Origin of the sequence: Paenibacillus suaedae, assembly GCF_032337355.1 — a bacterium.
Taxonomy (GTDB): domain Bacteria; phylum Bacillota; class Bacilli; order Paenibacillales; family Paenibacillaceae; genus Paenibacillus_B; species Paenibacillus_B suaedae.
Genome location: NZ_JAVYAA010000007.1, coordinates 57,672 through 115,342, shown reverse-complemented (window position 1 = coordinate 115,342; position 57,671 = coordinate 57,672). Strand labels below are relative to the sequence as shown.

General features: G+C 42.1%; 59 protein-coding genes (2 of these 59 cut by a window edge). 9 read left to right on the top strand and 50 right to left on the bottom strand.

What is annotated here, in order from left to right; translation table 11 throughout:
• The 3 genes from RQP50_RS23715 to RQP50_RS23705 form a co-directional block, all read right to left on the bottom strand.
• A protein-coding gene (locus RQP50_RS23715; RefSeq protein WP_315746947.1) for an ABC transporter permease crosses the window boundary here: on the bottom strand, window positions 1-1,005 show its 5' portion. The gene continues 69 nt to the left of window position 1, outside the view; only the first 1,005 of its 1,074 coding nucleotides appear in the window; it begins with the start codon at window positions 1,003-1,005; the stop codon falls past the left edge of the window.
• Window positions 1,002-2,534, bottom strand: a complete 1,533-nt coding sequence (locus RQP50_RS23710) for an ABC transporter ATP-binding protein (RefSeq protein ID WP_021255494.1) — start codon at window positions 2,532-2,534, stop codon at window positions 1,002-1,004. The genes RQP50_RS23715 and RQP50_RS23710 overlap by 4 nt, the downstream gene beginning before the upstream one ends.
• Window positions 2,535-2,617: 83 nt before the next feature.
• Window positions 2,618-3,649: a BMP family lipoprotein gene (locus tag RQP50_RS23705; protein ID WP_028532627.1), complete on the bottom strand. Its 1,032-nt coding sequence runs from the start codon at window positions 3,647-3,649 to the stop codon at window positions 2,618-2,620.
• Between the two features lie 208 nt (window positions 3,650-3,857).
• On the opposite strand from RQP50_RS23705, the gene RQP50_RS23700 reads away from it, so the two are divergent.
• The gene (locus RQP50_RS23700) at window positions 3,858-4,616 is read left to right on the top strand and encodes a Crp/Fnr family transcriptional regulator (protein WP_315746946.1); all 759 of its coding nucleotides are present in this window, start codon (window positions 3,858-3,860) and stop codon (window positions 4,614-4,616) included.
• A 159-nt stretch (window positions 4,617-4,775) separates the two neighbouring features.
• Window positions 4,776-5,492 (top strand): purine-nucleoside phosphorylase, encoded by a 717-nt coding sequence (gene deoD, locus RQP50_RS23695; protein ID WP_072732191.1) that lies wholly within the window; start codon window positions 4,776-4,778, stop codon window positions 5,490-5,492.
• Window positions 5,493-5,661: 169 nt separating this feature from the next.
• On the opposite strand, the gene RQP50_RS23690 is transcribed toward deoD, so the two are convergent.
• On the bottom strand, window positions 5,662-6,939 hold the full coding sequence (locus tag RQP50_RS23690; RefSeq protein WP_315746945.1) for an NCS2 family permease: 1,278 nt from the start codon (window positions 6,937-6,939) through the stop codon (window positions 5,662-5,664).
• 100 nt (window positions 6,940-7,039) lie between these two features.
• Here RQP50_RS23690 and RQP50_RS23685 point away from each other — a divergent pair, with 100 nt between their 5' ends.
• Window positions 7,040-7,747: a Crp/Fnr family transcriptional regulator gene (locus RQP50_RS23685; RefSeq protein WP_021255499.1), complete on the top strand. Its 708-nt coding sequence runs from the start codon at window positions 7,040-7,042 to the stop codon at window positions 7,745-7,747.
• Window positions 7,748-7,922: 175 nt separating this feature from the next.
• On the opposite strand, the gene RQP50_RS23680 is transcribed toward RQP50_RS23685, so the two are convergent.
• From RQP50_RS23680 to RQP50_RS23670, 3 genes are all read right to left on the bottom strand, one after another.
• Window positions 7,923-8,474, bottom strand: coding sequence for a cupin domain-containing protein (locus RQP50_RS23680; protein WP_315747071.1), 552 nt, complete (start codon window positions 8,472-8,474; stop codon window positions 7,923-7,925).
• 75 nt (window positions 8,475-8,549) lie between these two features.
• Window positions 8,550-9,113, bottom strand: coding sequence for a GerMN domain-containing protein (locus RQP50_RS23675; protein WP_072732194.1), 564 nt, complete (start codon window positions 9,111-9,113; stop codon window positions 8,550-8,552).
• A 20-nt stretch (window positions 9,114-9,133) separates the two neighbouring features.
• Window positions 9,134-10,543: an N-acetylmuramoyl-L-alanine amidase family protein gene (locus RQP50_RS23670; protein WP_072732195.1), complete on the bottom strand. Its 1,410-nt coding sequence runs from the start codon at window positions 10,541-10,543 to the stop codon at window positions 9,134-9,136.
• 456 nt (window positions 10,544-10,999) lie between these two features.
• Here RQP50_RS23670 and scfA point away from each other — a divergent pair, with 456 nt between their 5' ends.
• Together scfA and scfB are read left to right on the top strand one after the other, a co-directional pair.
• On the top strand, window positions 11,000-11,149 hold the full coding sequence (gene scfA, locus RQP50_RS23665; RefSeq protein ID WP_021255503.1) for a six-cysteine ranthipeptide SCIFF: 150 nt from the start codon (window positions 11,000-11,002) through the stop codon (window positions 11,147-11,149).
• A gap of 102 nt (window positions 11,150-11,251) precedes the next feature.
• On the top strand, window positions 11,252-12,631 hold the full coding sequence (scfB, locus tag RQP50_RS23660) for a thioether cross-link-forming SCIFF peptide maturase (RefSeq protein ID WP_315746944.1): 1,380 nt from the start codon (window positions 11,252-11,254) through the stop codon (window positions 12,629-12,631).
• Between the two features lie 113 nt (window positions 12,632-12,744).
• Here scfB and RQP50_RS23655 read toward each other — a convergent pair whose 3' ends face one another.
• The 32 genes from RQP50_RS23655 to RQP50_RS23500 all read right to left on the bottom strand — a co-directional run bounded on the left by RQP50_RS23655 (window position 12,745) and on the right by RQP50_RS23500 (window position 42,670).
• Window positions 12,745-13,281: an SMI1/KNR4 family protein gene (locus RQP50_RS23655; protein WP_072732197.1), complete on the bottom strand. Its 537-nt coding sequence runs from the start codon at window positions 13,279-13,281 to the stop codon at window positions 12,745-12,747.
• The gene (locus RQP50_RS23650) at window positions 13,265-13,870 is read right to left on the bottom strand and encodes a hypothetical protein (protein WP_072732198.1); all 606 of its coding nucleotides are present in this window, start codon (window positions 13,868-13,870) and stop codon (window positions 13,265-13,267) included. The genes RQP50_RS23655 and RQP50_RS23650 overlap by 17 nt, the downstream gene beginning before the upstream one ends.
• A gap of 166 nt (window positions 13,871-14,036) precedes the next feature.
• Window positions 14,037-15,092 carry a hypothetical protein gene (locus tag RQP50_RS23645; RefSeq protein WP_315746943.1) on the bottom strand — a complete coding sequence of 352 codons (1,056 nt, stop codon included), beginning with the start codon at window positions 15,090-15,092 and terminating at the stop codon, window positions 14,037-14,039.
• A gap of 70 nt (window positions 15,093-15,162) precedes the next feature.
• A complete protein-coding gene (locus RQP50_RS23640) occupies window positions 15,163-15,474 on the bottom strand; it encodes a hypothetical protein (protein WP_315746942.1) in 312 nt (103 codons plus the stop codon).
• Window positions 15,475-15,622: 148 nt separating this feature from the next.
• Window positions 15,623-15,787, bottom strand: coding sequence for a hypothetical protein (locus tag RQP50_RS23635; RefSeq protein ID WP_315746941.1), 165 nt, complete (start codon window positions 15,785-15,787; stop codon window positions 15,623-15,625).
• Window positions 15,788-15,952: 165 nt separating this feature from the next.
• Window positions 15,953-16,855, bottom strand: coding sequence for a leucine-rich repeat domain-containing protein (locus RQP50_RS23630; protein WP_315746940.1), 903 nt, complete (start codon window positions 16,853-16,855; stop codon window positions 15,953-15,955).
• Window positions 16,846-17,493 (bottom strand): DUF1963 domain-containing protein, encoded by a 648-nt coding sequence (locus tag RQP50_RS23625; RefSeq protein ID WP_315746939.1) that lies wholly within the window; start codon window positions 17,491-17,493, stop codon window positions 16,846-16,848. Before RQP50_RS23625 ends, RQP50_RS23630 begins: the two co-directional genes overlap by 10 nt.
• A 274-nt stretch (window positions 17,494-17,767) precedes the next feature.
• The gene (locus RQP50_RS23620) at window positions 17,768-18,151 is read right to left on the bottom strand and encodes a hypothetical protein (RefSeq protein ID WP_174807922.1); all 384 of its coding nucleotides are present in this window, start codon (window positions 18,149-18,151) and stop codon (window positions 17,768-17,770) included.
• A 35-nt stretch (window positions 18,152-18,186) separates the two neighbouring features.
• Window positions 18,187-18,708 carry a hypothetical protein gene (locus RQP50_RS23615; RefSeq protein WP_174807921.1) on the bottom strand — a complete coding sequence of 174 codons (522 nt, stop codon included), beginning with the start codon at window positions 18,706-18,708 and terminating at the stop codon, window positions 18,187-18,189.
• Window positions 18,709-18,827: 119 nt separating this feature from the next.
• Entirely contained in the window at window positions 18,828-19,133 is a 306-nt protein-coding gene (locus tag RQP50_RS23610) for a DUF5713 family protein (RefSeq protein ID WP_315747070.1), read from the bottom strand.
• A gap of 791 nt (window positions 19,134-19,924) precedes the next feature.
• A complete protein-coding gene (locus RQP50_RS23605) occupies window positions 19,925-20,329 on the bottom strand; it encodes a hypothetical protein (protein ID WP_072732180.1) in 405 nt (134 codons plus the stop codon).
• 40 nt (window positions 20,330-20,369) lie between these two features.
• The gene (locus RQP50_RS23600) at window positions 20,370-20,750 is read right to left on the bottom strand and encodes a hypothetical protein (RefSeq protein WP_072732179.1); all 381 of its coding nucleotides are present in this window, start codon (window positions 20,748-20,750) and stop codon (window positions 20,370-20,372) included.
• A gap of 39 nt (window positions 20,751-20,789) precedes the next feature.
• On the bottom strand, window positions 20,790-21,479 hold the full coding sequence (locus RQP50_RS23595) for a hypothetical protein (protein ID WP_315746938.1): 690 nt from the start codon (window positions 21,477-21,479) through the stop codon (window positions 20,790-20,792).
• Between the two features lie 105 nt (window positions 21,480-21,584).
• The gene (locus RQP50_RS23590) at window positions 21,585-22,160 is read right to left on the bottom strand and encodes an SMI1/KNR4 family protein (RefSeq protein WP_072732177.1); all 576 of its coding nucleotides are present in this window, start codon (window positions 22,158-22,160) and stop codon (window positions 21,585-21,587) included.
• A 309-nt stretch (window positions 22,161-22,469) separates the two neighbouring features.
• Window positions 22,470-23,336, bottom strand: a complete 867-nt coding sequence (locus tag RQP50_RS23585) for a MurR/RpiR family transcriptional regulator (RefSeq protein ID WP_036590506.1) — start codon at window positions 23,334-23,336, stop codon at window positions 22,470-22,472.
• A gap of 310 nt (window positions 23,337-23,646) precedes the next feature.
• Window positions 23,647-24,588: an ROK family protein gene (locus tag RQP50_RS23580; RefSeq protein WP_315746937.1), complete on the bottom strand. Its 942-nt coding sequence runs from the start codon at window positions 24,586-24,588 to the stop codon at window positions 23,647-23,649.
• Between the two features lie 48 nt (window positions 24,589-24,636).
• A complete protein-coding gene (locus RQP50_RS23575) occupies window positions 24,637-25,341 on the bottom strand; it encodes an N-acetylmannosamine-6-phosphate 2-epimerase (protein ID WP_315746936.1) in 705 nt (234 codons plus the stop codon).
• A 142-nt stretch (window positions 25,342-25,483) separates the two neighbouring features.
• The gene (locus RQP50_RS23570) at window positions 25,484-27,079 is read right to left on the bottom strand and encodes an FAD-dependent oxidoreductase (protein WP_315746935.1); all 1,596 of its coding nucleotides are present in this window, start codon (window positions 27,077-27,079) and stop codon (window positions 25,484-25,486) included.
• An 85-nt stretch (window positions 27,080-27,164) separates the two neighbouring features.
• Window positions 27,165-28,694 carry a DUF4127 family protein gene (locus tag RQP50_RS23565; RefSeq protein ID WP_315746934.1) on the bottom strand — a complete coding sequence of 510 codons (1,530 nt, stop codon included), beginning with the start codon at window positions 28,692-28,694 and terminating at the stop codon, window positions 27,165-27,167.
• A 15-nt stretch (window positions 28,695-28,709) separates the two neighbouring features.
• Window positions 28,710-29,540, bottom strand: a complete 831-nt coding sequence (locus RQP50_RS23560) for a carbohydrate ABC transporter permease (RefSeq protein ID WP_065292848.1) — start codon at window positions 29,538-29,540, stop codon at window positions 28,710-28,712.
• Between the two features lie 12 nt (window positions 29,541-29,552).
• The gene (locus tag RQP50_RS23555; RefSeq protein ID WP_315746933.1) at window positions 29,553-30,458 is read right to left on the bottom strand and encodes a carbohydrate ABC transporter permease; all 906 of its coding nucleotides are present in this window, start codon (window positions 30,456-30,458) and stop codon (window positions 29,553-29,555) included.
• Window positions 30,459-30,542: 84 nt separating this feature from the next.
• Window positions 30,543-31,847, bottom strand: a complete 1,305-nt coding sequence (locus RQP50_RS23550) for an ABC transporter substrate-binding protein (protein WP_315746932.1) — start codon at window positions 31,845-31,847, stop codon at window positions 30,543-30,545.
• Between the two features lie 372 nt (window positions 31,848-32,219).
• Window positions 32,220-35,555, bottom strand: a complete 3,336-nt coding sequence (locus RQP50_RS23545) for a family 10 glycosylhydrolase (protein ID WP_315746931.1) — start codon at window positions 35,553-35,555, stop codon at window positions 32,220-32,222.
• 349 nt (window positions 35,556-35,904) lie between these two features.
• Window positions 35,905-36,408: an SMI1/KNR4 family protein gene (locus RQP50_RS23540; protein WP_315746930.1), complete on the bottom strand. Its 504-nt coding sequence runs from the start codon at window positions 36,406-36,408 to the stop codon at window positions 35,905-35,907.
• Between the two features lie 83 nt (window positions 36,409-36,491).
• Complete coding sequence (locus RQP50_RS23535; protein ID WP_315746929.1) at window positions 36,492-37,226, bottom strand: leucine-rich repeat domain-containing protein; 735 nt, start codon at window positions 37,224-37,226, stop codon at window positions 36,492-36,494.
• A gap of 104 nt (window positions 37,227-37,330) precedes the next feature.
• Window positions 37,331-38,185, bottom strand: coding sequence for a hypothetical protein (locus tag RQP50_RS23530; protein WP_315746928.1), 855 nt, complete (start codon window positions 38,183-38,185; stop codon window positions 37,331-37,333).
• 43 nt (window positions 38,186-38,228) lie between these two features.
• On the bottom strand, window positions 38,229-39,059 hold the full coding sequence (locus tag RQP50_RS23525; RefSeq protein ID WP_315746927.1) for a hypothetical protein: 831 nt from the start codon (window positions 39,057-39,059) through the stop codon (window positions 38,229-38,231).
• Window positions 39,060-39,205: 146 nt separating this feature from the next.
• Window positions 39,206-39,664 carry a hypothetical protein gene (locus RQP50_RS23520; RefSeq protein ID WP_315746926.1) on the bottom strand — a complete coding sequence of 153 codons (459 nt, stop codon included), beginning with the start codon at window positions 39,662-39,664 and terminating at the stop codon, window positions 39,206-39,208.
• A 38-nt stretch (window positions 39,665-39,702) separates the two neighbouring features.
• Window positions 39,703-40,251: a DUF6630 family protein gene (locus RQP50_RS23515; protein ID WP_315746925.1), complete on the bottom strand. Its 549-nt coding sequence runs from the start codon at window positions 40,249-40,251 to the stop codon at window positions 39,703-39,705.
• Window positions 40,252-40,286: 35 nt separating this feature from the next.
• Window positions 40,287-41,141: a hypothetical protein gene (locus RQP50_RS23510; protein WP_315746924.1), complete on the bottom strand. Its 855-nt coding sequence runs from the start codon at window positions 41,139-41,141 to the stop codon at window positions 40,287-40,289.
• A 17-nt stretch (window positions 41,142-41,158) separates the two neighbouring features.
• A complete protein-coding gene (locus tag RQP50_RS23505; protein ID WP_315746923.1) occupies window positions 41,159-41,779 on the bottom strand; it encodes a hypothetical protein in 621 nt (206 codons plus the stop codon).
• A gap of 153 nt (window positions 41,780-41,932) precedes the next feature.
• On the bottom strand, window positions 41,933-42,670 hold the full coding sequence (locus tag RQP50_RS23500) for an intradiol ring-cleavage dioxygenase (protein ID WP_090513406.1): 738 nt from the start codon (window positions 42,668-42,670) through the stop codon (window positions 41,933-41,935).
• A gap of 256 nt (window positions 42,671-42,926) precedes the next feature.
• On the opposite strand from RQP50_RS23500, the gene RQP50_RS23495 reads away from it, so the two are divergent.
• Complete coding sequence (locus tag RQP50_RS23495) at window positions 42,927-43,214, top strand: hypothetical protein (protein ID WP_315746922.1); 288 nt, start codon at window positions 42,927-42,929, stop codon at window positions 43,212-43,214.
• A gap of 64 nt (window positions 43,215-43,278) precedes the next feature.
• Here RQP50_RS23495 and RQP50_RS23490 read toward each other — a convergent pair whose 3' ends face one another.
• Window positions 43,279-44,499 (bottom strand): amidohydrolase, encoded by a 1,221-nt coding sequence (locus tag RQP50_RS23490; protein ID WP_315746921.1) that lies wholly within the window; start codon window positions 44,497-44,499, stop codon window positions 43,279-43,281.
• Between the two features lie 36 nt (window positions 44,500-44,535).
• The gene (locus RQP50_RS23485) at window positions 44,536-45,759 is read right to left on the bottom strand and encodes an amidohydrolase (RefSeq protein WP_315746920.1); all 1,224 of its coding nucleotides are present in this window, start codon (window positions 45,757-45,759) and stop codon (window positions 44,536-44,538) included.
• A 200-nt stretch (window positions 45,760-45,959) separates the two neighbouring features.
• Here RQP50_RS23485 and RQP50_RS23480 point away from each other — a divergent pair, with 200 nt between their 5' ends.
• Complete coding sequence (locus RQP50_RS23480; RefSeq protein WP_315746919.1) at window positions 45,960-46,874, top strand: LysR family transcriptional regulator; 915 nt, start codon at window positions 45,960-45,962, stop codon at window positions 46,872-46,874.
• Between the two features lie 151 nt (window positions 46,875-47,025).
• Here RQP50_RS23480 and RQP50_RS23475 read toward each other — a convergent pair whose 3' ends face one another.
• Entirely contained in the window at window positions 47,026-48,213 is a 1,188-nt protein-coding gene (locus tag RQP50_RS23475) for an MFS transporter (protein ID WP_315746918.1), read from the bottom strand.
• Between the two features lie 409 nt (window positions 48,214-48,622).
• On the opposite strand from RQP50_RS23475, the gene RQP50_RS23470 reads away from it, so the two are divergent.
• Window positions 48,623-49,486, top strand: coding sequence for an alpha/beta fold hydrolase (locus tag RQP50_RS23470; RefSeq protein ID WP_315746917.1), 864 nt, complete (start codon window positions 48,623-48,625; stop codon window positions 49,484-49,486).
• 153 nt (window positions 49,487-49,639) lie between these two features.
• On the opposite strand, the gene RQP50_RS23465 is transcribed toward RQP50_RS23470, so the two are convergent.
• The 8 genes from RQP50_RS23465 to RQP50_RS23430 form a co-directional block, all read right to left on the bottom strand.
• Window positions 49,640-50,314, bottom strand: a complete 675-nt coding sequence (locus tag RQP50_RS23465; protein ID WP_315746916.1) for a DUF6518 family protein — start codon at window positions 50,312-50,314, stop codon at window positions 49,640-49,642.
• 373 nt (window positions 50,315-50,687) lie between these two features.
• Complete coding sequence (locus RQP50_RS23460) at window positions 50,688-50,864, bottom strand: hypothetical protein (RefSeq protein ID WP_021258295.1); 177 nt, start codon at window positions 50,862-50,864, stop codon at window positions 50,688-50,690.
• 447 nt (window positions 50,865-51,311) lie between these two features.
• On the bottom strand, window positions 51,312-51,878 hold the full coding sequence (locus RQP50_RS23455; protein WP_315746915.1) for an SF0329 family protein: 567 nt from the start codon (window positions 51,876-51,878) through the stop codon (window positions 51,312-51,314).
• Window positions 51,879-52,053: 175 nt separating this feature from the next.
• Complete coding sequence (phnX, locus tag RQP50_RS23450; RefSeq protein ID WP_268624929.1) at window positions 52,054-52,872, bottom strand: phosphonoacetaldehyde hydrolase; 819 nt, start codon at window positions 52,870-52,872, stop codon at window positions 52,054-52,056.
• Window positions 52,865-53,965, bottom strand: a complete 1,101-nt coding sequence (gene phnW / locus RQP50_RS23445; protein WP_315747069.1) for a 2-aminoethylphosphonate--pyruvate transaminase — start codon at window positions 53,963-53,965, stop codon at window positions 52,865-52,867. The genes phnX and phnW overlap by 8 nt, the downstream gene beginning before the upstream one ends.
• 27 nt (window positions 53,966-53,992) lie before the next feature.
• Complete coding sequence (locus tag RQP50_RS23440) at window positions 53,993-54,985, bottom strand: extracellular solute-binding protein (protein WP_315747068.1); 993 nt, start codon at window positions 54,983-54,985, stop codon at window positions 53,993-53,995.
• Between the two features lie 66 nt (window positions 54,986-55,051).
• Window positions 55,052-56,671 carry an ABC transporter permease subunit gene (locus tag RQP50_RS23435; protein WP_315746914.1) on the bottom strand — a complete coding sequence of 540 codons (1,620 nt, stop codon included), beginning with the start codon at window positions 56,669-56,671 and terminating at the stop codon, window positions 55,052-55,054.
• On the bottom strand, window positions 56,664-57,416 hold the full coding sequence (locus RQP50_RS23430; RefSeq protein ID WP_315746913.1) for an ABC transporter ATP-binding protein: 753 nt from the start codon (window positions 57,414-57,416) through the stop codon (window positions 56,664-56,666). Before RQP50_RS23430 ends, RQP50_RS23435 begins: the two co-directional genes overlap by 8 nt.
• 237 nt (window positions 57,417-57,653) lie before the next feature.
• On the opposite strand from RQP50_RS23430, the gene RQP50_RS23425 reads away from it, so the two are divergent.
• Window positions 57,654-57,671: the beginning of a DeoR/GlpR family DNA-binding transcription regulator gene (locus RQP50_RS23425; protein ID WP_315746912.1), read on the top strand. It continues 744 nt past the right edge of the window; the window shows 18 of its 762 coding nt (coding positions 1-18); the start codon lies at window positions 57,654-57,656; the stop codon falls past the right edge of the window.

The following is a 57,671-nucleotide window of genomic DNA, read 5'->3' as shown; positions in this document are numbered from 1 at the left end:
CGCGAAGAAGATAATGATGCTGATTACCATCTTAATCACTTCAGGAGGCACATCAGCACCGAAGCTCATTCCTTGCGCACCATAATACAAGCCGCCAAATAGAGCTGCGGACAAGGTTACCCCAACTGCCGTGTTCATGCCGAGCAGGGCTACCGCGATTCCATCGAACCCAATGCCAGATGTATTAGGCGTAATCGCCATATATTTAAATACACCGAGCACTTCGAACGTGCCAATCAAGCCGCCAAGCGCGCCGGAGATAAAGAACGTACGAATCGCAATCTTAGATACATTCATCCCTGCGTATTCCGCAGCATGCCTATTGTATCCTACTGCACGAATCTCATAGCCCTTCTTGGTGCGGTTCATATAATAGTAATAACCGATAAGGATGAAGATGACGATGAAGAATCCCCAGTGAATACGAGCCCCGCTGAGCAGATCCGATAACCACGGAATCTGGACGTCCGCAGATTCATGGATCATTTGTGAACGGGATGTGCCTGCTTCAGCCATGTACGATTTGATTGCAATATGACTAATATATAGGGCAATCCAGTTCAGCATGATGCACGAGATAACTTCATTCAACCCGCGTTTGACTTTGAATATGGCGACCAGTGCCCCCCATATTCCGCCGAACAAGGTTCCGACGAGTATCGCTACGATCCCATGAATGAATGGCGGCAATTCCAGCATATTTCCGACCATCAAGGCCCCGAGAGAGCCCATCACGATCTGCCCTTCCACCCCGATATTGAACATCCCGCCGCGGAATGCGATCGCAACCGCGAGACCTGATAGAATCAGTGGGACGATAGAACGCAGCGTTTCACCGATGTCATAGACACTACCGAAAATCTTATCTATCAACGAAGAATAGGCAAGCAATGGATCATATCCGCCAATCAGCATCACAATCGCGCCGATGACAATCCCGATCACAATGGAAATGAACGGTATCCAGATCGATTCTTGACGCAGAAGCTTGTTCACACGATTCAATTCGATTCGCCTCCTTGTCGTCTGCCTGCCATCATCAATCCTAGCTCTTGATCATTGGTTTCTTCCGGACGAGCTTCTCCTACGATTTGACCATTGAAGAGCACGATAATTCGATCAGCTACGTTCATGATTTCTTCCAATTCGAAGGATACGAGAAGTATGCCTTTGCCATTATCGCGTTCCGCAATGAGCGCCTTATGGACAAACTCAATCGCTCCAACATCGAGGCCGCGTGTCGGTTGCGCGGCGATCAACAGCTTGGGATGCCGATCAATTTCCCGCGCGATAATTAATTTCTGCTGGTTGCCTCCGGACATTGCACGTACCGGCACCTCATATCCGGGAATACGGATATCGAATGATCTCACGTATTTCTCGGCGAGCGTTAACGCAGCTTTGTGATCCATAAGTCCGCCCTTCGTCAATTCAGGCTTATCATAGGTCTGCAAGATTGCATTCTCCGGCACGGTAAAGTCCAACACCAGACCATGCTTATGGCGATCCTGCGGAATATGCGACATTCCAGCTCGGCCAACCTCACGCGGAGTCTTGTTCACGACATTGACGCCGTCCAACTGAATCTCGCCCGATTCTACACGCCGCATGCCTGTTAATGCTTCGATTAACTCGGTTTGTCCGTTCCCATCAACCCCCGCAATGCCGACGATTTCACCCGCACGAACCTGGAAGGAGAGGCCGTCTACCGCAAATTGTCCATTATCCCTGCGAACGTGTAAGTTGTTTACGTTCAGAATAGGCTGCATCGGATTGGCTGGAGCCTTCTCCGTCTTGAACCGCACTTCGCGGCCCACCATCTTCTCAGCCAATTCTTGAGGGCTGGAATCCTTGACCATAACCGAGTCGATCACGCGCCCCCGGCGAATAATGGTGCACGTATCCGCAACCTCCATAATTTCCTTCAGCTTGTGCGTGATGATAATAATGGACTTGCCTTCACTCGCAAGCCGCTTCATAATGGCAAGCAGATCCGTAATCTCTTGAGGTGTCAGCACCGCCGTCGGCTCGTCCAAGATGACGATATCTGCGCCGCGGTACAGCGTCTTCAAGATTTCTACCCGCTGCTGCATTCCTACTGAAATATGCTCAATCTTGGCAGCAGGATCCACATTTAGGCCATACTGCTCCGATAATTGCCGAATTTTAGCTGAAGCACTCTTCAAATCAGTTCTCAGACCGGATTTCGGTTCCATGCCGAGAATGATATTTTCAGTGACCGTAAAAGGCTGTACAAGCTTGAAATGTTGATGCACCATCCCAATCCCCAGCTCAATCGCCCGGTTCGGGGTATCCATAATCACTTCTTGTCCGTTGACCCAAATAGAGCCTTCTGTTGGCTGATACAATCCGAATACGATATTCATCAATGTCGACTTGCCCGCACCGTTCTCACCAAGCAAGGCATGAATTTCGCCCTTCTTCAAGGCAAAGCAGATGTCTTCATTCGCGACGACGTCACCAAATCGCTTTGTGATTCCTTTTAACTCCAATACCGTCTCTGTATGCACCATTAGACTTGGCTCCTTCCTCCTCCAGAAACAACCCCCCGCTGATTAGGCGAGGGGAGCTTTTCGGTTCCAATCGGTTCTTTGCTCTAAATTTCTGGTACGACAATTTCACCGTCAATAATTTTTTTGCGGTATTCTTCTACTTTCGCCAATACATCTGCCGGAACGTTCTTAGTGGATGTTGGTGCAATGTCAACACCGTTATCTTTGAGACCCATGTTCGTCACTTTACCGCCTGGGAAGTTGCCTTCTGCTAGTTGCTTTGAGATTTCATAGACAGCGACATCAACCTTCTTGATCATGGACGTTAAGGTTACTTCATCGCCGAACGTCAAAGATTGGTCTTTATCTACCCCGATAACCCATACTTTTTGCCCTTGGGAGACACGCTCTTTCGCCTCGTTAAATACGCCGTTGCCTGTCAATCCTGAAGCATGGAAAATAATATCTGCGCCGTCATTGTACATCGTCGCCGCAGCGGATTTCCCCATATCAACGCGTGTAAATTGCCCTGTATAGTTCACGGATAATTGTGCATTCGGATTTACGGCTTTGATCCCTTCACGGAAACCGGCTGCGAAGCGTTGGATTGGAGGGATTTCCATGCCGCCGACGAAGCCAATTTTATTCGATTTGGTCATCAAGCCAGCGATTACCCCTACTAAGTAGGCCCCTTCTTGTTCTTTGAAGGAAACAGCTGCAACGTTTGGCACAACAATGGAGGAATCAATGATGCCAAGCTTCGCATCCGGGTTTTCTTTGGCAATTTGCGTTATGGCGCCATCCAATGTATAAGCTGTCGCCCATGTGAGGTCATATCCGCCTTTGACGAATTGATTCAAGTTTGGGATGACTTCAGAATCTTGTTTGGGTTCCGCGTATTTGACATCGTATCCAAAGTCAGCCTTCAACTTCTGCAATCCTTCCCATGCATTCTGGTTGAAGGATTTGTCATTGACGCTACCCAAGTCAGTAACCATACCGATTTTGAGCTTTTTGCCGCCAGTTTCTCCAGCTGTGCCAGCTCCGCTCTTGGATTCATTCTTCGCGCCACATGCGGATAACACCATGGAAACCATCAATACGAATACAAGTAAAAGATTCATCTTTTTCTTCATCTCTAGACCCTCCGACACATTATTTGTGAAAATCTATTTCATTAACGGTAATGGGCTTCACTTGCCTTGAATTTCAGCCGCATCACGGTCATAATGAACAGTAAAAAGCTTCGTTTCAACACTCAACACGGCTCTATTAATCTATCTTTTATGGACTAGCTTCGGTGATTTTCTAACATGCCACATATATTGGAAAGTGAGGGCATCTATGATGATTACAGACATAAGAAGCATTTCAATCTTTGAAGAACTATCAGATGAAGCAGTAGAGCGTATTATGCCTATGCTCAGCAAACGGCAATTCCGCAAGAATCAAGTTATTATCTACGAGAGCGATCATAATGGCGATGTGTTCCTTATTCGATCCGGATCCATTAAAATATATAGCTTGTTCGAAGACAAAGAAATCATATATGGCGTTGCCTTCCCTGGCCATGTCGTCGGCGAGATCGAAGCCATCCATTATGATGATTACCGCATTGCCTCCATCGCTGCTATGGAAACCGTGCACACCTGGTATTTGAAGAAGCAAGATTTCCAGACCATTCTGGACGAGTATCCCAGCGTGCTGCGACGCTGTTACTGGCTGCTCGTAGAGAGCATCCGGATTCTCAATCGCAAAGCCCAGTACATCTCCTTCCTTGACACTCGTCTGAAGACGGCGAACCTCATCTATGACCTGTATTGCAACCTAGGACGGAAAGCCGAAGGTGAATCCGCTTACATAATTGGCTATAAATTAACGCATCATGTCATTGCTAATATGCTCGGCGTAACCCGCGAATCCGTCTCCAAAGTATTAAAGGATTTCCAAGAAGAAGGGATCATCTCGATTGAACAGAAAACGATCAAAATTGTTGATCTCCCCACGCTGCGCGGCATATGTGATCGTGTATGCTCTCATTCGCCTGACCAGCGCAGGTGGTACACAAAAGCTGGAGACAACTCGATTATAGATGGAGCGTAGAAGAAGTTCAGTTAAACGCTGCACTGTTTTTTTGTAATCTACTTCACAGAAAAGCGATAGCTTGCATTACTGAATTGATGTGTACACGTATGATAGGGTATTGGAGTAAAGCGTTTTCATGATTTATGCGCTTGAAAATGAAAAAGGAGGTACGTTCCAATGAGTGTACATATAGAAGCTAAAAAAGGTGAAATCGCACCAGTTGCCTTAATGCCTGGAGATCCGCTACGCGCGAAGTATATTGCTGAGACATTCTTGGAAAACGCGAAATGCCACAACCAAGTCCGCGGGATGCTTGGATTCACAGGGACATACAAAGGGAAGCCTGTTTCTGTACAAGGTTCTGGGATGGGTGTTCCTTCATTCGCGATTTACGCAACAGAATTGATTCAAGATTATGATGTGAAGACGATCATTCGCATCGGAACATGCGGCGCGATTCAACATGATGTGAAGCTGCGCGACGTGCTTATTGCCCAAGCGGTATGTACGGATTCTTCGCTTAATACGAACCGGTTCCCAGGTTATGCATTCGCGCCGATTGGGAACTTCGATCTCATCAAGACTGCGTACGATATCGGCATGGAGAAGAAACTAAATCTGCGTGTTGGGAACATCTTATGCTCTGATATCTTCTATACAGAGGACAATGACAAGGAAACGATGCTGAAGCTTGGCGCTTACGGCGTGTTGGCTGTTGAAATGGAGACTGCAGCATTGTACACGCTGGCGGCGAAGCATCAAATCAACGGACTTGCTATGTTCACAGTAAGCGACCATATCCTAACAGGTGAAGCGACGACATCCGAAGAGCGGCAATTGACGTTCAACGATATGATTGAAGTCGCTTTGGAGACAGCGATCCGCCAAGGATAATGCTGCTTCACCGTAACCGTAACAAACCCGAATATGGGCGCATCAGGCATAAGCCTACGCGATGCGTCATATTCGGGTGATGGCAATCAGTCTCACGGCACGTCCCCCTCTCCAACCATCCTCTCCGCCTAGTTTACCATATTTAGACAAAATTTTACACAAAAATCTTTTACTGCCTCACGATAAAGTAGATCAAGAACAATACCGCAATCCCATACATGGCTGCCGTGACTTCAGAGCGCCGTCCCGTGACGATTTTGACCATCGGATAAGCAATAAAGCCACATGCGATCCCATTCACGATACTGAATGATAACGGCATCACGAGCATCATCAGAAATGCTGGAAAAGCCTCCGTCAAGTCATCCCACTGAATATGTCTGACCCCTTGCATCATCAAACAGCCTACGATGATAAGCACAGGTGCAATCGCAGCATACGGGATCAATTTCAAAATCGGAACAACAAACAATGCCGGAATAAACAGCAAACCTGCGATAAATGGCGTTAATCCAGATCTCCCCCCAGCCGCAATACCTGTTGCGGATTCAGCAACCGTAGTCGTCGGGCTGCATCCGAGCATGGATGCCGTAATGATAGATAACGCGTTGGCTTGAAATGAACGCTTGAACTTCGAAGTGTCCGGCAGCATGCCTAACTGCGCTCCCATATTCGCGAAGAGAATGACCATCAATAAGGAAAACACGGCAATCCAGAAATGAAAGCTGCTCAGCAGGCTAAAATCAAAAGCAAATAGCAGCTGCTCATACCCCGCCATCGAGAATGTGAAGCTATCCATATTCGAGAAATCGACAATCCCAAGAACTCCCCCAATCAGTGTTCCTGCAAGGATTCCAATCAGGAAGCTTCCCTTCACCCCGCGCAAAAACAGCGGGACTACGAGAGCAAGCGTCAATAGAGTCGTTAACGCATACGGATCGCTGAAGCTCGCCAATTGCACGAACGTACTCTCACTGGGTATGATCACCCCGCCATTTTTCAATCCTAGAAATCCAATGAACAATCCGATGCCTGCCGTCATGGCTCGTATCATCGATTCGGGTATCGTCTGCGACAAATAGAAGGCGCTTCTCGTCATCGAAATGCCAAAGAACAGAACACCTGCGACACAACCCGCTGCCAGTGCCTGCTGCCACGTCAGGCCGAAGGATGCCACCAACGTAAACACAAAAAATGCGTTATCCCCCATGCCTGGCGCCAGAATGAGCGGTGATTTCGCCCAGAATGCCATTAGCATGCATCCGACTATGGAAGACAGTACGGTCGCTATTGTTGCGGCTTCATACGGCATGCCCGCAATGCTTAAGATAGCCCCGTTAACCGCAATAATATAGGCAATTGTAATAAATGAAGTCAGACCCGCCAGCATTTCCGTACGTATATTGGTCTCGTTGTCCCGAATTTGGAACAGTTCCTTCGCTCGCACCCTCAATTCTCCTCTTCCTCCATCCAATTATTCCTGATTATTACTTATGGTCAAACCATGTTACAATAGTGCTGATCTCACTATGAAAGGATCTGGACGTATGATAGACATTGCTCAAATCCCACTTTTCTCTGAGATTCCACCTGGTGATTTAGCTGCACGTATCGCACCAATGCTTAAAGAACGTCATTATAAAAAAAATCATGTCTTCATGTTTGAAAATGACCATAGCGATGAGATCTTCATTCTTCGAACCGGCAAAGTCAAAATATACCGGATTCAAGATGGGAAGGAAGTTGTGCTCAGCATTCAACTCGCGGGTGAAATATTCGGCGAAGCCGAAGCCATTTCTGGCGATAACCATCGGATCTGCACCATCGAAGCGCTGGAACCGCTTATTGCCTGGCAGATTAGTAAACCAGATTTTTTGCAAATCATTAAGGAATATCCTTCTGTTCTCCACAAAGCATACGGGATTATGTTTCAACGGGTGCGCGTCTTGAATCGCATGATCCGTTATATGACATTCTGTGATGTGCGAACGAAAGTCGCCAATCAAATTATGGACTTATACTATAATTTTGGTCAAGAAGATGGAACCGCTTACAAGATTGATATGAAAATCAATCATGCCCTGCTCGGCAATATGGTGGGGATCACACGTGAATCCATCTCCAAAACCCTAAGTGACTTTCAGAGCGAAGGACTGATCGACATTCGTCAGAAATTTATATATATCCTCAATTTACAGAAGCTAGAACAGATGTGCGAGGAAACAGAGGAAGTCCCTGCACTTCGGAAGTGGTAATGACCACGTTGGCTTACAGCCTAACTATATCAAAAGAACCGAAGGCGTATCAGTTACGCCCATAACGTTTATTTTGTGAACTGGATCATAAATGCAAAAACGCTCCACCTCGCTTATCGCTTGGTGGAGCGTGATAACAACTAGTCTCATCATTTCGGCTCCATAACGAGATATTTCAGCTATGGCTGCCTTCTGCGGCCATGGCACTCGCCTTCGTTGGATGAACGGTTCCAAACGGATGCTTGGGCGGGCCATAGATCGAGTAGAGCTTAAGCGGTCCATACCCGATGTTGACGACATTGTGCCATGTTCCTGCCGGGATCATAATGGCATAATTACCATCGACGTGCTGCTCGAAGTCCAATTTCTCCTTACTCTCCCCCATCCTCACAAGCCCTTGCCCTTCTTCAATCCGTATGAACTGATCGGTTGTCGGATGCATTTCCAAGCCAATATCACCTCCGGCTGGAATACTCATCAGCGTCACTTGCAAGTGCTCTCCCGTCCACAGAGCCGTACGATACGTCTTGTTTTGCTCAGCTGCCTGCTCAATATCAACGACGAACGGCTGGCCTCCGTAATCCTTCAACACCATATTGCTCCTTGAAAAAGGCCACTGATGATTGTTCCAGCTATAATCATACGGATTCCAACTATAGCACCGGTTCATGCTGTCCTGGGGATAATGAGAAGGATAATGCCACGGTTGGTAATTGCACGGATACATATTCATTCTCCTCGTACTGTTTTTCATCACCACCGTATATCCTATGCAGCTGCCCATATAGAGGCGCATACTTCTTTACTCAGCCTTATTACGAGAAATGGGATGTTCCAGTTCAGCATGCCCCATGAAGCTATCTAGAGCTTTTCCATCACTAAGAAGTTCGATGTTCTCGATCTCCTTAAATTGAAATAGGGTCTCCTTGAGCGCACCCAAAGCCAATAGTTCACCGCCAGCTCCTAATCTCGCCTCGCCTGGAATATGCACATCAATTGTTAAAACGCCCTCGTGGAATTTCATTGCGTTTAACTCGATTTTATTCCATAAGGATAGAAGATCAGCAGGATTGTTGCTTTGTAGAGCTTTAAATACTTTCTTATATTTGTCCAGACTATCCGAATAATGAATTTCCATCTTACTCTGCTTTAACTCCGTTACTTGAGAATCCACGAAGTAAACGACAATCTCCTCCGTTTGATTTTCAGCTTTATCTACTGCCTTATCCGTTCCATTTGCGGGCGAATAAATCCCCTCGTTCGACGTTGAAGCCGCCCCTGATTTTGTAGCAGGCTTGCCTCCACAGGCTGTCGCTACTATTGCGATAACCAATATCAAAATCGTAATCGACATACGTTGCTTCATACCAGCACATCCTCACCGATTTACTTCCCCAAATATTCTTTGATTCCATCAACAATAGCTTGAGCAGCTTTATCTTGAAAAGAATCTGATAATAGTGCTGCTTCTTCTTCAGGGTTACTTAGGAATCCAATCTCTAACAGGACTGCCGGCATTGTTGTTTCTCGAATGACTTGCAAGTCGCCATTTTTCACACCGCGATCCTTTAGCCCGATAGCCTCGATCAAATGCCTATGAATCACTTCAGCCAGACTTTTACTGCTGCTTCGTTGATAGTAGAACGTCTCTGTACCTGTCGTTTTGGGTGAATCCTTCACGCTGTTGCCGTGTATCGATACAAATACATCCGCCTTACCTGTATTGGCCAATTGAACACGTTCTGTACGAGTAGGATATACATCGGTTTCACGAGTCATGACAACTTTGATTTCAGGTTCCTCTAAGAGCAGTGCTTGGACTTTCAAGGACAATGCTAACGTAAAGTCCTTCTCAACTTGATTCGAATAACCCGATGTCCCCGGATCGCTACCGCCGTGACCTGGATCGATAACTACGAGTTTGGCACCTGAATGAGGAAGCACAGCATCGGGATTGGTAGTAATGAGATCACCATTCATATTCAGATCAACAATTAATTGGCCTTCGATCCATTCGGAAGTATACTGTACATTGCTTATTTGATTTAACTCAATGACAATTCGAATTTGAGCCGGGTCTTGATTAAATAACGAATATCTTACTTCCGTAACATTGGGTACCCCACTTAAATCTAATTTACCTACCGATTTAGAACCGAGGGATTCAGCCAAAGACCCTCCAAATGCAGTATGGGGCAGATCAACAACGATCCGATCTGGGCTCGTCAATTGAGAGATTACTGGAGTAACTTCCTGATCTAAAGAAACAACCAGTTGATTGTTTGCAAATTGAATGTCATTCACATGATGTAATTCCGATTCAGACTCTTCACCTGCTGCAGGAGGAGAGTCTGAATCGGAGTTGATTCGATCCAACGTGACGATTTTGTCTACGTTATTCCAGCCTACTTTCAACCCCATCTCTTCACTTACAAATCGTATGGGGACAACCACTGTGTTTTTTATATTTTGCGGTGCGAAACTCAGCGTTTTTTGCTCATTATCGACTAACGCTTCTTTCTTACCAACTGCTAATGAGATCACCTTGGCGTTTTGCTGGATTTTCACATTTTGCGTTTTTTGCTGCCAGTCCACTTTAAACTTCAAATTTTCAGCAACTACACGAATGGGAATCATCACGTTATTGTTAAGGTTTACGACCTCAGCATTCTCAGGGAGAACGCACTCTTCACCATCCAAAATAATTTTCGTTTGCTTAGCTGCCGCGTCACTATGATTCGGCAAAGCGATCAGAAAAAGCACACTAAATAGAATAAAAAGTATGGATTTCTTCATATTACACCTCTGTCTCATTCTGCTTCGGAATTGTTATTCATGATCACATCTACGACCAACCACCCATGTAAAACCACACCATGATCCTCTCGACTGCATCTATAAAATGAATAAGTAATTGATATGAAATTACTATAGAGCAAATCATTTCGAGTCTCGCAAGTCGACCATCCACCTCCCGGCACCGAATATAGGTATTCGTAGTCTTCTATCAAAATTTCCAATTATTTGACATACAATATTCTACAAGTATAGGTGAATCCCCTTCCATGTTGTTGGCAAAAGTGTTCATTTATTTTCGGATTGGATAGTAGATAGAGTTAAACGAAGCGTAATTATATGCACACCAATCAATGGTGTGACCTTTTTGATTGTTGAACCTCCAAAGTTGTTGCTACCATAGTTCAACGTAGCAAGTTTATTCGCATTCACGAAATGGTAGAGGAGTTATTCATGATGAAAAGAATCGTAACACTAAGCACACGCAAACTGATGGACACTGCAAAACACGGCGGATGCGGCGCATGCCAGACATCTTGCCAGTCTGCTTGCAAGACTTCCTGCGGCGTAGCCAATCAACGTTGTGAGAATGACATGAACAAATAACAAATAGGCAATGAAACTCACCGCCGTCCTTCCAAGGACGGCGAAGTTGTTTCTACGGAAACCACCTGCAATTTGTAGACAAAAAGGAGCTTGATTCGCAGTATGATTCATCAATACCAACTGAACGGATACAACATCGTGATCGACACCTATAGTGGCTCTGTGCATGTTGTTGATGACCTGGCGTATGAGATCATTGCACTTTATGAACAGGAAACACCCGAACAAATCCTATCGTTAATGAAGGAAAAACAATATTCAGAAGAAATTATTCGAGAGACGATCTTAGAGGTCGAGGACCTTATAAAGAATGAGCAGCTTTTTACAGAGGATGCGTATGAGGAGCTGTCTATTCATTTAAAAACACGTAAAACGTATGTGAAGGCGCTCTGTCTCAATGTCGCGCATACTTGCAATTTGTCGTGCGAGTATTGCTTCGCCAGTCAAGGGAAATACAATGGTGATCGAGCAATTATGAGCGTAGAGGTTGGACAAAGAGCTATTGATTATCTGCTCGAAAATTCTGGCCATCACCGAAACCTCGATATCGACTTCTTCGGCGGGGAACCACTTATGGCTTGGAAAGTCGTCAAAGAGATTGTAAAGTACGCACGAAGCAAGGAGAAGGAATGGAAGAAGAAATTCCGCTTCACCTTCACAACCAACGGCATGCTGCTCAACGATGAAGTCACCGAGTTTTTAAATCAGGAAATGTACAATGTCGTCTTAAGTCTGGATGGAAGAAAAGAGGTTCATGATCGGCTGCGCACCACCGTTACCGGCAAGGGCAGCTATGATTCTATCGTACCGAAGTTCCAAGAATTCATCCAAAAGCGCGGAGATCAGGAATACTATGTACGGGGAACGTATACGCGGAACAATGTCGATTTCACCAATGACATCTTCCATATCGCAGATCTAGGTTTTGACAAAATCTCGATGGAACCTGTCATCTGTGATCCACGGGAGCCTTATGCGCTTACCGAGAAAGATCTCCCGGAAATATATAATCAGTACGAAATTCTCGCCAAAGAAATGATTGAACGCAGCGAACAAGGCAAAGAGTTTACCTTCTATCATTACATGCTCGATCTCTCAGAAGGCCCTTGCATCCAGAAGCGAATCACGGGCTGTGGATCAGGTACAGAATATCTCGCCGTTACGCCATGGGGCGAACTATTCCCTTGCCACCAGTTCGTCGGGGATGAAGCGTACAGCATGGGCAACATCTGGGATGGCGTCACGCGTCCTGAGCTGCAGTGCCAATTCAAAGAGAGCAACTGCTACACGAAGCCGGAGTGCCAGAATTGCTGGGCTAAGCTCTACTGCAGCGGCGGGTGTCCTGCCAATGCCCTGCATGCGACAGGCTCCATCAACGGATCCTATGAGTTTAGTTGTGACGTTTTCCGCAAACGGATTGAATGCTCCATGATGGCCAAGGTCGCCGAGTCGATTAGAGAGATGGAAGAGAGTGAAGTGTAGATAAATGAAAGAGGGGCTCACCGCCCCTCTTTGCTATTGCCGCTAATCATTCTCTGTCATATTAATCTGAATCAATTTGTGAAACATACTATGTGGAATGATGATAACATCATCTATTCCCTACGTTGTGCCTGAATGTGCTTGCAAAATTCCAAGAAGGAAGGTGCTACAACGAATGCATCATCAGGGTCGTAACTCTCTTCGTAATCCATATATTTAATTTCCCCAGTTTGGATATCAATCCAAAAATCATTATCCGCATGATTGTCGGCAAAAGGGATATGAAATAGAGTGAAATTTTCAAAATCCTCAGAATAATCTGCCCTTCTATCTTTTGCTCTTTCCATAGACATCGTGAAATAAGAATCCTCTTCGTCTTCAATTAACGGAATATGAAAGAAGCTCCCAATCTCTATCGATAAATAATCCTTGTTTGTTATTTCATAAAAATGATCAGGATAAATATATGCTCCTTTAGTAAAAACCCCGCCATTATTAGCAAGGTAAAACGCGATAAAATCTTTTTTACCTGGAAACTCATCAGGTACAACTTCATTTATTTGGGATACTGATATCGTCTTCCAAGATTCCTCAAAACAAATATCATGATTCAGAAATCTATTATTGTTTCCTTTAGAATGGTTGTTCATGTGAGTTCCACCTCCTACTTTTCACTTTCCAAAAACGAGATGTTTGCAAATCCTGAAAGCTGATTTCTTTATATGCGGTTTGAATCCCTCTCATCCTACTCGATGTACGTTCGACCTTATCTTCCCCAACATGAGGAGCTTCGATTTGAAAGATTTCATATTTCCCTAAAGATTGATTTACTCTAAATTCTAACGCCTTTGTTTTATTAAGGAGAATTACTCCATACTCCCAATCGAAATCCTCATATTTACATACATATACGTGAATATCCTTGGACTCTAGACATTCTTGGAAGTCAAATAAATTCGGAGAGTCTTCATAGAATTCAATCGCATGCAAGTATCGTTTTTTTTCTGAAAAGTACAACTTCAATTCAACTTCTTGTTCATTAAGGATTTCTATGTAATATGATAAAATCGTATCATACTTCTCATCCCCAGATATGTTATTGCAATATCTTTTTAGTATGTCATAGGATTCATCATATACACTGTTTTCAAATGTAGTAGGCTCCGTAATAAAACGATAAACGATTTCAGATATACTATGTCCTTCTAGCTGACTGCTAAGCCTTTTTCCTATTTCCATAATAAACTCCTCTTACTTTGTTCTTAGGAATTTTTCCATATGTATACCTCTCAGTCTATTCTGCTCGTCCTAACATCTTTATTTTGGCAGTCCCAAATTTCTCAACAGGACTTCTATGCATGCTTATTTTTTAGATGTTGTCGTAGACTTTGAAATGCTCTTCATTTCAGAAGAAACTGTAATTAATAATCGGTTCTATATTTTCTACCTTGTCTTCACTTCTCTGAAGAATATACATAGGAATGATTTCGTTTCCGAGTGCACCTGACCAAGTACATAGCGAAAGATCAATTTTTTCACCAGCACCTTCCAATCGAATGATTGGCCATTCTTTTTCAAGACATGCTGGCCATGTGAGCAATTCATCACCAGGAATAACAGATAACTCCTTTATCTCTTTTTTAATTTTATAGGTTCCACTGACTATGCATTCATCAAATATAATTGAACTATTCATCGTTTGAATATAATAATGCCAAGGTTTAATCCCCCAAGTAATAATCAGCATACCTTCTTCAAAACTTTTATCAACTAGATCGGTTGTAGTAAATAAATCAACAAGATTGATTGGCTCATTACCAACTTCATTTTTTATAAATTCACTAAATTGTTTAAGATCAACCATAAAGAATCCCAGATTCCCCAAACTTCCGTAAACAGAAGAATTAGCAAACTTTTTATTTTTTTTAATATCAATAGAGTTACTAAATATCAGCACATAAACAGTAATTGTTTCTATTTTTTGTTCATAATCCGTAACATATTGAGGGGATTCTGATGATAAAAAATCAGGATGACGAATCCCTTGTCGAAAAACTTGAATCTTGATATCATATTTCCCGTTTAATTTTATGCAATCCTTCTGATAAGAGTTTTTTTCGTGTAATACCCCATCTTTAAGGGCTTGTTGAATAGTCTCATTTTCGCTAGTTTTAAGTAACTCCAAATTATTTTCATGTGTATAACGAACAAAGTCTCTTTCCAAAAACGATACATTTTTATATGCTATTTCTGAAACTTTTTCACCTAATATAGCGGAGTCCAATAATAATTGTTTTTCATTCCTCACTTCTTCAACAATCAATTTAAACCTACAAATATCGTATTCGCTTATAGTTTCATTAAAAGGGATTTCTAGTATTAAACTTTCAGTTTGCAATTGTGCATTTTTTAAATGGCTGGAACAATAACCTTGTTCCAACAACAAAGCCGTATTCTTCATTAATTTCACCTCTGACATATAAATAGACCACTACAGTATCAAAAACAAGTAAACTCGTTCAATAGAGTTTTTATGAAGAAATAATATCAATATAGTCTTTATATTCTAAAGGAATTGGTCTATCAAAAATCAGATCTTTTAAAGGATCTACGTTTTTCCCAAACTTATAACAAAGATATAATCGTTCATTAAATTCTGGATAAATCCGGACATTGGTTAATTCATATTTATCTATGGTCTCGCTATCTGTAACAGAAATTGATGGCATAATTATTTTCGTTGTATAACTACCTGTAGACATGTCCTCTTCGATTAACCTGCCTCCACCTTGACCTAGTATCAATACTTTCCGCTCATTTGTTGTTCCTTTCCATACCGTCACATGTCTACTTCCCATACCTAAAGATTCTATTTTATACGTAGGGAGTTTGTAATTTGTAAGGGGTTTCATGTTTTGTTTATAAATATTACTATTGTTAATAAACTGTCTTGTTACGGACGTACTAAATAAAATAGGAACTTCGTGTATATCAACATCCCCCCCAATTATTATCGTCGCTGTATAAATCAAAAATCAGCAGTTGGGCTTTACTAATCATTTGTGCTAAAACGTAAATATTATTCTTCCTACCTTCGTCCTTCAACCTCGTTTCCATACTAATGACTTGATTAGCTTTCCACACATTTTTTGTCATGATTTTCACCCCTTCACTTTACTCACCTCAAGAATATTTCACTTTTGCATGACTATCTTTTCTAACAAAAAAACATATGTAAAGAAAGAACTTATGACGTCTTCTTCAAATATGTTTTGGAAACTTTCAATTCTTCAAGCACATATCCTCGATCACCAAGGACAACTAATTGGAGTTCCTTTCTTGCAACAAACTATTTATTTCATCTTTTTTGTGAGAGTAATGTCTCTTGTCAGGGTGAAATGAAACCTCTCTTAGTGATGAGCACTCTAACAATGGCGATAAATCTCCACTTTTACAATTCCAAAAATTTATTTTCTCTAAATTATTCATAGATTTCACAAACTCAAGAGAATCAACATCTGAAACCTGTAATTCTTTTATCGTACGATTGCCTATCAAAAATGTTAGATCAGTAAGTTGTTTGCATTTTTCAATTTGGAGTCTTTCAAGTCCTTTTAGTTCACTAAGAGCGTGTCCATCTTCTAGATGATTTAGATACTGGAACCAACACCATTTCAAGGAGTCTAAATCCTCTATCCCAGCCAACGAAATTAGCTTAGTTGGGGAATCAAGACGTAAAAACTCTAGTGATTTTAGTGAACAAAACTCTTTACAATCTGGTTTCATATATTTAATTGCGTATAAGCTTTTTACATTTACTAGTTTATCTAAATTTAGATAGTGATCTTTTTTAACAACAACCTCCTCCAATTTTTTAAAATAGCTCAAATCAAGATTTATTGGCTGAGCTAATGTGATTTCTGTAAGATTAGTTAATGTAGATAAAGCTTCAGTATTTTGATACTTGGATAATTTGAAATTACTGCTAATCCGTAATTTATTGATGAATGTTTTGTTATTGAAAGATGCAAAATCTAAGTGACATTTCAAATCTACTTCGGGATTCAAATTACGAATGCGAATGGAATGGTAATTTTCCTTCTCAGCAATCTGTACTCCTTCCTCAAGGAAAAGTGGATCTATCTCAAAATAGCCAATACTATCGTTAAATGCATAGTTCATCATTATTACACCCGCTTTTAAAAGGTATTCTTCTAAGTACATTGTGTAAAAAATACACCTGCATCATTCTGATCTACATCTTTATTTATAAACAAATATCCGGTCGAGTCACTGACGCAAAATATATCATGAAACCCTTCAGGGAAATCGCCGCCATAAATTTGTAGGCAAAATTGATAATCATCCAGACCCAAATCTTCTATTTGTAACAGAGAGGGGGTATGGCCAACCAACGAACCACAGTAAATTTCTCCATCATCCAACTCTTCTCCATCTACTTCTTCTTCTAAATCTAAATTCAATTCATCCCCTAAAATGAACTCTTGTGCTGGTATGAGGAACTCTGATTCATTTCGAATATTACCCGCTTTATGTAATAAAACTCTCGTGTATCCTTTTCTAATGTTTAGTAACTCTTCATTATCACCATGAAAAGTGATTACATCTAGAAAGTAATCATCCTTGCTATACGTTGTAAACACGGATAGTACATGTCCTTTGGGCAAGTTTACATCTAACGTGTTATTAAGAAAATCCGTTGGCAAGCTTAATACGAGTGTTAATTTATCTCCATCTGGGTTTAATGGCCAATCCATATTTTCAGGCAGGAAGCTATATCCACCAAGCCGTGGTACATTGGATTCATTTTCAACATCTTTAAAGGTAATTTCAACTGACATAATTTCAGCACCATCCTTGTCGTTCTTTAAGAATTTTTAAATCTCTCATGTTAATCCCCTGCTATTCACATTCCTATATAATTACGTCCTGTTCATCCTTCCACCATACTTCGACATATTTCGAGTTAAATCCTACCATTAAAATGAACTGTGTTTAAAACGTCAAAAAGCCTGCCCAAAGGCAAGCTTCTTTATTTGAGACATGTCTATATCGTATTATTGATGGCCCTTGCGACAGTTGAGTAGCATCCAGGCCACCTTTGAATTCAAACCATTAAAGCTCTACTTCACCTGCTAGATCTTGCTCTAAATGAACAAGTGGAACAGGAGAATAAATAAACGTATCCCCGTCGTCTTCAAGCTTATACATGATACAGAACAAAGCTGAACCTCGCTGATCACCACTCGGTATAGAGAAAATCATAGCTGGACAACGAAGCTCAGCAGAATGAACGCTTGCACATAGATCTTTATAAGTCATAGCAGCGAGGGTGTCGATATCTACAAGATGCTGTTGACAATCCCCAATAACTTGCATGTAATACGCTATATTCTGATTATACTTATTCGCAAAGCTCTGCTTATACTCCTCAATGCTAAGAAAGCAACACTCCCAATCCAAAGGTGGGATACTTAACACATAGCGATAGAACTTCAATTTCCTGATTCCTCCTCTTTTCGAAATCGAGCTATTCAGAATAATTGAAAAGGTAATTTTTTCGATAGCCCCTTTTTAACCTTTTCAATTTCTTCAATGGCTTTTTGTTTCCAATGCTCCTTCAATCTAAAATCTTCATCATAAAAATTTTCGTTATGAAGTTGAGAGACTAAATCTGCTAACTCAAACCACTCTAATATATGTACAGAAATATTCTGCATATTTTCTGGACTAAAATCTTCAAGATCATGATCATAAAAAAATACTGTTGGTGGTGATTTACTATCATCAAGATCGATTATCCAAAAATCGCCTCTGCCCGTTTCGGCGAATATCCAATGGCTTTCTTTAAGTTCTCTAAAATCTTCGTGATACTCTTTATTATATTGTTTTGCTTTTTCATAAGATAAAAAAACATGATCTGCCTCGATACTATTATCGGCAAGTTTCTCATATAAAAATAAGCAATCATTCCTTGTAAACTCACTGATTTTAGGAATTCGATTTCGATGTTCTAAACTATCCATTATTTCATCAAAATTTCTTTTCCTTATCATGACATTCACTTCTTTCTACATGGATCATTAGTCGTACAGAATCAATCGCGTACAGTCCTTTTTTACGTACATATTGTTATGCTATGAGATGGAAATCAGGTCTAGAGTGCAATAATCTACTACCAATCTCTTTCTCTAAGAGCATCTTCAATATCAATATCGATCTTAAAATATTGCAAAACCGATTCTACTGTAGCAGCAATTGATTCTCTTGCAACAGTCTCTATTTCACTGTTATTTTGCTCAAATTCATCTACCAAATCATTAATAGCTATTGTCATTTCATCAAGTTTGCTTTGAATCTTATTTACATCGTGATTCCTTTTTTCAATAAATTGAACAACACGCAAAATGCATTTCTTTACTTTATCAACTAAAAATTCTGGGTAGAACGGGTCATTATACATCTCAATTAAATAATTTATTTTAGTTACCCCGTTTTCTTTTTGTCGAGCCTCATCTTTATCCTCTACTCCATATTTCGGAACCCCGGCTTGCCACATTTCTTCGATTGTTTGTAACGTATAATTATCTAAACCAAGCAATCGCTGTTCTTTTAAGGGATCGATCCATCGGCCATTCTCAATCGATAAAATTAAGCGACGTACAAATTCATAACCCGTGTTATACCCAACAATTTCGTAGCTGTTTAAAATGTTCGGGTCTTTTCTATCAATATTGTATTGGATAATTTCATTCCCCATAAGCCCCTTATCACCGACTGCGGGATCGATTTTCACCAGATTGTATATGAGTTCATCATCACTAAATTCAGATCGATTTCCCCATTGTCCCCTGTCACTACTAATAAAAATCTCTGGTATGGGGATATTCAAATTAGGTTGTACATTTTTTAATTCCCCTACGGAACACTGCTTGAAAAACCCCTTTAAAACCATACATACGCCGAAAGGTTTATAGTTATTTAGGTCAAGCGGCTTCTCATCAAAATGATTACGTTCACTCGTTATATTAAAAAATGCAACGTATGGACTCTCTAATAATTGAGCAATGATGTATACATTTTCTTTTAATTGTATGGAATGAATATCATTTTTCTTCCAAACAAATCTCTTTAGCATATTAGCACCCCTTTTTTGTAAGTCGGCCAACCACTATAAATTACTTAATTGCGAAATACTATTTGCTGCAGATAGGCGATTGTTATTAGCTAACCAGCAAGATTTTCTCATCATGCTATATTCTCTTAGACTTTTTATTCTATATCTTTCAAATTTCCTTTAATCCAACTAATGATTATATCGTTTATCTTTTCTAAGTTATTATTATTTAATGTACAAACTATCACCAATTCATTCTGGCTATTGTCCATTGAACTATTTAACCAATAAGAAAATAAAGCCCCATTCTTAGAGCTTTCTTGAATAATTCTTATTATTTTATTTTTTTCTTTTGATTTCGCCGAAAATATAGGATTTCCATCCATCATTTTTTCCCCATTACTGAAGTTAGTGTTATAATACGGGCATATCCAATCGCTTCCATCCACTTTTTCTTTATGCAACAACATAAAAAACATATCAATCCAATATTTTTCTAGAGCAGAATACACATCTTCATCATCCAAATAATTATCAAAATAATGAAGCCTATTTTCCATGACACTTACCTCCAGCATATATAACACAAACTTATGGCACTCAATGTTCTAATGAATCTAACAAAGTATAATATTCTTTTCTTTTTGGATTACTTTCATCATTACAAAGACGTTCTAATAAGTGAATGGTATACTCTTTAGGTTTACGTTGTAATGATTTTACTAGTATGTCTTCATAACCATTATGATAAAACGTTTCTAAAAAACTCCCGAATGGCCCTGGACCGCCAAAATCAATATCTGGACTTCTTTCAATTAATAAAAATATGGGCTCTACAAATTCAAATGCATTATCTAACTCTTCAATTTCTTCCATGATTTCATATGCTGGGTCTTGGAATAAGTATTTATCGTTTTCCTTATCAGCTCGTTCTATTAATTGTTCTAGTTCATAAATATAATCTTCTATTTTCTTTTCCATAGAAACTCCTTTGTATTTGTTCTCGTCTATATTACTGTTCTACTTGATTTTTTTGTTCTTCCACCTTAACTGTTCGACATCCACCTGATTTTGTTTCATTTGTTTTGAATATATCAATATACCTTCATCAACATACTCAAATCGAAATGTTGTAGTTGGTATACTATTTTTATTTTCATGATAGAAACCATTTCTAATAATTGTATCAACTGCTTGATTGCTATTATACAAATACTCATCCACCAAAAGTGTTTCTTCGTTCAATTCCTCGTCTCCGTCCAAGTCGACGTCTTTTAAATAGAATAATACTTTTTCTATCACAGTCTCTTTCAAAACTACACAATATACTTGCTCCAAAACGATTTCATCATTATCGTTATTTAGAAACCTAAGATAAAGTTTCATCCCATCTTCTTTTATTACAAAAACACTGCCCCATCCCTTATTTTCTTTATCATAAGAATAGTACAGTTCACCATCTTTTAACTTATTTACGATAACTCCTTCATTAGATTCAGGCTCAGTTTTATAGATTTTGGGCTTCTTTAATTGATTTAGTGCATTTTGATATGGAAAAAATTCTAAAAATGAATCACTCCAAATAACGGTATCTTGTTCTACATTTTTAGCTCTGTTAAGCATTTCTTCGTATGAGTCATAATATTTTTCAAAAATTCTGAGCAGCAAATCGTATTCTTTTTCTATCGCTTTGTTCTCTATTATTTTCATGTAATCACCCTCTCACATCCTAAGCCTGTATATAATCAATGATCATGGCCAACCGTCCATAGGGCTGCTAATAGGCAACCCTATGGGTTGAATTCTTTGTCATGCTTAAAGTTTTAAATAGCGGAATTCAAAATCAATACCCTCGCCATCCAACAAGTTTCTTTTATACTCTATTTCTTCCTTAGAACTATCAAAAGTAACTTCTGCATACAATTTTTGAATTTCAATTATCTCATTTAATAAATAGTCATTGAAATCTTTATATACTTTAGCCCTTTTAATCGGATCATGAGAAAATAAATAAATCTCCCCAGTATCCCTTTTAAAGCAAATAGGATCATTGCTAGGACTTTCAGCAAAAACAATATATGTATCTGTTTCATCTTGTTGAAAATACAATGATACAAATTCCCATATAGAATTTGTCAATGCTTCCCACTCATCCATTTTCTTAAGGTTGTACATGAAATCAGAGCTTTCTATACCACCGAAATGTAAGAAATAATCTTTCGTTTGTGAGGGAATTATCCAATCTAGATATTTCTCTGTCTTTTGAAAATTTTCAGTTTCTAATGAAATCACTTCTACATCCTGATCCTCAAGAAAGCATGTCAGGTTTTCAACCCAATTGTCTTCCCCTATTTGTCTAATTGGTAATATAGGCTCTCTATTTATCTTCATACATCCTCCTTTAATGATAAGATTCTCTCGATCTCTTGGCCGGATTCATTGTCTGCAGCGCTGCTTCTCACCATACTTCTACATTAATCGAGTTAAACCCTACCAGAAAGGGAGTTTAGCAGCATGTCATAGCAGATGCAATTGCCGGCGCCGTGCAGAGCTGATACGCAACCGTGCCACTAAGGACCGGATACACCAACGTTGCCTTCAATGCCTAATATTTGGCCATAGAATGACAAAAAGCTCACCATACGATGGAGAGCTTTCTCATTTTATCGACTAATATAATTGAAATTAATGATGTAATCATTAATACAGTTTCTCTGAGATTGATTTTGCCGTTATCTCGCGGTATTTCATAGCTTCATCCTTAATTTTTAAAGAAACCCCGACATTCAAAATATCAATAACAGCTAGCTGAGATATCTTTGCAGCAAGTGAGCTTCCTTGTAATGGATTTTCTCTAGCAACCATTAACAGTTCGATATCTGCCAGTTTGGTTATAGGGGAACGCGCATTACTGGTCATAACGACTATTTTGGCGCCCGCTTTCTTGGCTAGGCTTAAGTTCTCCAGCGTATCTTTGGTGCTTCCCGAAATGGATATCCCAACAGCTACATCCCCAGGATGCATTAATGCAGCTGTCATAGCCTGAAAGTGCGTATCTGTCTTAGCAAAGCTCTGCTTGCCAATCCTGGTGAAGCTATGCGCGGCCTGTAACGCCGTCAAGCCTGAAGATCCGACTCCAAAAAAGTGAATATGATTAGCTGCAGTCAATAGATCAATGGTCTTCTCCAGCTGATCTGAACTAATAAGTTCCGAAGTTTGTTCCAGCGTCTCAATATGCATAGATATCACCTTGCGGTTTAAAGTCGCTGCATCATCCTCTTCCGTAACTTCATTATATAAGCGATCGGAAGGCTTAACCATATCTTGTGCCAGGGATAATTTAAAATCCTGAAAGCCCTGGAATTTCAGTTTCCGGCAGAGGCGAATCACCGTCGTCTCACCGACGTCTGCTCTCTCTGCAAGTTCGGTCACCGAATGATAAATGATATCCTGAGCGTTTTCCAGAATAAAATTTGCAACTTTTTGTTCTGTTTTGGTTAATCCATTAAAATGACTTCTTATGGATAACAACGTCTTTCCCATTCCCTGCTCGTTAGACAAATCCATTCTCCTTTCAGGTTGCCTAACAAATAGTGAACTGTAGACTAACCTACTATTTAGGATATACACAAATTCCTTTAAGAGGTTGTTCAAAAAATCCGCTTTTGATCACGAAGTAAATCGGGAAGCTGATTCGGCATCAAATCTTGAATTCAGCCGGGCCTTCAGGTGCTCACGTACCCACTACGTACGCTCCGCTCCTCAGTCCCTATCTTCATCCAATCTTCTCGGTGCTGAAAACCGACCTTTTTGAACACGCATTTTAAAAGGCAAACTAGTATGCTATAACAAGTTACATTATACTGTGAATTTTATTTTAAATAAAATAACCCGCTACAGCCCCTACTACACCTCCATTATCTCCTAAAGAAGCCAAGACTACCTCAATTTCCCGAATCCTCTCTCTATAAACAGGAAGCAGCTGGCGCGACAGACTTTCACGAACCGGATTAAGTAAAAAATCGCCTTGCCGAGTAATGGCCCCTCCAATGACAATCCCCTCTGGATTAGATGTATGGACCATATTAGCCAGACCAGCAGCAATATACTGAGTATATCTTCTCAGCACGTGAATAGATGCTTCGTTTCCTTCCTGCGCAGATGCGAATAGACTTTCCGCGGTACTAATCCCTTCTAGCTCTGTCCCAGCTTCTTCTGCCATTCTCATCAATCCTGTAACAGAAGCATACTGTTCCCAACAGCCTCTTCTTCCGCAATTGCATGGATAACCACTGTACTCAATAACATGATGGCCTATTTCTCCCGCAAACCCATCCCGTCCTTGATACGGCCTATGATTCATGATCAGGCAACCGCCCACTCCCGTTCCCAAGGTAACACAGATGAAGTCGCTCCATTGTCTGCCAGACCCTACCCACGCCTCGCCGAATGCCATGGCATTCGCATCGTTATCGATCAATACAGACAAACCTGTCATGGAATGCAGCCGATTTCCAAGCTCCATTCCGGCCCATCCCGGCAAATTAGCTGTGGCCCCCATTACAACGCCTGTCCGACTATTCACTTGACCAGCAGTCCCTATGCCGACACCTTTTACCTTCCATCCTTGACTGCTTGAATACCTTTCTAATTCCTTCGTAATTTCGGAAATTCGATTTATCAGTGCTTCCCCACCTTCATTTGCCTTCGTCGGCCAATTCAAATGGTGAATGACCACTCCCTCCGCATTTACAATCCCCGACTTTATGTTTGTTCCACCGATATCCAGACCTATAGCTACTTCCCCAGTATGTCCCATCCATAGAACCTCCTCGCTTAAAGGCTGCTGCAACTAAAATAATAGAGACTACATTTCAGGAACGTTATGATATTGAAGTATAGCATCCGTATATTTCTTAGTAATCAATTGCGGCCTGGTAATGGCTCCGCCAATTACAACGGCGTAAGCTCCGGCCCGAAGACACGCAACAGTCTGTTCAGGACTATGAATTCTCCCCTCAGCTAATACGGGAATGCTAACCATTTGACTTAAGTCAGCAACTAATTGAATATCTGGTTCCTCGCTCTGCGGGCTGTAGGCTGTATAACCAGATAGCGTAGTAGAAATAAGATCAAAACCCAGTCTATCTGCCTCTACTCCTTCTGCTACAGAAGATACATCTGCCATTAATAGTACTTGGTGCTTCTCCCTTATTTCTTTAACCAAATCCGCAAGACAAACATTGCCCGGCCTATTGCGCATTGTAGCATCCATAGCGACAATATCGGCTCCAGCAGCGATTATACCTTCAACCTCTGTTAAGGTAGGAGTTATGTAAACGTCAGAACCGGTATACTCCTTCTTCCATAAGCCGATAATCGGCAAATTCGTCACCTTTTTTATCGCTCTAATATCTTGAGGCGTATTCGCCCTGATCCCTACCGCCTTGCCCATTTCAGCCGCTAGAGCAAAGCGGGCCATATAATCACTTCCGTAGAATGGTTCTTCCTCAAGAGCTTGACAGGAAACAATAAGTCCGCCTTTTAAAGTTTGAATCATTGAATCTACCATAGTGCCCACCTCCATAAATAAACTGTTCATTGAGTAATAGGTAGCTCATAATATGTACTCTTTCATTTCCTTAGAATCAGTAACAGCCACCCCTTATTATCAATAGAGTGGCTGTCTGCTGAGTTTTTCTACTCTATCGTTGTTATAGAACCAGATCGTCCGGCCAGTGGATTTGGACCCCTTGCCTTTGAATCAGCGCTTGATAGGCCTGAAGATGCTCCGAATTGGCGTGAACCTCATGCGGCGTCACTTGATTCTGCAGCGCATAGGCTGCTAAATAACCGACCGATTCCCCAATATTCCATTCTGTCGGGTGGAGGCGGTAGCATCCGTTCGTGATCTGAGTGGTGCCGATATTTTTACATGCGGGAAGCAAATTCTTGACCCGGATCGGCAGTAACGCACCCAGCGGAATCTCATACGGATAGTTCGGAATATAGAACGTCCGGTTCGTGACGGTCGTCAAGTGAACATCCAGATGATAGCTGCCGACACCGACGCTATCGTCGTAACGGCGAATCCCTTGTTCCCCGCGGATTTCCTTACTAACATCCTGCTCCGTGATGGTATACATCGCTTGAATCCGGCGCGACTCACGAATATACGGGTACTTCGCCAGTCCGTCCTCTGTACCCAGTACATCCGTACGCAGCCGGATGCCAGGATACCCGCTCCCTCCGTCAGGACGAGGCGTCTCGGTCTGGAGCCAGTAGATCAGTGAGAGGCTTAACTGTCTAGCACTCGCCAGATGCTCCTCCCGTTCTGCTTCAGGAACGTCAATAATTGAACCCAGAAAATAATCGTTCTGCGGCCAATTGATCAAGGTGATGTCACTCTCATATAGCCCAGGCTCAAATAAAGCCGGGTCGATGACACGACGATACGTCCACAGCGACAGTAGCTCCCGTCCAGAAGCGTCCTTACGTTCACCTGGAAATAGGGCGAACTCCTTCATTTTCTCCGCGTCATCCGTATCGTTCGCATACCAGCTTAATAGCGGAATATTCGTATGCTTCGGTACGAACTTGCGCCAGAAATCATATTGCTCAGGCTTCTCAATCGTAAAGTCACCACCCTCTACATAATCGAGGGCAAACACATGGGTGATCGACTGCACATCGAGCGGATTTGCCTCTTCCAGCGCATGCGGCTCCCCTGTCTCATGCCTGGACTCCGCACCTATTACATATTCAACTCCCGCTAACGGCAGTACGTCTCCACATTCCGTAGCATCGAGGAAGTATGATCCCCTTAGTACAACTTCTTCACCTGAGCTTATATGTGTAACGGTTACACTCTCTATCTGATCCTCGTTCACTGAGGCTGCAGTTGGTCTGAAATGATACAACACCGTGATACGGCCGCTGTTCACATACGGGGCCAACATATCCTCGATGACGCGCAGCGCCACCTTCGGCTCATGGCATAAGCGGCTTACCCAACCATTGCCGGGATTAAGCAGTTCATTATTCTTCGCTTCCTCTGACATCGGATAGTTCTCTCGATAATAAGCACGCACCCGGTCTCGAAACTCGCGATACGTCTCTGTGCAGCCGAATTCCTCAATCCACCGATGTTCATCCGGCGGAACCGCCTGACTTGTCAGCTGACCGCCAAGCCAATCCGTCTCCTCTGTCATGATCACACGCACGCCCATTTTGGCTGCAGCCAATGCGGCCATACATCCGCCCAACCCGCCGCCTAGGACGGCGACGTCTGTCATTCGCTCGTTATGCATCTCTCGCTGGCTCCTTCTCCGGCGCTTCCAGCATCCACCTAAGCTGTTCATGCGCCTTTTCTGTTATTTGCGTACTTTATTGTCCTTACTTCGTATCACGGACATGGGTCTTCAATCCGACCTCAAACATCCGACTCCAAGGCATATAGCAATCGTCGATCACGATCTCGTAATTATTGTCTGGACTATACAAATGTTGCTCAATGAACTGATTCAATCCAGCTCTGACCTGCTCAGCGATTTGTCCCCGCTGTCCGTCGATCGAGAAATAATTGTATCCCGAACCAGGCAGCACCCGATCACTTACATCTCTACGCACGGAGGCACAATAGCCCCCATCCTCAACATAGCGCAGTGACAGGAAATCGCGATGCTGCGGCGTATTGCCATTCACGGCATAGATCATACCTTGAGCAATGCAAGTTCCGAGCGTGTTGCCACTTGTATTCCAGCCTGCATAACCGGCCAATTCGAACAATAGCTTCTTATCGCGAAGCAGCTGCAGCAGTTCAAGATCTGCTCCGTTGGCATAGGCTACATCGGCGATAACACAAGGCTTGCCGAGACGATGAACAATATCATCAGCCATCTCTACCAGTTCAACTAGATTCCGGTATACCTGATACCCTAAAGATGGCTGCCCTTGATCATTCGACTCCATCATGCTCTCGCCGGGTGAATTGATGCATAGGGCCATATCGGCTTCTGCCAGGGAAGGCGACATTAGTCCTCCGGCCGCCATAATCTGATATTTAACCGATTCATATAGCACGCGATCCTCATATAGAGGCATCACTAACGGCCCTTGCACACTGGCAAAATGAACATGCACCCGTGGCTTGCAACGCTCAAAATGATTGATCATGCGAGCAAGTAGTGTACACCCCACTTCGTCGGCCCCGGGATACATATAGACGGACAGCTGCTGCTGACACTTCTTGACATGCTCGCGAACGTGCTGTTGATCCACCGCAGTCAGACCATAAGGAGCCGAGTCATCCTGTGGGATGATCATGAAATCGACGGCCCCGGCCTGCACCAGTTCGATCGCTCTCTTATTCGCTGTTAAATTAACAGCACGGCGCTCCGTGTAGTCCTGCCACATGGATTCAGGCAAAACACCCTCAATCTGCTGCAATTCATGTTGCTCTTCTTCTGTCGCGATGCCCAGCTCCAACCGGTGGCGGATATATCCGCGCCGGAAAATCTCCCTGCCCCAATTCTCGTAATAATCCGGTTCTTCATCACTGCTGGAATAGCGCGGGCAGCGCATAATGAGCTGATAAGCAAATACTTGCAAAGCTGGGTTGATCCGCTTCAATTGACGGAGCTTCTCCAATTGCTCCCCGCATTGTTCCTCCGTCATCTCATGCAGCCGCGAGGGGATGATTCCTCCGTATAGCAATGTGTCCAAGGCCACAATCGCTCCGTCTGCATCACGCGCCTGCTCGAATAGCCAGGCCCATAGCTGTTCGATGTCTCCAGGGCGCTTCTTCAGCCCCATCATGCTCAAATCCGGACGGACAACATGATAATTCGTGCCCGCGGCAAGAAGTGCCGGAAATTCGTAATTGCACGGACGTTCGTCCAGCGGAATATATATAATTTTTCTCATGTGAGTCGTGTCCTCCTATCCTTTAACTGCTCCGGATACACCTTCCATGTAATATTTCTGGGTGCACAGGAACACGATGATAATCGGGATAACCGAAATAACAGTTCCGGCGGCAATCCAGCCAAAATTATAGGAAAATTGGCCATTTAAAAAGCTGAGCGCGGACGCGATTGGATACTGCTTCGTATCATTAAGCACAATCATCGGCCAGAGGAAGCTATTCCACATCCCCATGAACTCCAATAGACCAATAACGGCGATCGCCGGCTTCACAATCGGCAGCGCCAATTGCAGCCAAATACGAAATTCGCTGGCACCGTCCACTTTGCCGGAATCGCGCAGCTCATGTGGCATGCCCATAAACGCCTGTCTCATTAGGAATACGTTGAACACGGTAACCGCTGAAGGAAGCACGACTGCAAGAAACCCGCCCATCAAGCCTAGTGCTTTTACCGTCAAATAGTTAACTACCATGCCGGCTGCAGCGGGAATAATCATCGTCGCTATCAGTAATGTAAAGATTAGATCCCGGCCTTTGAAACGGAATACGGCAAGCGGATAGGCTGTAAGGCAAGAAAAGAAGATGTTCATTACAACGCCCATCAGCGCAATGATAACGGTATTCATTAAGTATCTTGGAAAGTCCATGTAATTCCACACTTGGACGTAATTATCAAAGTCAATAAATGTCGGGAAAATCGCCGGCGGAGAGCTGAACACATTCTTGCCGGGCATGAGCGACACACTTAATATCCATAGGAATGGTCCCATCATAAAAATGGCAAATAGAATTAATGCCCCATACAACAATAATAATTTCACTAATCGAAGTGGTTTTTTTCTCATATCATGCATCCATTAATATGGATTGACACCACCCTTCCGGTTGAATCTGAAGATGACGATACTAAGCGCACCAATCATGACGCTGACAATTAAGCCAAGTGCCGAAGAGTAGCCGAAATTAAATTGCTGGAAACCCTGCTGATAAATATATAAGCTCGATGTTAAGGTAGCATCCCCCGGTCCACCCATCGTTAGGATGAACACTTCATCGAACACACGGATTGCCGCCATTAGTGAAATAAGCGTGCAGAAAAAGACATACGGTCTCAACAGCGGAATTGTAATTTTACGAATCGTCTGCGCCCGGCTCGCGCCATCAATCATCGCAGCCTCTGTCAGATCCTTCGGAACGGATTGCAAGCCGGCCAAATAAATCATCATATAGTAGCCAAGGCCCTTCCACATCGTAATGAACATCAGTGTCCACAGTGCTGTATCTTTGTCGGACAGCCAGGTAATTTTCTCTTTCATTAACCCTACATTGGACAGCACATAGTTTATGACCCCATTCTGGTTGAGCAGCCAGCCCCAAATAAGCGCTACCGCGACCATAGAAGTAACTACGGGGATGTAATAAGCCGTACGAAATAATTTAATGCCTTTGACATTGCTGTTGACTAGAATCGCCATAAGTATAGATATAATCTGAATAAATGGTACAACAATGACGTATAGCAATGAGTTGAGCAGTGACGTGATGAAGCTCTTATCCTGCAACGCCTTAACGAAGTTATCCAAGCCAACAAACTCGGTCTTGCCTATGACGGAGTAATTCGTCAGCGACAGCGGTACGCTATAAATAATCGGCCAGAAGACAAATAGGGCCAGTAGAATCAAACCCGGTGTCATGAAGAGCCAAGCCACTGCCGCTTCCGACTTACCGAATCTAGCAAAGAAGGATGTCTTTTTCTTTTTCATGATAGTACTCCTCCACCACCTTTATTAAAGATAGTTCTATATATAAGAGAATCGGGCAGGACAAGCCTGCCCAATTTGAAGTATTTAGTTGCCCAAGATTTTGTTAACATCGCTCTCAGCCGTAGTCAATGTCTTCTTCACGTCAGCACCGTTCAAATAAATTTCCTGCAATGCTTTGGTGATGGTCTGATTAACGTCTTTAGCACTCTCAACGCCGATGTAGAAATCCTCGGCTTTATCAAGGCTGACTGCAGATACGGTCTTAGCGACCCCTTCTAGAGTTCCGTCATTCTCCGAGAAGAATGGATCTTTGGCACTCTCTACCGTGGAAGGCAATGTATTAGCGATCTTGGAGAATTCCACCTGATTGGCCGCATTCGTGACGAATACAGCAAAGTCAACCGCTTCTTTCTTATGGGATGTTGCCGAAGGCACGACGATGTTCATCGTGTTGGAATAGCGGATGCCCGCTTTGCCAACCGGACTTGGAACGGCAAGCATTTTGTTGTATACATCAGGCGCGGCTGTCTTGATCTTGTTAATAAACGGCGAGCTGGATAAAGACATGGCTACTTGCTCACTCGCGAAGTATTGCACTTGTTTATCGTAGTTGATAATGTCTTTTGGAATGACGCCGTCTTTTAACAGTTGTACATTCTCATTGACATACGCTTCCACTTCCGGTGTATTAAAAGCTGCCTTCTTATAATCCTCAGTCAGGAACGGCAGGTTCTCTTCTAACAGAGTCCGTGCTTCCATCGTGAATATGTAGCCGTAAGCGCCGGTTTTCTCATTAATCTGGCGGCCCCATTCGTTCAATTCCTGTTTTGTCTTCGGCGGATTGTCCGGATTCAATCCCGCTTTCACCACCAGATCCTTATTCATGAATAGGACAGGCAATCCAGTGTACCAAGGGAGTGCGAACGCTTTGCCGTTCATTTCTGTTGAGGAGTAGATTCCTTGGAAATAAGCTGCCTTCTGGTCCGCTGTCAGCTCTTGGTTGAAGTCAACCAATGCATCCTTGGTTCCCATCTGATTGGCCAGCTCCGTATTAAGGTTCACCACATCTGGCGCATTACCGCCAGCAATATTCGTCATGAGCTTGTTCAGTACAGCATCGTAAGGGTAGTCCTTCCAATCTATCTTGACATTCGGATTCTTCGCTTCATAATCCGCAATCAATTTGTTGAAGTAATCATTGAAGGTCGGCTGCAATGAGATTGTCCAGAATTCTACCGTGACTTGTTCCGCGGGCTTCTCGCTATCGTTGTTTCCACTTGAAGCAGCCCCCTTGTTGCTCGATGAATCCGAACCGCAAGCCGCCAATAACCCCACCATCATCATTGATGCCAATAGTAATGAAATCAACTTTCTACCTTTGAAACTCATGCCACAACACCCTCTCTTCTTTATAAACTCTCTCTCAAAGCTAGGAGAAGAAATGACTATAAGTCCGAAAACGGTAGCGCTTACAAAAAAGCCTTATTATTCTACGCTATATCTGTAATTGCTCCAATCCATGAGTTGTTTCGGAATAAGAGTCGTTCCTGCCACCTTTTCCCTTCTTGCATGTTCATTGTAGCACGCATTAAATAAATTCTCCACTATTTTTAAAATATTTGGAGATTATATTCTTCATATTCTGATATAGCAATCGGATTTACAAAAACTAAAAAATTCGAGGTGCCAAATCGATCTGCGACACCCCGTGATTTCATTAGAAATTGATGAAGCCTACATATTGCAGTTTCAACTCTGTCGTTATTCTTCGTAGTTCCCTCTATCATTACCAGCGCGCTGAATCGTCACCGTGTAGTTTTTCATTCGTCCATCTTCGGACATCACTTGTAACGTAACCAGATTCGAACCCACTTGAAGTTGTACGGGAATGACCGCATCATTTTCAATATGCTTGCCACCCACGGAAATAACTGAATTCTGATTCCTTGTACTCGCCGTAATATTGAGCTCCGTAACTGAATGCCCGACCTTTACCTTGTAATCATACGTCGATGGTGTGAAGGAAGGCGTTACCTTCATTACCTTCTTCCCCGAGCTCACCGTTAATTTACTTAATTGCGTTTTCGCTGTTTTGGAGAAATAGATGTCTATCATTCTACTTCCGTAGTCCAAATCATGCTTCATTCGATTCTTTACTTCTTTATGAATCGAGCTGCTTGCTAGAAGCTTGCTTATGCTGTCGATCTTCTGTTTCACGTCACTTGCAGTCTCATCTGTCATAGTGGGATTCACATGTAGATCTTTTACAGCGGATTCAAGTTTCTGTATTAGTTTCCCGCCGTCCTTACGGCTCATCCCTTGGAAAGGAACGTAAATCTCATTGATTTTACGGATCACTTCTTCCATCACGGTCGCTAGAGGCTTGGTCGTATCATATTGAGGCAAAATTGCTTTATTACGATACAACCCAATCTTCAGCACCTTGTCATACTTATAATTAAATAGTCCTTCGTATTCAAATAATGCGGCTCCAGCTCCATCATTCTTTGTCGCTTCGGTAATTTGATCCACAACAGCCGATGTAGGATTGCCTTGGAATGTGTCCAGACCCGATGAGACGAATGCATTGTCTCCCGCTAATGCCATCGAGTTTCTCAAGTCCGTTACCGTTAATTCCGAACCTGGTGCATAAGACATATGGAACAAGTGATCGATCAAATTATGATCCAACCAGTATTTCGCTTCTTGTGCGTGCGATTTCGGCGCTTCCTCATAGTTCGGCCATACCGCAGTTGTAATTTGTAGGTTTGGTTTGATTTGATGCGCCTCGTTAACTACCCGAACGACCCAGCTATTGATAATGTCCGCACGGAATTGCAGCCACTCATCCCAGTAACGATCTCCTGGATGAAGGTCAAGCGGATCAACGCCGTATTTCTCGCTGAACAAATCGCGGGTATACATGTCGTAACCAAAATCATTCGTGTAATCTCCGGATCCTGGGTACCTCGCATAATCCAAATGCAGCGAAGCAATGTCATATTTCGTGACGAGTTCATCGTATACAGAAGCAACGAAATCTCTAGCTTGCGGGAGTGCTGGATTAAGCCAATACCACTTGGCATTGTGACTGCCTTCTTCATAATCAATACCTTTTCTGCTTTTCATAAGCCAATCGGGATGATTCACCACAACCGGCCCGCCGACAAAGAAGTTCTCCACCCAGGCATGAATTTCAATCCCTTGTTTTTTGCCTTCCTCAATAAATGCTCCAAGTACATCAAAGCCTTCATACAAAGGATTTAATTCGGTATCTGGCAAAGACGTTGGCCAAGTGGTATATCCATTCCACCACGTTTCTAGATAGATGGCATTGATACCGGTCTCTTTGATTTTCTTCACATGATCTCGAACCTGCTCCACGTTCTTTTCCTTCGGCCTCATCCAGAGACCTCGAGTCTGTACTTTCGGAGATTCAAAATTCATGTAACTTGCTTCCGTAACTTTCTGATCCAAGTCATTCAATAGATCCATTAACCCGTTGGTACCGCTTTCATTTAGTCGCTGTTTGACCAACTCATAAACGCCCTTCGCTTCTACAATCTTCTGTTCAATATCGGCATAAGGAACATCCATAAATTGATTCTTAGATAACTGGAGCGCCTTCTCTGCGCTATCGATACTTATCGAGGCTTTATCTAAGTAAGATTCCGGCGTAAAAATAACCAATACTTGTTTTTTAGCAAAATCCAGACTCAATTTGGCTCCGACCAGTGCATTGTTCTTTAACCATGTGTTTTTAACCCCATGACCGGATAATACGTAGCCGCCTTCAGGAATTTTACTGTTGTTCCCGCCATTGTTCGTCACATATCCGTCCGCATTAACAATCACTTCATTGCCCCATGGGTTCGTGCCAGTCTCCGTGCCATAATTACGATCATAGACGATCAACTGATTCGATCCACGAAATCCTGGATAAGGCACATTGCCAACATTGTCCCAGCCTCCGGGATTATCTTCTTTTACTTTCGGATTAAATGCATCAAACGAAGTTCTAGCCGCTTGGTATATTAAACTATCTGTCACAAGCTCAACCTCTGCGCCGATACGCACTTGACCCGCTAGTTGGTTATAGAATGGACTTGTCGATTGAATCGACAGTACATATCCATCCGATGGGATAGAAGAGTTGTTATCAAGATAAGCCCCTGTGTTGGGATCGTATGCAATCGCCACGACGTTGGTCACCTTATTGCCAACAACTGTAAGCTCCATTCCCCAAGCATTCTGATTGGTGGTTGCGCCATAAGTAGGCTGGTACAACACTACTTCTCCCGCTCCACGCGGTCCATTTATTTTATCAATGCCTACCGCAATACCATTCACTTTCAAATATTTGCTAGGCAGAATAGGAATATCTACGTTCATCGCTTTTACGGACTGCCCCACCTCCAAATTGAAGGATGACGCAGCGTTGCCAGATGCCGAAATGACATAACCGTTCGCGGGAATGTAGGTGCCGCTCTGACCATGAACACCATATGTGCTTTTCACGACCGACACATCATTGGTGATGATATATTGAACGGTATCTTCAGAGAAAGGTCTTGTCATCTCACCAAAATGACGTGTATAGACTGCGATGGTGTTCGCCGGTTGATCCTGATCAACAACGTCGATTGGTATAGTTCCCTGCTCTGTGATGAGCTGTGGACCTCCGACTACCGGTGCAGGCAGCGTGTAGCCAACAATCTCAACCGGGTCTCCCGGACTCATATTGTCTTTAATCCACTGTTCACTCGATCCGTGACCAAACAGTACAAAACCATTCGTCGGTATGTGTACAGCACCTTCACGATAAGTTACGTCCGTAACGCTATAAGTACCTTCATGGTAGTCCACGACTGCAGCAGCCGCATAAGGGTTCGAATCTGTGAGCTTACTACTATTTTCTCGGGTAAACAGAATCATTTCATCTGAAGCTCCGATGGCTCGATTCACGGCTGTAATGCTGATGGTGTTGCCATTTGCAGCTTTCGCCATGATGGCTTCATCGGCCAACACAGTCAATGTCGTCCCTGAAAAAATGAGAGCAAAACATAAGATGAAAGACAGCGTATTCTTTAATCTCATTTTCATTCCTCCCCATATAGTCATGAAAAAACAGCTTCCCAAGCGCTCCATCTTATGTACAACTAATCTCATCTATAAATCTATTTTTATGCCCAGTTTTCTACAAGCATCACCACCAACAATCGTTATGGGGTATTCCTCTTGATCATAACAGACAACTCACATTCGAGGAAGGATATTTCCTCTTATTTTATAAACAATATTAAATTATTCCTCCATTTTATCTTTGCTTTATATGAAAGGCATCCATTCCTCCCGTGTAAAATGGAAGCCGAAACGCAAAACGAGCCTTAGAAGCGATGCTAAAGGCTCGTTTTTGTGCAGACTTTATTGTTGATGTTTTTTACAGTTACCTGCCATCATAAGCATCCCCATACGACTCGAAATTGTCAGCCAACCAAAACCAATTTTCACCTTTACTAGCGTATAAATGCTCTAACAGCTCCGTAAAGCTTTTAGCAATAATCTGACTATCCCCTGGTGTTGCATGGGTTTCCAAAAAACTATCATAGCAATAGCCTAAATGAGAATCGCTTAAGTCAATGCTAATGTACTGGTTTATTTGTTCAGATTCAGCAAGTAGATACCACTCATTACTAATATCTCCTTCGAGTTCCTCCCAAATAACATCGTCCTCTGGATAGAGCCTCTTGCTAGTTGGAATAAACTCATTTGAAGAAACTATTTTTATTCCATAAGGCTTATCTGAGAACATTTGCAAGGAATCATAATGGCTAAAGAAATAATTCAAATCTTCTGGAAGAGCGAATTCATTTGTGAAATCTGTTGTCCGCTTCACAAGTCTGCAATTACTATCCTGTTCAATTTTCTGAATAATCTCTATTATCTTCATAATTACTCCTTTAATCTCAAATTTACTTGCATGTTGTATATGTATCGCTCCATGTACATCAGTTCTTCACTTCTGTTCTTTTCCTATTCGAAGTCTTGTTTGTTCAGCAAATTTGGAAAACTGGCTGTAATTGTTTCCTTCATTCCCTTTGTGTGTCGCGGCAATAGATGAAGTTTCCTTATATTTTTCAATTTTAAAATAGGCATAATATCTCGGCTCTTATTCTCTAATGCCAGCATCAATGATAAATACTTCAATTCCACTAATTCTCCAACAGGCTCAAAGCTTTTTACTGGATTTCCCGTCCCACTCATTCGTCCATGATTAAGACTTAATTCCTTTATATTCGATAAAGTGGCAAGAGCCGTTAAATCGTACAAGTGATTCATGCCATAGATATATAAGGTCTTCAGGTTCTGTAACCCTATCAGAAAGTTCAAATCTTTTACTTGGGGCAGATTCGCCAGGACCAACACTTCTAAGCTATGTAAACATGACAAATTAGGTATATCCCCCATTTTTCCAGAGGAAATCTGCAAGTACTTTAGATTCGGCAATGAAGAAAATATTCGTAATCGTTCTTCATCTAGATCAGTAAGGTAAATCCCTTCTACCATTTGATTACCGACCAGCGACTCATAATTCACATATTGCTTCTTGGATTTTTTCAGAGGCGTAAATAAATCAACAATCCGAGTATCTTCTTCCAATGTAGCAAGATCGAAGTTCTCTACTCTCCTAGTCCCCTCCATAACGCCCAAATGAGCGTAATAGGAAACAGGAGATTTCTCGTCCAGCAAATATCGCTCCCAGTTCATCTTATCTCTCACATCCTTCTCAAAGACGACCGTGCTGCATGAACACAGTCTTAGATTAAACTTCTGAAGAAATTTGATTCTTTGAATTTCACAATGAAATGCCTTTAACGTATCATTCGTTGCGAATCAGGCACTTTTTCATTTTGAATGACGAATTGCAATATCTCATCATCATCAATGTTATACCCTGGTTTATCCTTTGGGATTTCGGCCAGAGGCGTTTGAAGCAGCGGATGTTCTATATTAGGGGTAGCCAGCCCCTCTTTTTCTCTTATGAATCGAATGCAATAATAATCGTAAGGAATACAGTCAAACGATAATATTTCACTTGATTTATCTGGTGTGTCGCTTAGACTATAGATGTGAAAATCACATAGTTCATATAGATGCTCTCCAAAATCATTTGTATCGTTCCAACTATTCATTAACTTTTGGTAGACATGATCTTCTAGTAAAATATCAAACAATTCAGGCATGTCCCCCGTTTTCCATTTGTGATATAGGCATGTCATAAAAACATGATGCGTATTATTCTCAGCATAAAAATCTCGATCTTTCGTGAACATATTCGTTGCATATTTGTAAGTTAGCTCTGCAATATCTTCATAACCCCACAATAAGGATAGCCCGATAAGCCCTCCTATTTGACTGTCCGATACACTTCCTCTACTAGGATTGCTTTTGATCATTTGAATCAGCCAAAAAAGTTGCTGCTCTAATAAAATCCATGCTGATGGTTCCCCATTTAGTATTCTATGTTTTGCATTCATTTCAAGGTGAACGCCTATTCCTATTTTTAAGCGATCGGCTAAACGATTTCGTTCGTTTTTGTCAATTAAGTCCTTCATTTCATTCAGTCGAGCATCTCGTAATTCTTTCACTTCTTCATCTGAGATTTCTCGTTTTTTGTACTCTTTCATCGCACGATCAAAATACTTCCAATATTTATTAGTGCGCATTCTTTCACTTCCTTTCTGATGTTGTACGCTGAAGGAAATTGCTTTATATATATTCGACAACCTTTAGAAATACAGGATCTGTATCAACCTCAATTAACCCCTCAATTACCGGAAACAAATCTTTAATAAGTGGGTGTTCAATATCTTCTACATCCATTCCCATTCTTTTTCTTAGCAAAAGAGGCGCTACTATTTCTGATGGTAAAAGCATTTTGACTTCCGTATCAAATTCCTGGTACATTTTTGTTCGACTTAAATGAAATTCACAAGCTTGATTCACAGAAGCATTGATGTCTTTCTTTGTTTCATCCGTCAAATCGTTTAACAAATTAGAATATATGTCATTAAGCGGTTTGGGGAATTTAAAGGAAATTTCTTCATCCTTATAAAATATTGAAAACATTTTGTTCACAAACTGGCAAACTGATTCGGGTTTCTCTACATTAAAATCGATATTCTCGGGCGAAGTGTATTCCAACAATTTACGTGCTTTATTTACTTCTTGTAATATTAATAGATTACAAGCAGACAAACATACATCTACAAACCAAACTGGTTTAATATCCCCTTGTTTTCCTGCTGCATATAATAGAGGATCGATTGTTCCCCATAACATACTTTGTTTAAGTGAATATGAAAAATCACCCTTGTTGTTCAGATAGCGTTCTAGAAAGTCAGCACAATACCATGTGGAGAGGGTATTACATGCAATGCCTAAGGAAATAAAATCGTTCTTTTCTTTAGGGCTTTTCAAAAATTTTTCTATAATCGTATAACTTTCTTCATACATATAAGGCCGTTCCTTTTCTGCGAACCCTTTGCTCCATCTTTTAACTTTATTCTGAATTTTTTTATGAAGAAGATTGCTTTCCAACAATAATCCCCCTCTCACGTCCTATGCTTGAATATAATCAAAGATCGTATTTATTCATATTGAGAACATTCATACAACAAGTTGTTTTTAAAATCATCCGCAGATACTCTCACAACGTCTGGATCTTCCGGAACTTTGAACTATCTTTATTTATCAAGATCTACAGACCAATCAATCTCTTCCATAAACCAATTGCAGAATTTTGTCGAACCATTATCCATTTTCAAAGGGATTTCTCTTGCCCACATTTTAATGTCATCTATGAACATCTCTTTATCGAGTCCTTCAAAGTTGTGTTTCTTTAGCGCAGTGTTTAGGAACTCTAAAAATAGATTCCCCAAATGATACCGTTGCTCTACTTTATACATTTTTTCATATTCTTCTACCTTGACTGCAAGATCGATTGTCAGATAGTTATCTTTTTTCGTGTATCGAATAAATGACCTTCTTCCATAGGATTCAGGTAAACATCTAAAAGCTATCCCGATCGAGACATCAACATGACCATATTTTGAGTTTATGTTAGATTCCAATGCACTACTTAATTCACTTGCTAAATCGCCAACTCTCGCACCTGCAGTATCTGAAACGATTGAAAAATCCATGCAGCGCTCCTCCTACTCAGAAATGATTCCTTTCTTTTTCAGGAACAAAAGCCATTCATCGTAGTTCCGTCTTCATCCTCTACTTCAAAAGAATCTTGAATTCGATAACCGGCTTCTTGTGCCAACTCCTTAATTTCATTAATGTCAGTTGATGGAACCGTGATCAGAACGTAACAGTCACTTTCCATATCCAAACATGCCAACGAGATTCCCTTTTCACTTAGCCTTTTGGAAATTTCATTTAAATACTGAGATGTCGGCAGCTCATCAAATTCTCCATCCTCAAAGTCTTCCCAGCTTATGCACGCCATTTTCTTTCTATCCAGCAATTCATCAACAACATCGCATAGGTATAGACCTGATTCTTTCCAATCGATTTCAAATGCCAAATCATGTTCAAGAAGTGCGTCGACCAACGAAATCCATGCCAATTGATTAATCGGGCTATCGATCCCTCTTTCATCCAGACGATCTTTGAACTTCTCGAAATAGGCCTCTGGATTTTCTAAAGCTAATGAAACCTCTGAATAAATTTCTTCTTCCACATCACATGAAAGCCTTTGCACAAGCAACAACATTGCATTCATATCACTCACTCCTTTTCTACCTAACAGTTGAAGGTTTAACGTATCATGCGCTGCGAATCAGGGACTTTTTCATTTTGAATAACGAATTGCAATATCTCATCCTCATCAAGTTTGTACCCTGGTTTATCCTTTGGAATTGCAGCCAGAGGCGTTTGAAGCAACGGATGCTCTATATTAGGGGTAGCTAGCCCCTCTTTTTCTCTAATGAATTGAATACAATAATAATCGTAAGGAATACAGTCAAACGATAATATTTCACTTAATTTATGTGGCGTGTCGCTTAGACTATAAATGTGAAAATCACATAGTTCATATAGATGCTCTCCAAAATGATTTGTATCGTTCCAACTGCGCATTAATTTTTGGTAGACATGATCTTCTGGTAAAATATCAAACAATTCAGGCATTTCTCCCGTTTTCCATTTGTGATATAGGCATGTCATAAAAACATGATGCGTCTTATTCTCCGCATAAAAATCTCGATTTTTCGTGAACATATTCGTTGCATATTTGTAAGTTAGCTCTGCAATATCTTCATAACCCCACAATAAGGAAAGCCCGATAAGCCCACCTATTTGTCTGTCAGATACACTTCCTCTACTTGGATTGCTTTTGATCATTTGTATCAACCAAAAAAGTTGCTGCTCTAATAAAATCCATGCTGATGGTTCCCCGTTTAGTATTCTATGTTTTGCATTCATTTCAAGGTGAACACCTATTCCCATTTTTAAGCGATCGGCTAAACGATTTCGTTCGTTTTTGTCAATTAAGTCCTTCATTTCATTCAGTCGAGCATCACGTATTTCTTTCACTTCTTCATCTGAGATTACTCGTTTTTTGTACTCTTTTATCGTTCGTTCAAAATACTTCCAATATTTATTCGCGCGCATTCTTCCACCCCTTCACATTAAGAATATTGCCAATAGCTTTTTATGGGGTTCTCAATCGAACCTTCTAACATTTGTGCATATAAATAGATAGCACCGAACGCGAAGGGATAACTTTTTCTAGGCTTTATGAGTGTATCTGGATACCCATCCTCATCGACCTGGAATAGAAAATCAAAACCGTCATCATGCAACTCCGTATAGTAATACTTTTCTCCCTGAATATGCCTTGGAGTTCCCCCGAATTTAATAAGAAAACGTTCATCAGATGACACTTTATCACTTACAATACTGGCTTCCGAAATATAGTGCTTTACTAAATCAGGATCGGCAAAAGTATCAAGTTTACTTTCTTCTGTTTTAGGATGTTTCATTGTGAATAATGAACAATTGGGATATCTATTTTTCGAAATACGATCTTCAAAATCTTTAGGAGCAAAAATGGAGAGCATCTCATTATCATCAAAAGGGTTAACGATAGACAAATAAAAATACCTCTCCATATCCTTATTTACCATGTCTTCTAGTTCATCAAAATAAGCCGGTGCATTCCCTCCGATCCATCCATTACGACTATCCTTTTCGCTCGTTTGAAAAAGCATACACTCTTTTCGTTCTTTAAGCATTTTGAAATCTCCCATTGTGATCTCCTTCTCTATTTACATTTCGGGTGATACCGTCCTGTCCATCTCCTCACCATACTTCGACATTTATCGAGTTAAATCCTACCAAAAGAATAGGGGTGAGCTGTGTTTAAAAACGTCAAAAGCCCGCCAAAAGGCAGGCTTTCGTTCTTAATTGGATTTTGGCGATGGCATCAACGTGTTACCGTAGTCGACTCCGATGGTTAACGTCCCCATATAATATCTCTCTCCCCATTTCGTAAACTTAGGCCACCCTCCTTGAACTCCATGAGATAGCGTAAGAACGAAATCATTTTCGTTGATGTAGGGACTGAGTTGTCTTGAATTGTATGGTGGCAAGGATTCAATTTCATAGGTAAGCTCTTGAGGGAAAAATAATTGTGTTGTGAGGATTTCTTTTAAACCATCAATTATTTTGATGTGAATATGAGGCGTTCTAAGATGATACCAAGCAGGAATTATGGTCAGAAACTCAACCATGCCATTCACGTCTGTAAACTGGCGCCCACGTAGAAATGTTTTATGGTCTGTCGGTGTGGCAGTTTGTCCTGGAGCGAAGCTACTATTTTCGTACCCTGAAAATCCTGAATAAACACCACAGGCGTTACTATTCCAAATATCAACCGCCAATCCACAGATGGGTCTGCATCCCTTAACATCAACCACTCTTAATCGAAGTAAGAGGTCAACCCCATATTGGTCTTCTCGAACATCTTTCCGAATCATGGAGTTCTTCAGATAGAAGGGGCCTTCACTCGTGGAACTCGTAAGTAGACATCTATCTGTATCTTCGAAACTATAACTTACAATACAAAATTCATTATATTGCTGTTTCAGGATATTTTTCTTGACCCATTGATTACACGGATTGTTCATATCACGGAACATACATGCGGTTCTCCTTTGGGTTTCTGATTATATCCTGAGCATATGCCTATATTCCGTAATAAGTGCAATTTATTTAGGAAACCACAACATAAAGCTTCGAATAGCAACAAAAAGTCTTTATCTAATTTCAAACCTTTAGAAACATATGATTATCAATAGCGTTTATATATACAGAACAATACGAACTTGGAAGAGGAGAAATTATGAAGAAATTAGACGGCCTCTAGCTTCCCACAAGGAGGGAAAATAGAGCTAAATGAGCAATAGTATGAAAAAATCAACCGTATGGACAGACCACCAAACACCTGGTACCCGCTGGAGCAAACGGCAGGCAAGCAAAGCTGTACGCCGTTTTACAGGTGATGTTCAAAACGGAAAATGGTACAGAAAACTATTCTGTTCCTGGAATATTTGCGACTTACGCTTTTACAAAACCAAGCAGCAGGCGATACATGAATGGGAAACATCCCGATGTCTGAGGGAACGACAATTGACTCAGGCAGAAGTGATAAAGGATTGGGAAAAGTTCTATAGAAGAAAATAAGCTCAAGCGTCGGTCTGGGAAGCCCGGCGCCTGAACTTTTATAAGGGATTAGCGGCAATTCACATTACACTGAACCTGATACGATATTGCCTCTGAACATCGTGGCCACACGTTTCGAACTTCTTGCGATAGCTTCAGCCGAACATGAAGCTTCGACTAGCACCATATTTGCATCGTCTCCGACTTGGGGCCAAACTCTTTCGCCATTATCATTTAATGGTGTCTTGCCATCAGTAATAAATTGCAGCGTCCGGGTTAATGCCCGCTCATCAGACCATCCGTACATTTCCGCCAGACGACCGGCGCGTTTCAAAATATCCCCATCTCCAAAAGGCGACCACACGTCAAAAATATTGTCGCATCCGACGGCAACCGTAACACCTTTCCGGTGTAATAGACCGACTGGCGGAAACTTGCGGTTTATCGGTACGCTTGTAATAATGGAGACCCCTGCATCCGCCAGAAGCTCTCCCATGACTTCCGCTTGAGCTTGAGAAATATCCCCCAACCCAAAGGCATGGCTGACGGCAACCTTGCCTTGCAATCCTGCTTCTTTCGTTAGCTGGGCCAATCGCTTTATCGTAAATACACCAAGATGATCGGCGTCATGCAAGTGCAGGTCAATGCCCGCATTTCCTTCTACGGCTAGCTCCACCATTTCCTGCAAGGAAGCTTCGAGATCCCCATCCACCGTGGCTGGATCGACACCGCCTACGAAGCTTGCTCCTTGGCGAAGGGCTTCCCGAACCAACTGTTTCGACTTGGAACGCAATAAACCGTGCTGTGGAAAAGCAACGATTTCGTAGGTCAGCTTCCCGTCAAATGTGTGCAATGCTCGCTTAACTTGTTCCAAATTCCCCAATCCAACCTCAGGATAAACATCGACATGCGTGCGCACATGCGTTACACCAGACTTCACATAAATATCTAGCAGCTGTTCCGCGCGTTCTTGCGTTGTTGTTTTCAAAGAAGGAAGTACTTGCTTCTCGATTTCAAACCGTTCAAAAATATTGCTTGCAGGTGTAACCGCACGCCATCGATCACCAAGCAATGTTTTATCCAGATGACAATGTTTTTCGATGAATGAAGGCAGCACCAGACGCCGTTTCGCATCTTTCTTAGGGAGCTCATCCTGAACGGGCTCAACCGCTGGGACGATCTTCGCCACTTTCCCCTCCTGGATTAAGAGATGGTAGCATTCGGTTTCAGTACCCGTAATCTCACCGTTATCTTCCTGAAATCCCGTTTCCAATAGGACATTGGTTAACCAATAGGCAGTATTCAAAGAAGCTCATCCTTTCTACGTTCTATGATAAAAGTTCTAGAGTTCTCCGGCCGCCAGATTCCCCTGAAAGATAACCGCGACCCTTCTTGCTCTTCGTGCAACCGCTTCGGCTGAACAACTTGCATCAACGAGGACGAGGTCGGCAGCGTCTCCGATATTAGGCCAGATGCGTTGTCCGTCTGTATGTAAAGGTGTTACGCCGCCTGTAATATACCCCAGTGTTTGTCCAAGGGAACGTTCGTCCTTCAGGCCGAATCGTTCCGCTAATGTACCTGCTTTTTCAAGACTATCTCCTTTGCCAAAAGGAGACCAGTGATCCGTGATGCTGTCATCACCGAGGGAGATTTGCACACCCTTTTCGCTTAAAAGTGGAATCGGAATTGTTTTTCCAATCGGAACTGAAGATGTAATCGTAATCCGCTGCTCAGCTAACAGGTCTGCCACTTGACTTGCCTCTTCCAGAGAAATATCGGCCAACGCCAGAGCATGGCTGATGTTGACTCTTCCTTGCCACCCGGCTTCCTCTGTTAACGCGGCCAATCGTTGAAAGGTAAAAATGCCAAGATGGCCTGGATCATGGATATGAAGATCAATACCCGCATCCGCTTCCACCGCAAGCTCCATGACCGTGTGCAGCGACTTCTCGATATTGCCGTCAATGGTTGCAGGGTCAACTCCGCCAACGAGAGCAGCACCGCTTCTCAATGCTTCTCTTACAAGAGAAACAGATTCACTGCGCAATAATCCATGCTGAGGAAACGCCACAATTTCAACCGAAGCTTTTCCTTTGTAAGTTTCTACGGCCTGAAGCGTGGCTTCCAAATTCCGCAGCCCTATGAATGGATCGACATTACAATGGGTACGAATACGGATCGAACCGGCATGGGTCAGCAATCCCAGCAAGTTCTCCGCCCTTTCCTTGGCAACAGGCAACAAGCGCGGGAGTAATTCCTCTTCTTCCTCCAGCCTTGTCAAAAGTCCTTTACGTGGAATCGTTGGCGCTTTCCATGGGCCGCTGTAATATGTCTTATCAAGATGAATATGCATATCGCGGAAAGAGGGAAGCATCAGATATCCATTTGCATCCCGTATAGGCATATTTGTTTCTAAAGTTTGATCTGCGGGAACGATCTCGCTGATTTTCCCATCTACAATCTGTACATGAAAAAGCATGGTTTCTGTTCCTGTTACGGTGCCATTCTCATATTGATAGCCAGTTTCCAACCGCACATTCGTTAACCAGTAAGCATTGTCCGCCACTTCCGTCTCCTCCTTCACTGCAACTGTTTTCCCAAACCAGCCAGTAAGACAACCATTACAAGCAGCAAGAGACGAGACGTCGCTCGGTCTCCTTTAACGTTCTTTAGAAATATGCTAACATGAAGGCGATCAAACGAAAAATATATAATAAATAAGTTATATATATGTTTTACATATATGAGGAAGGAGTCTATGCAGCGATGGATATCAGACAACTACGCTATTTTATTGCGATTGTGGAGGAAAGAAGCATTTCAGCCGCAGCGAGAAGACTTCATATTTCTCAACCGCCATTAAGCCAACAATTGAGAGCAATGGAAGAGGAACTCGGCGCAGTATTGTTGGAGAGAAACGGGAAACACATGGAAGTAACGGATGCAGGCAAGACCTTATATTCCTATGCCTTGCAAATGGATCAATTAATGCAAGAAGCTAAGATGGAAGTGAGTGAGGTTGAAAATGGGGTAAACGGCCAATTGACGATAGGTGTAAATACGTTTTCGGTTCCTGATTTGCCTGAAATCCTCCATCAATTTCAAAAGCACTATCCAAAGGTAACGTACAAAATCCAACAAAATGAGTCCGCTCATCTGTGTCAGTTAGTCCGGGATCGGGCTGTCGAATTAGCATTCATACGATTACCGCTTGAATTGGACGATTTCTCAGTTCTTCACCTGTATACCGAACCGTTTTATTTGATTACATCCCAGAAACAGAAACGGTTTGAACATGAAGTAACGCTTGCAGACATGGCTAACGAGCGGCTCTTATTGCCAAGCACGCAGGGATTAGGTGTACACTATTTAATCTTGGAGGCATACTCAAGGCTTGATATGCATCCCCCTGTTGTCGGTGAATGTTCCGATATAGCCCTGTTGATGGAGTTGGTTTCCACTGACTTTTGTTCGTCGATCGTTCCAGAAACATTGCTTCATCGGCATAAAGGATTTTCGATTCATGCGTACAAAATTTCTTCTACAGTGGGGATGTCCTCTCCGCTGGGGCTAATATGGCTAAAGAATCACCGTTTATCCAACACGGCCCGGAATTTTATCGATTTGTTCAAAAAAGAAGGAAGGTATCTTCAGCATCATGCGCATAAAGAAACGGATTGATTGAATGGATTGATTCAAGTCCTATTGTGAAGTTCATTTTTATGGCATGAGGAAAAAAAAAAAGACCCTCGGATCATGACGATCCGGGATCTTTTGGGTCATCTTCAAACGAATGATTTCGCTTTTTTGAAGCAAATCTTATCGAGAGATATCAGCCGTGTTGAGGAGAATGTAGATTTTTCAATCGAATTCCTGTGAAAATACTGCTCAAGAGCAGTACGAATCCGCCAAACAGATAAGGCAAGTCGAAGTGGACTTCAAACAAAATACCCGCCAACATCGGCCCAAATATCGTACCGAGACTCGTGTAGGCATTATTCATCCCGGCCACAAACCCTTGTTCATTCCCGGCCACTCTGGACAGTAGCGTATTGATCGTGGGGCGCAAAATGTTATTAAACGTAAAGAATAACATCGTGAATGCCATGACATAGAAGAAATGGCCAGAGAATAATAGGAATACAAGGGAGACCGCCGATAACAGCAACATGGCAACAATAATCTGTTTTTCCCCGAATCGTCGTGTAATCCGGTCGGTCAACAACAATTGGTTCAACGTGCCGATGAGCGAACATACCGTTAGTAGAATAGCGATTTGACGCGTCGTGAATCCGTACACCTGTACGACAAAGAGCGGAAAAATTGCTTCAAAATGCGTCAGACCGAAGGTCATCGTGAAAACAATGAGCAGCATGACGAAATAGCGAGACCGAACCGAAAGCACGATTTGCCGGAACACATTGTCCCTCTTTTCCTTCATTTGACCATGCATCTGGCGAATGTTCGCCGACACCGATTCAGGCAATCCCCAGAAGCTGCAAACCATTGCCACCACTCCTACACATGCGGATACATAGAATGGCATCTTGATGCCCCATTCCGCAAGCAATCCACCGACACCCGGTCCGATAATAAACCCAGATGTCATCGACGCACCCAACCATGACATCGACTTGCTGCGCTGATCATCTGCTGTAATGTCAGCAATATACGCAATAATGGATGGGATTAAGGCTGCTGAGCCTATTCCACCAATCAATCGCGATGCGAATAATAAAGTTAGATCGCTTGCAAATGCTGCAAGCAGGTTGGAGAGTGCGAACAACACCAAACCAATGATAATCATTGGTTTACGGCCGTATCGATCTGACAAATTGCCTGCAATGGGTGAGAATAGAAACTGGGTCAAGCCGAAGCAAGAGACCAAATATCCTGCCGCCTGTCCGCTTGCCGAAAACTCCTCAAGAAGCTCCGGCACGATCGGAATGACAAGCCCCATACTTAGATTAGCGAGAAACATGTTTAACAGCAGTAATGGAAACGCTGACTTCGTTAACATTAATGACCACCTATATCGAATTGATAAAAAAATACGAGTCGGGAACTGAATACCAGTCCCTCTCTATCTGCATTTGTATATGTTAGCATGCGGCTATCTTCAATAAAAATATGAAAAACATATGGGGGCTTAATATTTTTGATATACATAACATCCTTTGTGGATTTTGACCGTTCATTATTGCTTGATTATGAAATTCGAGGGAATATGCCAACTATCAGAATGTCGATGAAAGTTAATTATTGACACCCGCAATCGTATAGGTTATTTTTAACCTATGTTACTTATAACTTAGTGTAGTTATGTAAATCAAATCAGCAATATTAGGCTTACTGAGTGGGAAGTCCTCAACAGGTGATGAACCAAACAAGATTTTGAGGATTCGAAAGAGAAGAAAGGGAGATATATCATGGAGAATATATATAAATCAGAAGTAGGCAAACGAGAAGTTTTAGGACAGTACCGAAAAATACTTGCTAGCTGGCCAGTGGAAAACCACCAATACGAAGTTGAGACGAGCTTTGGATCGACTTTTGTCATTGAGTCAGGATCAAAGGACAATCCCCCACTAATTCTTCTGCATGGAAGCGTAGCGAATTCTTTTGCTTGGTATGGCGATGTAGCTTCTCTTTCACAAACTCACAATGTTTATGCAATCGACATTATTGGAGAAGCAGGATTATCAGCAGCAAGCCGACCAAGTTACCAGAGTGGTGCATATGCGCTATGGTTGAATGAAACCATACATGCATTTGGATTAAGCTCCTGTTCCATTATAGCTATGTCATTAGGCGGCTGGATGGCATTGAGCTTCGCTACCACTTATCCGGAGAAGGTTGACAAGTTGGTTTTGCTTTGTCCCGGAGGGCTTGCACATGAAAAAGCCAGTTTCCTATGGAAAGCAATCTTTTTCTCCCTTCTTGGAAAATGGGGTCAGCTGCAAATACTTAAATTAGTGGGTGCTGGTCATATTTCTTCATCATCGTTATCCGAATTAGAAGTAGATCTAACATTCGCATCACTAATATTCAAAAATTTCAAACCGCGAACTGCAAAAATGCCGCTATTTAGTAATCAGTCCCTTTCACAATTAACGATGCCAATTTTCATGCTTTTTGGCGATTCTGATCAATTAATACCTGCTAGCAAGAGTATGAATCGACTTAAACAATTTGCACCACAAGCTAAGATCGAGCTGCTGCCTGATACGGGCCACCTCATTGTCAACCAAACAGATAGGATACTACAATTCTTGACCCTCCAAGACAGTTGATAGGTTATGCAAACAATAAAAGGGTTTCCCAACATTAGCACCTCCCGCCTAACAGCCGAGAAACTCTATGTCCGGAAACCCTTTGTTTATAGGCATTTTCAGCCTTCTATTTAGCTATCCTTGACATCAATATTGCGCACAGCGTTGAAGAAACTATAAAAAGCCATTCATTCCACCAAATATCCTACCGAGAACATTAAAATATATGAAAAGAAGAGATAATCCAATCGTTATCAAAAGTGTCAAAAACAAATGTTTGCCTTTTTTTGCGATAGAGAGAAACAAAATGATTATCATGAGTAAATAAATTCCCTGCATCCATGGAATTAAATAATAATGTGTATGTATAGGTAAGTACGCATTACGTAAATTATACCCTTCTGCAAGCAACACCGCCGCCGGGAGGGATAACACCGTATTGGAGAACAATCCGTTCCCACCCGAGTACCACATAATATATGCACAAATAGGTGAGATCACCGCGCATATGCTCCAAAAGATAATGACTTCTTGCGGGAAAAAATGCAGTATGAACACTGTATATACATAATAAACGGTAAGTAGCGCCACAAAAAATGTAAATACTTTCACAGCCGCTTGCTTGGGCGAATCACTAAAGACCGATAAAAGCGTTGCTACAAATATCCACATGCCAAGCCGCGATCCAATGTGGTCAAGTATAGGGTTTGCGCCGGGATCATCCACAAGTTTCGCTACTAACCCCAAAACGGCTCCTAAAATAAAAGCAAATACGATTGAGAAAGCGATTCTTTTCGTATTTGCTTTTATTGGAGCTCTAATCCCAGTTAACTTGTTGGATATCTCCATGATCTGATATTACACCTCCCAATTATATTCGAACTGCAAAAAGCTTTAGAAGCAAGAAAAGACCTGAACGAAAAGTTTCAAGTCTTTAAGGTTTATCCAAAAATTGAAGTGTTCGAGGGTAGAAAGATTAGTCATTATAATCCCCCCCCTCTCCCCTTAGATTAGATACAGTTTATTGAACTGTATCTTTTCCTTCAAGTCTCACTGAACACTCCGCATGTGTCGTCTTGGGAATAGGAACATGATTCACTCCTGTATATCGTAAGACCTCAATCATTCAAATATCTCTTTTCAACTATCAACGATCAGGTTTCGAATCGTACTTTTACCGCTGCCATTATTACCAGCAAATATATACATAATTGGCGTTGGTTCATGCATGAGAAGCATCCGAATTGACAACAGGAACAATATCCCCATTGTTATATTCCTTCACAATTTGACCTTCTACGGTTTTGTATACAATGTAAGTGTCATTAGCTTTTGCGTCCAGCTTGGCACGATCTCCGGTGAGCTTAATAAGCTTCTCTAAATCTTTAAATTTATCCATGGGCTTCACCTTCCCATCATCAGTATCGACGTCCAAATTAAATTATAACACAGCAGAACGATTTGACTTCACACCTTGATTGCATGTCAGTATTCTTCACCCGCGATTCTTAATAAAACAATCTTCGTTATCCAATTCAACTTGGCTTAACAACTTGAAAATTTAGTGAGAAGAGATATTTTTATTCTCCAAACACATTGCACCATATTTTGTAACACCACTTTCGTGTCGTATGTATTTTCTTATCTGGTTGCTGAGAAGATGTGTTACTGCCCGATATTGCTAACAGAGACATTCCTTTTGATGCAACCTCTCTCCCGCCAGAATCCCAGGGTAGGTATCCAACACCCGCTTCCTTATGTAAACAAAAATACCCTCTCATAATAGAGAGGGAAATCCCACATTAAATTGTTTCCGTTCCAATAAAGGTGAATGAGCAGTTGATTATCATAACGTACTACGCCGTAGTTCATAAAAATATTGCACAATGGGATGCTTTACCTTCATCTTCTCACTCATATTTAAAATTCGCTTTTTACCAACTCTTCTGTCCACCAAAGCTAGAATATTCAATAAGATATCATCGCTCTCTATGCTTTCCTCTATAGAGGTGGATAAAAAATGATTCGCCACAACGTTAAAATTAGATTTACTTAATGATGACTGTGCCGACAAAAGCTCTTTTGCATATCCAGACATTTTTCTACTTCTAGCAATGACGATTAGACGATCCTCAGGAGCGCCCTTGGTATCTTTTCTGACCGCTTCAATTTCTTCATTGCTGATCGGAATTTGGATATCTGAATCATTCTTAATTTCCTGCTCCGTTTGATACCATTTGATTAAGCTCGTTTTATCACTCATATTGAATACATTCTTTTTATCTACCGAAATATAACAAATACCTGCTTTATCAGGTAAATAACGATAGCTCGTTGCACGGTATTCGACCCTTCCATGTAACGCAGGACAGAGAAAGCTCTCCAGTTGTTGCTTCAATTTGCTCCAGGACATGTAATCCCCCTATATTCTACTAGAATTCCTTCCCCCATATTATCACATCTTTATTCGATTTTTAGTACGTGCATATTGCAAATGTTAGAACAGGCTGGACAACAAAAAGCCGCCTCCCTTATCGGAGAGGCAGCTCGTTCTATTCCAACCCGTACTCAACCCATTCCATATCCCTTTATTTCAAACACCCCGGTCTCTTTCCATCCGAGATTAACTGATTGATCGCTTCGATTAATTTCGGAAGCTCACGCATCGTATCAATCGCGAAATCTGCACCATATTGCATAAAGTTGTGCTTCGTCTTCGAGATCATCTCGGCTTTTTCCGCCTCGGATAGGCTTTCGAATTGCGCTTGGCTGAGTCCCATCTCGGAGCTGCCGACAGCAACACCAACCGACCACACTCCAGCATGGACTCCCTCTTTCACATCCGATGCCGTATCACCCACTTTGACCACTTTCCAGCATGCGGAGAGCTTAAGCTCCTCCATATTGCGATGGATCATGTAAGGGTATGGTCTGCCATAAGAATCCGTCTCACTAGGTGTGACCAGATGATCGGGACTGTACCCCTTTTCTTTCGCGATAGGTACGATCACATCCATCATCGTGCGGGTATAGCCTGTTGTAGAGCCAAACTTCAATCCTTGCGCTCGTAAAGTTTCGATGGTATCCACTACACCTGGAATCGGATCTGTGTATTCAGCTAGTGAGGACATTAATGCAGGCTCAAATGCCGCATAGAGCTGCTCCACATCCTGTTCTGTAAATGGCTTGCCATACTGATCTTCCCATAATGCCGAAACTCTGGGCATCGACAGCATCGCCCGGATATGATCGATTTTCAGCATCCCCATAGGTGCTCTAGCCTCATCCATTGTCACCTCTATACCTGCCTGCTTGAAGATATCGATGAATACATTCACAGGTGCAAAACATCCGAAATCGATGGCCGTCCCCGCCCAATCCAATATGATTCCTTCTACTTTATTCATGGTTGCAATGCTCCTTCATATATTGCTCAATAATATGGCATAGCTGATCGATGTCTTCCTCATAGATTTCCCCAATGTTCCCAATACGGAACGTATCCAAATTCGTCAACTTCCCTGGATAAATAACATAGCCTCTTGCTTTCACATATTGATAGAATTCAGCGAATTGAAATTGTTCGTTTGGATACAGAAAGGTCGTAATGATCGGCGACTGGTAGTCCGCTTTAATGTAAGCTGTCATGCCAACCTCCGCAAGTCTCTCCCTGAGCAGCAGGTTATTGTGCTGATAGCGAGCTTGTCTTGCTGCGACGCCACCTTCTTCTTGCAGTTCATCCAACGCCTTGGAGAATGCAGCAACTACATGGGTTGGTGAGGTAAAACGCCATTTCCCGTCCTTGTCCATACACTTCCATTGATCATAGAGATCAAGAGCCAAGCCGCGCGCAATCCCTTGACATTGCTGCAATTGATCAAGCTTAGCAATAACAAACCCAAAGCCAGGAACACCTTGAATGCATTTGTTCGCACTGCTGATTACATAATCAATATGAAGGCCAGCAACATCGATCTCAATACCGCCAAAGCTGCTCATCGCATCCACAATGAACGTTTTCCCATAAGCTTTTGCCAGCTTCGAGACCATATCAATAGGATTCAGTATCCCTGTCGTTGTCTCGCAGTGGACCATTGCAATATGAGTAATCTCTGGATCAGCTTCAAGCATGACCCCCAGTTCCGTCATATCCGGATACTTATCATTGTCTACCTTATGCTCGACATACGACAGCCCTATCACTTGTGCCATCTGTATCATGCGTTCCCCATAAGCGCCGTTGGAGATGATTAGAACCTTATGTTCTGGAGCAATCACGGATGTCATCACCGATTCTACGGCAAAGGTTCCGCTGCCCTGCATCAATACAACTGTATACTGTTCCGAATCTACTCCTGCAATCGTCAATAACTGGGATCTTATTTTCTGCGTAATCGATTTATAGTCATCATCCCACGTGCAGCGATCTAGCAACATTTCATGCTTAACGGATCGGGTCGTCGTCAACGGCCCTGGGGTCAATAATTTGTAGTTATTCATCATGATCTTACTCCCTGTAGTTATGAATTATTTAGCATCTTTAAAAAACTGCTGATGTTCCTTCAATAACTCCACCGTTAATGGCTGATCGAACTTCATCGGTTTCGCTGGCTTATTGACCGCATCTGTGGATTCCCCTTTGTACAAGGCAACAGGATAGTTCGTAATCAAATCTTTTCTCGCATCCTTACTAATCGTCTCCGCCATTTTCATAGCGAGATCCGTCACTTCGTTGTTCTTATTGATTACTGCAATGGACTCTGTCAACGAATAATTTCCTTCGATGGGATCAATATAATCAATCGGAGCTCCTTTTTCGTGTGCACGTACCGCCTGATGACGAAGTCCAAATCCAGCAGCTACTTCTCCCGCTTCCACTTTCTTAATCGGTCCGGAACCGGATTTTTCTATATGCTGGCCTGCATTGGCAATGAGATCATGGAGTACAATTTTCCCTTCCTCTGGTCCATAAGCACTGATGATAGCCTGTATAAGCAGCCAAGCTGTAGAGGAATCTAATACATTTGGAATCGACACCAAATCCTTATATTCAGGCTTCGTCAAATCTTTGATCGATTGGGGAGCCTGCAGCCCTTTTTGCTTCAATACTTCTGTATTCACAAAGATAGAGCCTGTATTTGCCAAGATCGGCGTGTAGTAGGACGGATACGAATCCATAGCTCCTGTCTCAAAGGCTAAGTCTTTATACATCTTATATTGACTCTGTGAACTGTCTAGGAAATACGAGCTCATCGTCACAAGATCAGCCTCAATCTTATCCCCTTCAGCCATCAGCTTGCCGCCTAGTTCTGACGTACCCATCGATTGGAGTTGATACTGCCCTTCATAGCCTGCGGATTTCAGTGAAGACTCCATCGCTGTTACTGCTTCTTCATCTGCGTTGGTATAGATAATCACTTGCTTCGATTCCTTTGCACTACCAGCACCACAGCCTGCCAATACCACCAACATGCTTATTGCCAGTAATGACAAGAGCACCATCCTGAACCTTTTTGACATTCCAACCATCGTAATCCCTCGCTTTTACTATTATTTAGGCCTATCATAGATAAGCATTAAGCCTGTTTAACGATGAATCGAAAATCTCTTTTGTCCATAATCACATAGCAGTTTCACAAGCATATTGGTGAAGAATATCAGCATCGACAATACGAAAATTTCATTGAATTTGGCAAAATGCTGAAGCTCCTTGATTTTACTAGCAACGACAGCGGTTTGAGTGGATACGAGAAAGATGATGCCGCTGATCGTAACCATCGCATTGAGAAAATAATATCCCAGCATCTCGATCACCGTCGCAGCCGAATTAGGCAAGACTACCCGATAGACCGTCTTGAACCAGCTATCTCCGAGTAGTTCTCCCGTCGTTTCCCATGAAGGATTCATCTTGGAGAGCGAATTCTTCGCCATCAAATACGGTGTTGTAAAGAAATGTAAGATATTACACAGCACGATGATCGTAACGGTCCCTTTCAAGCTGCTTCCATTAAATAAGAGCAAGTAAGAGATACCAAGAACCATGCCCGGCACCGTATTCGTGATCATGGAAGCGATATCGGTAAGTGATCTTGCCCGTAATGAAGTCCGTACATTGAGAAGCGCAGCACAATAAGCAATCAACGTACCAAATACAGAAGTCAACACCGCAATCCAAATCGAGTTCTGATATACCTTCGTTAAATCACTCGATTGAAGTACACTTAGGACATGTTTACATGTAAAAGTAAGATCATAAGGATATCGGCTCAGCCACGGTGCGATAAACATAATGACGAATATCGACAGCATTATAAAGACGATGACAGAAGACACGGTCACGAAGCTAATATCGCGCACCCGATGTGTGGGCAGCTCGATTTCTCCAAGTTGATCATAGTGAAAGTTAAGCTTCTCTAAAGACTGCAACAGCCATATTGCAAATATCGCTGGCACAAGCATGAGCACCGCGATGACAGCCCCCTGATTCAGATCAGGAATGGAGCCTAGCATGACTTGATACAACTGGCTAGCCACCACCGAATAGGTTCCTCCCACCGACGCCGGTATCCCAAAGTCCGTAAAGCTTAGGATAAAGGAAAGCACAAATGCCCCACCCAATGCCCCTGCCAACGGCCGAACAATCGTATTCGCAAAGCTTCTTAGCGGTCTGTCGCCCATCAGGTGAGACACGATAATAAACTTTTTATCCATGTATTTAAATGCGTTATGAATCAATAAAAAGGCTGGCGGAAGTGTATAAATGACATAACCGATCAGCAATCCATTAAAGCCATAGATATCGAACAAATTTCGTCCTGCAAGCTTGGTCAGCAATCCCTGATTGCCAAGGGAATACATCATGGCAAATCCATACGTAATTGTCGGAAGCAGCATGGGAAGAACGATTGTCGTCTTCAGCATGCCTTTGAAGATCCGATGAGCACGCGTACAGTGAATCGTATACGCCGGGATGAATGCCAATATCGTTGTAATAATTGCGGTCACCGTCGATACCTTCATGCTGTTCAAGGCAGCTATCATCATCTCATCATTCATCCAAATCGAGCTGTAATTGGCTAATGAAAAGCCTTGCTCTGTCTCGAAGGATCGAATAAATAGGACAAGCAGCGGCAAGAACAAAATACCGGTTAACAAAAGGAGTATGACGATGAGCAGAATCCGCATTTCTGGCTTTACTCTATGCATATCGCTCACCAAACAGATTGAATATATTCTGCCGCTTAATCTGCAACTGCTTGATAATAAACTGTTTTACAAACTCATTACTCGGCTGCCCGATAATCTCTCTCGGCGTACCATATTGCGAGATTGTGCCTTGATTGATAATCAAAATTTTATCGGAAAGGGTTAATGCTTCCTCAGGATCATGGGTAACAATGATCGTCGTGAGCTTGAACTCCCTGGCAATCGATTGGATCCGTTGCTTGATCGATTCTTTAATGACTCCATCCAATGCGCTGAGCGGTTCGTCTAGCAGCAGAATCTTCGGCTTCGTAACCAAAGTTCTAGCTAAAGCCACTCTCTGCTTCTGTCCGCCTGATAATTCACTGATTCGCTTGCTCAGATGCGGCTTCAGTTCCAAAAACTCAATATAGTCTTGAACCTCCTGCTCACTCACGCTTCCTTTCTTATTGCGCAACCCATAGATGATATTCTCGTAAGCATTCAGATTCGGAAATAAAGCATAATCCTGAAATACGATATTAAAGCCGCGCTTTTTCATGGATACATGTGTCATGTCCAAGCCGTTATACATAATGCTGCCATGATCCAGCTTCGTTAGGCCAAGAATAATATTAAGCAGTGTTGTTTTCCCGCTCCCGCTAGGGCCGAGAAGCGATACAATCTCGCCAGAACCTATCTCTAAGCTGATATCTTGGAGCACCATTTTGCCGTCAAATTGTTTGCTGATATGTTGCAGCTTAAGCAAACGGCTCACCTCCCTTAGTCACACCCCCATTATATAAATCAATGATCAAATCAAATGCACTTTTATGTAAATGTTGAGTAAATCATGCATATATAATAAATATATCTTTCATATATTTTGCATATATTGTGCGCCATATTTCATGTTCAGTTGAAATATATAGTCAAATTTAATTGAATGTGAACGGTGCAGTCGTTACACTAGAGGTAACAATATCAATCGATAATAGGTGAACTTATGCTGCCACTTGAAAGA

Excerpts from the sequence above, each read along its gene's own strand:
- RQP50_RS23700 (WP_315746946.1), top strand. The coding sequence starts at position 3,858 with ATGATGATTACAGACATAAGAAGCATTTCAATCTTTGAAGAACTATCA.
- RQP50_RS23460 (WP_021258295.1), bottom strand. The coding sequence starts at position 50,864 with ATGGATAAATTTAAAGATTTAGAGAAGCTTATTAAGCTCACCGGAGAT.
- RQP50_RS23670 (WP_072732195.1), bottom strand. The coding sequence starts at position 10,543 with ATGAAGAAATCCATACTTTTTATTCTATTTAGTGTGCTTTTTCTGATC.
- RQP50_RS23535 (WP_315746929.1), bottom strand. The coding sequence starts at position 37,226 with ATGAACTGGGAGCGATATTTGCTGGACGAGAAATCTCCTGTTTCCTAT.
- RQP50_RS23565 (WP_315746934.1), bottom strand. The coding sequence starts at position 28,694 with ATGAGAAAAATTATATATATTCCGCTGGACGAACGTCCGTGCAATTAC.
- RQP50_RS23600 (WP_072732179.1), bottom strand. The coding sequence starts at position 20,750 with ATGGAAAAGAAAATAGAAGATTATATTTATGAACTAGAACAATTAATA.
- RQP50_RS23705 (WP_028532627.1), bottom strand. The coding sequence starts at position 3,649 with ATGAAGAAAAAGATGAATCTTTTACTTGTATTCGTATTGATGGTTTCC.
- RQP50_RS23500 (WP_090513406.1), bottom strand. The coding sequence starts at position 42,670 with ATGTTCCGTGATATGAACAATCCGTGTAATCAATGGGTCAAGAAAAAT.
- RQP50_RS23655 (WP_072732197.1), bottom strand. The coding sequence starts at position 13,281 with ATGAACAACCATTCTAAAGGAAACAATAATAGATTTCTGAATCATGAT.
- RQP50_RS23510 (WP_315746924.1), bottom strand. The coding sequence starts at position 41,141 with ATGCGCGCGAATAAATATTGGAAGTATTTTGAACGAACGATAAAAGAG.
- RQP50_RS23515 (WP_315746925.1), bottom strand. The coding sequence starts at position 40,251 with ATGAATGCAATGTTGTTGCTTGTGCAAAGGCTTTCATGTGATGTGGAA.
- scfB (WP_315746944.1), top strand. The coding sequence starts at position 11,252 with ATGATTCATCAATACCAACTGAACGGATACAACATCGTGATCGACACC.
- RQP50_RS23440 (WP_315747068.1), bottom strand. The coding sequence starts at position 54,985 with ATGTCAAAAAGGTTCAGGATGGTGCTCTTGTCATTACTGGCAATAAGC.
- deoD (WP_072732191.1), top strand. The coding sequence starts at position 4,776 with ATGAGTGTACATATAGAAGCTAAAAAAGGTGAAATCGCACCAGTTGCC.
- RQP50_RS23475 (WP_315746918.1), bottom strand. The coding sequence starts at position 48,213 with ATGTTAACGAAGTCAGCGTTTCCATTACTGCTGTTAAACATGTTTCTC.
- RQP50_RS23645 (WP_315746943.1), bottom strand. The coding sequence starts at position 15,092 with ATGAAGAATACGGCTTTGTTGTTGGAACAAGGTTATTGTTCCAGCCAT.
- RQP50_RS23575 (WP_315746936.1), bottom strand. The coding sequence starts at position 25,341 with ATGGTAGATTCAATGATTCAAACTTTAAAAGGCGGACTTATTGTTTCC.
- RQP50_RS23455 (WP_315746915.1), bottom strand. The coding sequence starts at position 51,878 with ATGTCCTGGAGCAAATTGAAGCAACAACTGGAGAGCTTTCTCTGTCCT.
- RQP50_RS23680 (WP_315747071.1), bottom strand. The coding sequence starts at position 8,474 with ATGTATCCGTGCAATTACCAACCGTGGCATTATCCTTCTCATTATCCC.
- RQP50_RS23710 (WP_021255494.1), bottom strand. The coding sequence starts at position 2,534 with ATGGTGCATACAGAGACGGTATTGGAGTTAAAAGGAATCACAAAGCGA.
- RQP50_RS23605 (WP_072732180.1), bottom strand. The coding sequence starts at position 20,329 with ATGGAAAATAGGCTTCATTATTTTGATAATTATTTGGATGATGAAGAT.
- RQP50_RS23505 (WP_315746923.1), bottom strand. The coding sequence starts at position 41,779 with ATGGGAGATTTCAAAATGCTTAAAGAACGAAAAGAGTGTATGCTTTTT.
- RQP50_RS23435 (WP_315746914.1), bottom strand. The coding sequence starts at position 56,671 with ATGCATAGAGTAAAGCCAGAAATGCGGATTCTGCTCATCGTCATACTC.
- RQP50_RS23470 (WP_315746917.1), top strand. The coding sequence starts at position 48,623 with ATGGAGAATATATATAAATCAGAAGTAGGCAAACGAGAAGTTTTAGGA.
- RQP50_RS23560 (WP_065292848.1), bottom strand. The coding sequence starts at position 29,540 with ATGAGAAAAAAACCACTTCGATTAGTGAAATTATTATTGTTGTATGGG.
- RQP50_RS23635 (WP_315746941.1), bottom strand. The coding sequence starts at position 15,787 with ATGACAAAAAATGTGTGGAAAGCTAATCAAGTCATTAGTATGGAAACG.
- phnW (WP_315747069.1), bottom strand. The coding sequence starts at position 53,965 with ATGAATAACTACAAATTATTGACCCCAGGGCCGTTGACGACGACCCGA.
- RQP50_RS23545 (WP_315746931.1), bottom strand. The coding sequence starts at position 35,555 with ATGAGATTAAAGAATACGCTGTCTTTCATCTTATGTTTTGCTCTCATT.
- RQP50_RS23540 (WP_315746930.1), bottom strand. The coding sequence starts at position 36,408 with ATGAAGATAATAGAGATTATTCAGAAAATTGAACAGGATAGTAATTGC.
- RQP50_RS23650 (WP_072732198.1), bottom strand. The coding sequence starts at position 13,870 with ATGGAAATAGGAAAAAGGCTTAGCAGTCAGCTAGAAGGACATAGTATA.
- RQP50_RS23615 (WP_174807921.1), bottom strand. The coding sequence starts at position 18,708 with ATGATAAGGAAAAGAAATTTTGATGAAATAATGGATAGTTTAGAACAT.
- RQP50_RS23675 (WP_072732194.1), bottom strand. The coding sequence starts at position 9,113 with ATGAAGCAACGTATGTCGATTACGATTTTGATATTGGTTATCGCAATA.
- RQP50_RS23570 (WP_315746935.1), bottom strand. The coding sequence starts at position 27,079 with ATGCATAACGAGCGAATGACAGACGTCGCCGTCCTAGGCGGCGGGTTG.
- RQP50_RS23530 (WP_315746928.1), bottom strand. The coding sequence starts at position 38,185 with ATGCGCACTAATAAATATTGGAAGTATTTTGATCGTGCGATGAAAGAG.
- RQP50_RS23630 (WP_315746940.1), bottom strand. The coding sequence starts at position 16,855 with ATGTACTTAGAAGAATACCTTTTAAAAGCGGGTGTAATAATGATGAAC.
- RQP50_RS23595 (WP_315746938.1), bottom strand. The coding sequence starts at position 21,479 with ATGAAAATAATAGAGAACAAAGCGATAGAAAAAGAATACGATTTGCTG.
- RQP50_RS23465 (WP_315746916.1), bottom strand. The coding sequence starts at position 50,314 with ATGGAGATATCCAACAAGTTAACTGGGATTAGAGCTCCAATAAAAGCA.
- RQP50_RS23625 (WP_315746939.1), bottom strand. The coding sequence starts at position 17,493 with ATGTCAGTTGAAATTACCTTTAAAGATGTTGAAAATGAATCCAATGTA.
- RQP50_RS23480 (WP_315746919.1), top strand. The coding sequence starts at position 45,960 with ATGGATATCAGACAACTACGCTATTTTATTGCGATTGTGGAGGAAAGA.
- RQP50_RS23550 (WP_315746932.1), bottom strand. The coding sequence starts at position 31,847 with ATGAGTTTCAAAGGTAGAAAGTTGATTTCATTACTATTGGCATCAATG.
- scfA (WP_021255503.1), top strand. The coding sequence starts at position 11,000 with ATGAAAAGAATCGTAACACTAAGCACACGCAAACTGATGGACACTGCA.
- RQP50_RS23590 (WP_072732177.1), bottom strand. The coding sequence starts at position 22,160 with ATGAAGATAAATAGAGAGCCTATATTACCAATTAGACAAATAGGGGAA.
- phnX (WP_268624929.1), bottom strand. The coding sequence starts at position 52,872 with ATGAATAAAGTAGAAGGAATCATATTGGATTGGGCGGGGACGGCCATC.
- RQP50_RS23555 (WP_315746933.1), bottom strand. The coding sequence starts at position 30,458 with ATGAAAAAGAAAAAGACATCCTTCTTTGCTAGATTCGGTAAGTCGGAA.
- RQP50_RS23585 (WP_036590506.1), bottom strand. The coding sequence starts at position 23,336 with ATGGATTTGTCTAACGAGCAGGGAATGGGAAAGACGTTGTTATCCATA.
- RQP50_RS23495 (WP_315746922.1), top strand. The coding sequence starts at position 42,927 with ATGAGCAATAGTATGAAAAAATCAACCGTATGGACAGACCACCAAACA.
- RQP50_RS23580 (WP_315746937.1), bottom strand. The coding sequence starts at position 24,588 with ATGGGACATACTGGGGAAGTAGCTATAGGTCTGGATATCGGTGGAACA.
- RQP50_RS23685 (WP_021255499.1), top strand. The coding sequence starts at position 7,040 with ATGATAGACATTGCTCAAATCCCACTTTTCTCTGAGATTCCACCTGGT.
- RQP50_RS23520 (WP_315746926.1), bottom strand. The coding sequence starts at position 39,664 with ATGGATTTTTCAATCGTTTCAGATACTGCAGGTGCGAGAGTTGGCGAT.